The 47,830-nt window shown below is 66.5% G+C and carries 41 protein-coding genes; 13 read left to right on the top strand and 28 right to left on the bottom strand.

Annotated features, from left to right (window positions below):
* Both ACFDTH_RS05930 and ACFDTH_RS05925 read right to left on the bottom strand, forming a co-directional pair.
* Positions 1-180: ATP-binding cassette domain-containing protein (locus ACFDTH_RS05930; RefSeq protein ID WP_375286592.1), on the bottom strand; the 180-nt coding region annotated here is incomplete at its 3' end.
* Positions 177-1,133, bottom strand: coding sequence for a FecCD family ABC transporter permease (locus ACFDTH_RS05925; RefSeq protein WP_375286594.1), 957 nt, complete (start codon positions 1,131-1,133; stop codon positions 177-179). The genes ACFDTH_RS05930 and ACFDTH_RS05925, both read right to left, overlap by 4 nt.
* A 131-nt stretch (positions 1,134-1,264) precedes the next feature.
* On the opposite strand from ACFDTH_RS05925, the gene ACFDTH_RS05920 reads away from it, so the two are divergent.
* Complete coding sequence (locus tag ACFDTH_RS05920; protein WP_375286593.1) at positions 1,265-2,101, top strand: ABC transporter substrate-binding protein; 837 nt, start codon at positions 1,265-1,267, stop codon at positions 2,099-2,101.
* Positions 2,102-2,273: 172 nt separating this feature from the next.
* On the opposite strand, the gene ACFDTH_RS05915 is transcribed toward ACFDTH_RS05920, so the two are convergent.
* From ACFDTH_RS05915 to galA, 9 genes are all read right to left on the bottom strand, one after another.
* Positions 2,274-3,872, bottom strand: a complete 1,599-nt coding sequence (locus ACFDTH_RS05915) for a PepSY-associated TM helix domain-containing protein (protein ID WP_375286591.1) — start codon at positions 3,870-3,872, stop codon at positions 2,274-2,276.
* A gap of 5 nt (positions 3,873-3,877) precedes the next feature.
* Positions 3,878-4,177, bottom strand: a complete 300-nt coding sequence (locus ACFDTH_RS05910; RefSeq protein ID WP_375286590.1) for a hypothetical protein — start codon at positions 4,175-4,177, stop codon at positions 3,878-3,880.
* Positions 4,174-4,449, bottom strand: a complete 276-nt coding sequence (locus ACFDTH_RS05905; protein WP_375286589.1) for a hypothetical protein — start codon at positions 4,447-4,449, stop codon at positions 4,174-4,176. Before ACFDTH_RS05905 ends, ACFDTH_RS05910 begins: the two co-directional genes overlap by 4 nt.
* Positions 4,446-5,264 (bottom strand): alpha/beta hydrolase, encoded by an 819-nt coding sequence (locus ACFDTH_RS05900; protein ID WP_375286588.1) that lies wholly within the window; start codon positions 5,262-5,264, stop codon positions 4,446-4,448. Before ACFDTH_RS05900 ends, ACFDTH_RS05905 begins: the two co-directional genes overlap by 4 nt.
* Positions 5,261-7,531, bottom strand: a complete 2,271-nt coding sequence (locus tag ACFDTH_RS05895; protein ID WP_375286587.1) for a TonB-dependent siderophore receptor — start codon at positions 7,529-7,531, stop codon at positions 5,261-5,263. Before ACFDTH_RS05895 ends, ACFDTH_RS05900 begins: the two co-directional genes overlap by 4 nt.
* 269 nt (positions 7,532-7,800) lie before the next feature.
* Positions 7,801-8,526, bottom strand: coding sequence for a FadR/GntR family transcriptional regulator (locus tag ACFDTH_RS05890; protein WP_375286586.1), 726 nt, complete (start codon positions 8,524-8,526; stop codon positions 7,801-7,803).
* A 45-nt stretch (positions 8,527-8,571) separates the two neighbouring features.
* Positions 8,572-9,681, bottom strand: a complete 1,110-nt coding sequence (locus ACFDTH_RS05885) for an arabinogalactan endo-beta-1,4-galactanase (protein ID WP_375286585.1) — start codon at positions 9,679-9,681, stop codon at positions 8,572-8,574.
* On the bottom strand, positions 9,681-12,446 hold the full coding sequence (locus ACFDTH_RS05880; RefSeq protein WP_375286584.1) for a TonB-dependent receptor: 2,766 nt from the start codon (positions 12,444-12,446) through the stop codon (positions 9,681-9,683). Before ACFDTH_RS05880 ends, ACFDTH_RS05885 begins: the two co-directional genes overlap by 1 nt.
* Positions 12,447-12,524: 78 nt before the next feature.
* Positions 12,525-14,990, bottom strand: a complete 2,466-nt coding sequence (gene galA / locus ACFDTH_RS05875) for a beta-galactosidase GalA (protein ID WP_375286583.1) — start codon at positions 14,988-14,990, stop codon at positions 12,525-12,527.
* Positions 14,991-15,264: 274 nt separating this feature from the next.
* On the opposite strand from galA, the gene ACFDTH_RS05870 reads away from it, so the two are divergent.
* On the top strand, positions 15,265-18,240 hold the full coding sequence (locus ACFDTH_RS05870; protein WP_375286582.1) for a TonB-dependent receptor domain-containing protein: 2,976 nt from the start codon (positions 15,265-15,267) through the stop codon (positions 18,238-18,240).
* Positions 18,241-18,330: 90 nt separating this feature from the next.
* Here the strand turns inward: ACFDTH_RS05870 and ACFDTH_RS05865 are convergent, their stop codons facing one another.
* Positions 18,331-19,029, bottom strand: a complete 699-nt coding sequence (locus ACFDTH_RS05865) for a TetR/AcrR family transcriptional regulator (RefSeq protein ID WP_375286581.1) — start codon at positions 19,027-19,029, stop codon at positions 18,331-18,333.
* A gap of 418 nt (positions 19,030-19,447) precedes the next feature.
* Positions 19,448-20,617: a hypothetical protein gene (locus ACFDTH_RS05860; protein WP_375286580.1), complete on the bottom strand. Its 1,170-nt coding sequence runs from the start codon at positions 20,615-20,617 to the stop codon at positions 19,448-19,450.
* A 199-nt stretch (positions 20,618-20,816) separates the two neighbouring features.
* Here ACFDTH_RS05860 and ACFDTH_RS05855 point away from each other — a divergent pair, with 199 nt between their 5' ends.
* A complete protein-coding gene (locus ACFDTH_RS05855; RefSeq protein WP_375286579.1) occupies positions 20,817-21,386 on the top strand; it encodes a hypothetical protein in 570 nt (189 codons plus the stop codon).
* 55 nt (positions 21,387-21,441) lie between these two features.
* Entirely contained in the window at positions 21,442-21,840 is a 399-nt protein-coding gene (locus tag ACFDTH_RS05850) for a hypothetical protein (protein ID WP_375286578.1), read from the top strand.
* A 6-nt stretch (positions 21,841-21,846) separates the two neighbouring features.
* Here ACFDTH_RS05850 and ACFDTH_RS05845 read toward each other — a convergent pair whose 3' ends face one another.
* From ACFDTH_RS05845 to ACFDTH_RS05815, 7 genes are all read right to left on the bottom strand, one after another.
* The gene (locus ACFDTH_RS05845; protein WP_375286577.1) at positions 21,847-24,126 is read right to left on the bottom strand and encodes a molybdopterin cofactor-binding domain-containing protein; all 2,280 of its coding nucleotides are present in this window, start codon (positions 24,124-24,126) and stop codon (positions 21,847-21,849) included.
* Entirely contained in the window at positions 24,039-24,521 is a 483-nt protein-coding gene (locus ACFDTH_RS05840) for a (2Fe-2S)-binding protein (RefSeq protein WP_375286576.1), read from the bottom strand. Before ACFDTH_RS05840 ends, ACFDTH_RS05845 begins: the two co-directional genes overlap by 88 nt.
* A 23-nt stretch (positions 24,522-24,544) precedes the next feature.
* Entirely contained in the window at positions 24,545-26,632 is a 2,088-nt protein-coding gene (locus tag ACFDTH_RS05835; protein WP_375286575.1) for a PQQ-dependent dehydrogenase, methanol/ethanol family, read from the bottom strand.
* Between the two features lie 73 nt (positions 26,633-26,705).
* Positions 26,706-27,143: a VOC family protein gene (locus ACFDTH_RS05830; RefSeq protein ID WP_375286574.1), complete on the bottom strand. Its 438-nt coding sequence runs from the start codon at positions 27,141-27,143 to the stop codon at positions 26,706-26,708.
* 34 nt (positions 27,144-27,177) lie between these two features.
* Complete coding sequence (locus ACFDTH_RS05825; protein ID WP_375286573.1) at positions 27,178-28,401, bottom strand: hypothetical protein; 1,224 nt, start codon at positions 28,399-28,401, stop codon at positions 27,178-27,180.
* A 1-nt stretch (position 28,402) separates the two neighbouring features.
* A complete protein-coding gene (locus ACFDTH_RS05820) occupies positions 28,403-29,752 on the bottom strand; it encodes a DUF1552 domain-containing protein (protein ID WP_375286572.1) in 1,350 nt (449 codons plus the stop codon).
* Positions 29,749-31,494 (bottom strand): DUF1592 domain-containing protein, encoded by a 1,746-nt coding sequence (locus ACFDTH_RS05815; protein ID WP_375286571.1) that lies wholly within the window; start codon positions 31,492-31,494, stop codon positions 29,749-29,751. The genes ACFDTH_RS05820 and ACFDTH_RS05815 overlap by 4 nt, the downstream gene beginning before the upstream one ends.
* A 298-nt stretch (positions 31,495-31,792) precedes the next feature.
* Between ACFDTH_RS05815 and ACFDTH_RS05810 the strand changes: the two genes are divergently transcribed.
* The 3 genes from ACFDTH_RS05810 (at position 31,793) to ACFDTH_RS05800 (ending at position 33,429) form a co-directional block, all read left to right on the top strand.
* Positions 31,793-32,191 (top strand): c-type cytochrome, encoded by a 399-nt coding sequence (locus ACFDTH_RS05810; protein WP_375286570.1) that lies wholly within the window; start codon positions 31,793-31,795, stop codon positions 32,189-32,191.
* A gap of 65 nt (positions 32,192-32,256) precedes the next feature.
* On the top strand, positions 32,257-32,778 hold the full coding sequence (locus tag ACFDTH_RS05805) for a hypothetical protein (protein WP_375286569.1): 522 nt from the start codon (positions 32,257-32,259) through the stop codon (positions 32,776-32,778).
* 69 nt (positions 32,779-32,847) lie between these two features.
* Entirely contained in the window at positions 32,848-33,429 is a 582-nt protein-coding gene (locus tag ACFDTH_RS05800) for a TetR/AcrR family transcriptional regulator (protein ID WP_375286568.1), read from the top strand.
* Between the two features lie 16 nt (positions 33,430-33,445).
* On the opposite strand, the gene ACFDTH_RS05795 is transcribed toward ACFDTH_RS05800, so the two are convergent.
* Positions 33,446-34,828, bottom strand: a complete 1,383-nt coding sequence (locus ACFDTH_RS05795) for a carboxylesterase/lipase family protein (protein ID WP_375286567.1) — start codon at positions 34,826-34,828, stop codon at positions 33,446-33,448.
* Between the two features lie 96 nt (positions 34,829-34,924).
* Here ACFDTH_RS05795 and ACFDTH_RS05790 point away from each other — a divergent pair, with 96 nt between their 5' ends.
* Both ACFDTH_RS05790 and ACFDTH_RS05785 read left to right on the top strand, forming a co-directional pair.
* Positions 34,925-35,701 (top strand): TetR/AcrR family transcriptional regulator, encoded by a 777-nt coding sequence (locus tag ACFDTH_RS05790; protein ID WP_375286566.1) that lies wholly within the window; start codon positions 34,925-34,927, stop codon positions 35,699-35,701.
* A 174-nt stretch (positions 35,702-35,875) separates the two neighbouring features.
* On the top strand, positions 35,876-36,184 hold the full coding sequence (locus tag ACFDTH_RS05785; RefSeq protein ID WP_375286565.1) for a hypothetical protein: 309 nt from the start codon (positions 35,876-35,878) through the stop codon (positions 36,182-36,184).
* Positions 36,185-36,464: 280 nt separating this feature from the next.
* Here ACFDTH_RS05785 and ACFDTH_RS05780 read toward each other — a convergent pair whose 3' ends face one another.
* The 6 genes from ACFDTH_RS05780 to ACFDTH_RS05755 all read right to left on the bottom strand — a co-directional run bounded on the left by ACFDTH_RS05780 (position 36,465) and on the right by ACFDTH_RS05755 (position 42,538).
* Complete coding sequence (locus ACFDTH_RS05780) at positions 36,465-36,665, bottom strand: hypothetical protein (RefSeq protein WP_375286564.1); 201 nt, start codon at positions 36,663-36,665, stop codon at positions 36,465-36,467.
* A 40-nt stretch (positions 36,666-36,705) separates the two neighbouring features.
* Positions 36,706-36,963 carry a hypothetical protein gene (locus tag ACFDTH_RS05775; RefSeq protein WP_375286563.1) on the bottom strand — a complete coding sequence of 86 codons (258 nt, stop codon included), beginning with the start codon at positions 36,961-36,963 and terminating at the stop codon, positions 36,706-36,708.
* Positions 36,964-36,989: 26 nt separating this feature from the next.
* Positions 36,990-37,160, bottom strand: a complete 171-nt coding sequence (locus ACFDTH_RS05770) for a hypothetical protein (RefSeq protein WP_375286562.1) — start codon at positions 37,158-37,160, stop codon at positions 36,990-36,992.
* A 951-nt stretch (positions 37,161-38,111) separates the two neighbouring features.
* Positions 38,112-40,043, bottom strand: a complete 1,932-nt coding sequence (acs, locus tag ACFDTH_RS05765; RefSeq protein WP_375286561.1) for an acetate--CoA ligase — start codon at positions 40,041-40,043, stop codon at positions 38,112-38,114.
* Positions 40,044-40,066: 23 nt separating this feature from the next.
* A complete protein-coding gene (locus tag ACFDTH_RS05760; protein ID WP_375286560.1) occupies positions 40,067-41,473 on the bottom strand; it encodes a porin in 1,407 nt (468 codons plus the stop codon).
* 108 nt (positions 41,474-41,581) lie between these two features.
* Positions 41,582-42,538 (bottom strand): PQQ-dependent catabolism-associated beta-propeller protein, encoded by a 957-nt coding sequence (locus ACFDTH_RS05755; RefSeq protein ID WP_375286559.1) that lies wholly within the window; start codon positions 42,536-42,538, stop codon positions 41,582-41,584.
* 130 nt (positions 42,539-42,668) lie between these two features.
* On the opposite strand from ACFDTH_RS05755, the gene pedF reads away from it, so the two are divergent.
* The 4 genes from pedF (at position 42,669) to ACFDTH_RS05735 (ending at position 46,573) form a co-directional block, all read left to right on the top strand.
* Complete coding sequence (gene pedF / locus ACFDTH_RS05750; protein WP_375286558.1) at positions 42,669-43,118, top strand: cytochrome c-550 PedF; 450 nt, start codon at positions 42,669-42,671, stop codon at positions 43,116-43,118.
* Positions 43,115-43,966: a substrate-binding periplasmic protein gene (locus ACFDTH_RS05745; RefSeq protein WP_375286557.1), complete on the top strand. Its 852-nt coding sequence runs from the start codon at positions 43,115-43,117 to the stop codon at positions 43,964-43,966. The genes pedF and ACFDTH_RS05745 overlap by 4 nt, the downstream gene beginning before the upstream one ends.
* A 94-nt stretch (positions 43,967-44,060) precedes the next feature.
* Positions 44,061-45,848, top strand: coding sequence for a methanol/ethanol family PQQ-dependent dehydrogenase (locus ACFDTH_RS05740; protein WP_375286556.1), 1,788 nt, complete (start codon positions 44,061-44,063; stop codon positions 45,846-45,848).
* An 86-nt stretch (positions 45,849-45,934) separates the two neighbouring features.
* Complete coding sequence (locus ACFDTH_RS05735; RefSeq protein WP_375286555.1) at positions 45,935-46,573, top strand: response regulator; 639 nt, start codon at positions 45,935-45,937, stop codon at positions 46,571-46,573.
* Here ACFDTH_RS05735 and ACFDTH_RS05730 read toward each other — a convergent pair.
* Positions 46,570-47,830, bottom strand: a 1,261-nt coding sequence (locus ACFDTH_RS05730) for a NahK/ErcS family hybrid sensor histidine kinase/response regulator (protein ID WP_375286554.1), incomplete at its 5' end; no start/stop codon positions are given. The genes ACFDTH_RS05735 and ACFDTH_RS05730 overlap by 4 nt on opposite strands.

The following is a 47,830-nucleotide window of genomic DNA, read 5'->3' as shown; positions in this document are numbered from 1 at the left end:
GATCGTCACGCAGCCCTCGCATGGCACCAGGCCGAGCAGCGCGCGCACCAGCGTCGACTTGCCCGCACCGTTGGGGCCGAGCACCCCGACCAGCGCGCCACTTTCCAGCTGCGCAGAGACCCCGCGCACGACCGCGCGCCCACTCAGCGCGACCCGCACGTCCTCCAGCGCCAGCCTCACCACAGCCGCCGCTCGCGCATCAGGTGAACCAGGAACACCGGCACGCCCAGGAACGCCGTGACCACGCCGAGCCGCAGCTCGCTCCCGGTCGGGATCACCCGCACCATCACATCGGCAAGGAGCAGCAGCGCCGCGCCCGCCAGCGCGCTCGGCCACAGCAGCGTTGACGGGCTGCGGTCGGTCAACGGCCGGACGAGATGCGGCACGATCAGCCCGACGAAGCCGATAGCCCCCGATACCGCGACCGCGCCGCCGACGCCGATTCCCACCCCCAGCAGCAGCCGCGCCCGCGTCCGGCGCAGGTTCACCCCCAGCGCCGCCGCCCCGTCCTCGCCCAGCGTCAGCGCGTCGAGCGCGCGCCCGTCCCAGGCGAGCAGCGCCGCGCCGATCGCGACGGCCGGCAACGCGGTCAGCACATGCGCGAACGAGCGGTCCTCCAGGCTGCCGAGCAGCCAGGTGGTGATCTCCATGGCCGCGAACGGATTGGGCGACAGGTTGAGCGCCAGGCTGATCGCCGCGCCCGCCAGCGTGCTGATCGCGATGCCGGCGAGGATCACGGTGAGCGGGCTTTCCGAGCGTCCGGCCAGCGCGAACAGCGCCCCTAGACCGGCGAGCGCGCCCGCGATCGCCAGCAGCGGCAGCGCAACGACGCTCGCCCCCGCCAGGCCGAAGTAGAGTGCGATCACCGCGCCGAGCGCCGCGCCGTTCGACACGCCGAGCACCGACGGCTCGGCGAGCGGATTGCGGAGGTAGCCCTGGAGCGCCGCGCCGGCGAGCCCGAGCACCGCGCCGACCAGCAGCCCGAGCAGCGCGCGCGGCACCCGCAGCTCGACGACGATCAAGCGGATCACCGGATCACCCGCGCCGGTGAGCGCGGCGAGCACCTGGCTGGGCGGAATTGCCGCGCTTCCGACCGCGACCGACAGGACCACGGCGACCAGCACGATCATCATCAGCGCCGGCAGCAGCCAACGTCTCGTCTCGTTCAACGCCTCGCCCTTCGCGATCGGCCATCCCGTCGCGTGGATGCGTCCCGGGTGCGGCCGCCCTAGCGCGGCGACCGGCGGCAAGGCAAAGTGAAATGATGCGACCGCTCGCCACCCTTTCGCTCCTGCTGCTGCTCGGCGCCGCACCGATCGCGCGTCCACAGCGAATCGTGTCGCTCAACCTGTGTGCCGACCAGTACCTGCTTGCACTCGCCGATCCGGGACAGATCGTGGCGCTGACCCGCTTTGCGCGCGATCCGCAGATGTCGGCGGCGGCCGGCCGCGCCGCCCGGGTCCCGGTTTCACGGGGCTCGGCGGAGGACGTGCTGGCGCTCCGCCCCGACCTGCTCATCGCCACGCCCGGGCGCCGGCGCGCAACGATGGCGCAGCTCAAGGGCCGCAACATCGCGACGCTCGACCTGCCGAGCGCGGAGAGCTACGCCGACATCGTCACGCAGGTTCGCAAGGTCGCCGTCGCGGTTGGCCATCCCGAGCGGGGCGAGGCGCTGATCCGCCGCATGGACGCACAGCTCGCCGCACTGCCGCGCGCGCCCGGCCGAGGGCGGGTCGCGGCCTACTACCAGCGCCGCGGCTTCCTGACCGGCACGGGCACGCTCGTCGACGACCTCATGCGCCGGGTGGGGCTCGTCAACCTCGCTGCACGGCTCGGTCGTGGGACGCTCTCGCGCCTGCCGCTCGAACAGATGGCGCTTGCCCGGCCCGATGCCCTGATCGTCGAGAGCGCGACCGACCGGATTGAGGACCAGGGCACCGAGATGCTCCACCATCCGGTCCTCGCCCGCATCCCGCGCCTGAGCCTTCCCCAGTCTTGGACGGTCTGCGGGGGCCCCGCCTATGTGTCCGCCGCCGATAGCCTGTCACGGCAACTCATGTCGGGCACGGTCGCGAAGGTTGGTCAGCGGCCGCTCCGCTGATCCCGGTCTGCCGAAGCGCACCTTTCAAAGCAGAGGCCGGGCTCCCGTTGCAGGCGACCCAATGCCGGGTTCGGCCCTCGCAGGGAAGGCGCTTCAGCTTGGCTGGATCAAGTCCAGCGATGCGACCGTGACGAGCCGATCTTGAATTGCCCCAGCGTCTTTACCAGCCGGATCACGCCCCCACGGTACGAACGGTGGACCAGATGCTGTCGCGAGGTCCTGCGCGCGCCCGGCGCCCGGCCGCCCGTGCGATCATGGCGAGCGAGAATGCCCCACCAGCGGCGACGACATCGACCAAGCGGCTCGGCCCGTCGTAACCCCCGCCAGCGTCGACTGTCACCGAAACCGCGGTGGTGAGCGGTATTACCGCGGTCGCGGCCGCGGCGAACCACAGCAAGTCCGTGCCGCTCCGCGCCGCGCCGCGCAGGAACGCCCAGGCGACCGCGCCGAGGAAGATAACGTAGTAGATCCGGCTATGCCAGGCGCCCAGCTCGGCGAGGTCCGCCGGGAGCCACTTCGCCGCCGCGATCGTCAAGGAGGTGCCTGCAATGCACCCCAGTGGCACGCCGACGGTCAGCGCACCGAGCACCTTGGTCGAGCGGGACTGTTCGATGGCGCCGGCCTTGCGCTCCCGTTTGCGTCGGCTTTCGATCCACAGAAGGTTGCCCGAGTAGAACAGGAACGCGCCCGCAAGGCCGAGAAAGAAATAGGCCCAGCGCACCGGAGCACCGCCAAAGCTGCCGAAATGGAGGGTGAAGAACGACGTGACGGTCGCGAACCATGGCCCCTGTTTTCCGGGCAGATAGTCTGCTTCCGATATGGCGCCCGTACGGGTATCGATCTCACCCATGCCGTAAGTCGGCGCACGGGCACCGTAGCGCGGGTCGATGCCGGCGATGTGGCCGTGCGGGCCCTCTTTCTCGTTATATTCGTAGCTGATCGTGCGGAGTTGGAAACCCGGCATGCTCTGTGCCAGCCGCCGCTGGAGCTCGGCGGGAGAGAGGGTGCCGCTCACAGCTTCAAGAGACGGTGGAGTCTTGGGGCCGCCGGGCGGCGATTCGCGGCGCTCCGCTTGCGAGGTTCCAATCTGCTGCACGGCCCCCTGTGTTGCATAGATTTGGTCGTGAAACGCAAAGATCACTGCCGTCAGCGCCATGATGATGTGGAATGGCAGGCTGAACAGCCCGAGCACATTGTGTACGTCTAACCACATACGCTTCAGGTTCTTACCGAAACGAAGCGCGAACAGGTCTTTGGCCAGGCTGGGCAACAACACGATCACGCCGGAAATGATCGCCACCGCATAGAGAAGGGAGATCACGCCCATGATCGGCATCGACACTGCATGGGAGAAAGGCAGGCCGACCTGCTGGTGCAGCACATCGACGAACTGCGCGACGGGCGAGGGTATCTGCTTGACGACCTGGAGCGATCCGTCGGGAGCGAGCGCGGCCAGCCAGGTCGGCCCGGGCGCCCGGCGCGTGCCGGTTGTCCAGCTGGCCCGAGCCGGCATGTCCGGCCCCGTGGCGAGATGGATGGTGTAGGCGGTGCGCGCCTCCGGATGCGTGCGCAGCAGCGTGTCGACCAGTTCGGGCGTGCGATCGAGCGAGACCGGCGGCGCGATCCGCGTGGGCGCGGACGCCCAGCGGTTCAGCGGCTCCTCGAACATGGTGATCGCGCCGGCGTAGAAGGCGATGAACAGCGCGAGCCCGGCGATGATGCCGACCCAGCTGTGGACATCCTTGTAGGTCTTTATGACATCGGTTCGCATGAGGGTCAGCCCACGAGCAGGCGAGCGGCGGCATAAAGCGCCCAGGCTGCGACATTGGCGAGTGCCAGCAATCCCCAGGCGCGCGCACCGCTGCGGAACAGGAAGCAGAAGCCGAGCAACGCACACCAGATCGGCGACACCAGCCACATGGCGATCTGTCCCTGCGCGGTGAAATAGCCGTCGCCTTCCGAGAAGAGGAAGGCAAACGTGCAGGTGAGTGCGATCGCCAGCGTGAAGCCGAGCACCGTCGCTGCGGAAACCTTGCCGAACCAGTCCCGGCTGGTGAGCGCCCGATCGCCGGTCATAGGGTCTCCCGGCGAAATCGCCACCAGCGCGCCGCCACCGGCACGATGCTCCACACCAGCATTGCCGCCGTCATCCAGGTGAACACCGCCGTGGCCGGCCCCTGCACGGCCAGCAGCAGCGCGAGCGCCAGCACAAGCGTGGCGGCGCCTCCCCAGGCCCAGGCACGTCGCCGCCGGACGTGGCCGGGCAACAGAACCTGGTGTGGCGACGCGAGATAAAGAGCGATCGGCCCGACGAGCAGGGCGAGCGCCGCCAGCCAAGCGAGGATCACTTCGTCGCCCTCCCGAAGGCGAAGGCAATCGTCGGCGCCATCGCGGCGAGCATGGTGGCGCCGTGGTCCTGCCCCGGCAGCGGCAGGAAGCGGGCTCTACCGATCTGCGCCGCCAGCGCCGATGCGGCTTCGCCCCGTTCACCCTCAGCGATCAGTGCGAGGGCCGGCTGCGAGGCGGACCCGGCCTCCCGCAGCAGCAGTCCGTCGCCGAACCATGTCGACGGGCTGACCGCGACGACCCGGTCGAACATGGCTGATCTGGTCATGGCGGCGTGGAGCGCGAGCAGCCCGCCGAAGCTGTGCCCCGCCAGTGTCTCGCGCGCCGGATCCACGCGCCATCGCGCCCGAACGGCAGGTTGCACGCGTTCGGCAAGCAGATTCAGGAATGCTTCGCCGCCGCCTGTCGCCAGCCCGCTGGCAGGCCGTCCGGCGGGGATCGTCCAGCCGGGCGTCGCCGGCGTGTAGTCGCGCACCCGGCGGGGCAGCGCGCCCGCGTCGATGCCGACGATCACGCCCGCATCCACGCCGCTGCGCGCACCGGCTCGCGCCAGCCGTCGGGCGGTCAGCACAGCGATGGCGAAATTATCCTCGCCATCGAGGACGTACAGCACGGGCCAGCCGCCCGGCGGCGGCGCGCCGTCCGGCCAAGCGACGGAGATGCGATACCGGTCACCCGCGCCACCCGGCACCTCGAACACAGCGCTGTTCGGTAGCGTGTAGGCCGGCAGCGGGACGCTCGGAGCCGCCTCTGCGTCCGGCTGCACCGGCAAAGCGGCCAGCAGGCTGGAAAGCAGCACCGCCCGCACCGCGCTCACCACCGGTATTGCAGTCGTGCGATCACGCTGCGGCCCTGGCCGTAGTAGCAGGCGGACGTGGCGGTGCAGGTCGCCACGAAGCGCTTGTCGGCGATGTTGCGGCCGTTCACCGATAGCGTCAGTCCGCGCAGCGCCGGATCGGCGACCCCAAGGTCGTAGCGGACAAACAGGTCGAACAAAGTATAGTCCGGGATCCGCAGCGTGTTGTTGGTGTCTCCCCAGCTCGCACCGGTGTAGCGCACACCACCGCCGAAACCCAGGCCCGCGAGCGGCCCGGAGCGGATCCGCTGGTCCAGGAACAACGACGCCAGCCATGACGGGACCTGCGCCAGATCATTGCCCTGCTGCCGCAGGGGCCCGGTAACGCCGGGAAGCGTGTAGGTGGCGGTGGACTCGGTAATCTCGCTCCACTGGCGCGATCCCGCCGCGATCACCGCCATGCCCCACGGCAGATTCACCTTCGCCTCCAACTCCACACCGCGGATGCGGCCCTCGCCGGTCTGCACCTGGCAGGTACTGGTGCCGCAGAGCGTACCGTTCGGGTCGGGGGTGACGATGTTCTGCTGGGTGATCTGGTAGCCGCCAAGTGTCACATAGATGCCACGGCCGCCCTGGTAGCGCAGGCCGCCTTCCCATTGCTGTCCGGTGGTGGGCACGAACGGCACGCCGTTCAGGCTGGTGGAAGGGTCGCTCACCTGCGGCAGGAAGCTGGTGGCGTAGCTGACATAGGGCGCCAGCCCGGACGGGTGCAGGTAGACTGCGCCCGCACGCCAGGTGAACTTCTCGTTGTCGTTGATGTAGCGGCGCGCATTGATCGGATTGTAGGTATTGTCCCGCGCCCAGTCATATCGCCCGCCGACGGTGACGCGCAGATTGCCCCAGGAAAGCTGGTCCTGGAAATAGGCCCCTTTCTGCGAGCTCTCGGTTTCCACGTAGATTTGCGGCGACAAAGCACCCGCGAAGCCGGCGCTGCCACGCGGCTCCGGATCCAGGATGTCCAGCACCGGCAACACCAGCGCCCCGTTCACCAAGTCGCGATAATGCTGCCACTGGGTGTTGAAATAGTCGAATCCGCCGAGAAGGACGTGCTCCACCGGGCCGGTGCTCACCCGTGCTTCCAACTGCGTGTCCGTTGCCCAGCCGTCCGACTCGCCCACGCCCTGAACGGCACGCCGGTTGATCGTCTGCCCGGGAATACAGCCGACGATCGTCGCCGGGCAGGTGGTCAGCGTATCGCCGGCGAGCACCACCACACGGTACAGCGTGTCGAGATGCGTGTAGCGCGTGTTGTTGCGCAGCGCGAAGCGGCCGTCGCCGAAGCGCTGCTCAAAGAAGCTCGCGGCAAGGTACTGGTTGCGATCGAACGTATTCCAGCCCGGTTCGCCGATGTTCGCATTCTGGTCGATGTAGCCGCCGTTGGCGGGAACAAGCGCGCCGATCCGCGGCAGGAACTGGAACGTCGCACCGCCCTCGTCCCGCTGGTACTGGCCCAGCAGCGTCCAGGTGGTGTTCTCGCCCGGTTTCCAGGTGACACTGGGGGAAATGTACTGGCGGCCGATCCTGACGTCGTCGACCTGCGTGTCGCCATATCGCGCGAGCCCCACCACGCGCGCTGCCAGCGTGTCGGTGAGCGGCCCGGTGACATCGCCGGCGCCTTGGTACGTCCACTTGTTCAGGCCGGTGTAGCCGGCTCCCTGAAGGAGCACCTCGCCGTGCGGGGCGAAACTCGGCCGCTTGCTGACGATGTTGACGATCCCGCCCGGGGCCGACTGGCCGTAGAGCGCACCGGACGGCCCCTTCAGCACTTCGAGCTGCTGCAGCGCAAAGGTGTCGAATCCGGGGCGGGTCCACTGCCCGCCGGTGGGCAGACGCAGGCCATCGACGAAGTTGTTGTTGGACGAGAAGCCGCCTGCGCCAAAGCCGCGAACCGAGACCTCGTCGACCCGACTATCCAGTCCGAACGCTTCAGCCTGCACGCCGGCGGTGTAGCTCAGCGCATCGGCGATGGTGGGCGAGGCACGCAGGTCGATCTCGTCCCGGCTGATCACGGAGATCGTCTGCGGCGATTCGATGATCGGCGTGTCGGTCTTGGTTGACGAGCTCGCGGTCGAGCGCCCGGTCGCGGTGACCACGATATCGCCGCGCTGCAGGCCCGAGTCCGCAGCATCCTCGGCCTCACGCTGGACGGTCGACGCACCCGACATCTGCGCTGCGCCCGCCATGGGCCACGTCGCCGCCGCCATCAGAACGCCCGTTAAGAATTTCATGCTTTCACCCCCGATTGTGCCGAGAGCCGTATTGCTATCCACTCGCAATCGCAAGCCGCGCGATGAGCTGCTGGATCAGGGCGAGACCTGCTGTGCTAATCACGTTGCTGCGGCCAAGCATGCTGGCGGGGCACAAGGCGCTGATCGGCTACACGCGTCGGCGCGGTGGCGTGTGCTGGCCGGCACATTCGGTGGCTAGCCCGACACGATCGGCGTGGTCACCATGACCGGACCCGGCCATTCGCAAGCGGTCAGGCGCGAATCATGCTTCAGCAATTTGCCCGGATGAGCTGAAGAACATCACCGACAATCTTCTGCATGGCCAGCCTTGCCTGAAAGGGATCACGTGCCTTGATCGCGGTCAGGACTGCGGCATGATCCGGAACATTGGCAGTATGGCCCTTGATCCGGTTGGTGAAGCCGATGGAAGTGTGAAGCGCCGTCGCCACCACCGCTTCGAACTGGGCATAGAAGGGATTTTTCGAGGCCCGCAGGATGGCGACGTGGAACGCGATATCCGCCTCAAGGGTGTCGGCAAACCCATGCTCGGCCGATGCCATCTGCGCCAGGCCGTGCTCGATCTGCTGGAGACTGGCCGCGTCGTGGAACTCCGCGGCCAGCGCCGCCGCCTCGGGCTCGATCGCGAACCGCAGCTGGTTGAACTGGCGCAGCAGGTCGACCGAGAACTTGCGTTCGAGCAACCAGCGCAGCACGTCCGTGTCGAACAGGTTCCAGCTGGCGGAGGGCTCCACCACCGTGCCCTGGCGCGGCCGTGCGCTGACCAGGCCCTTGGCGGTCAGCATTTTGACCGCCTCCCGCGTGACCGAGCGGCTCACGCCATGCGCGCGCGCGATCTCCGCCTCGGTCGGGAACGGCCGGTCCTGGTAATGCCCGGTGACGATCGCCTTGCCGAGCAGGTCGAGCATGCCGTGCGTGAGATTGCGCCCGATGCGATCGCGCGGCACGGGTTCGCCAAGCTCCAGGGATCCGCTCATCGCACCCTTGTGTCCAAAGCCGCCGCGCCTGTCACGTCACGCCTGTCAGGGTCGGCGCACATATCGCCGCGACAGGAAGTCGAAGGCGGGCAGCGCCTCTCCCCGAAAATCGAACCAGGCGGCATTCTCCCAGTTCGATCCCTGGCCCCAGCGCGTGCGGCACTTGGTTGAAACCCAGTTGGGCTCCCAATAGACCAGTCCCACGCCACCGCTGTCGACCACCGTCTGGGTGAGATCGATCAGATACTTGCGCTGCCCCTCCGGCGTCGCCGGATAGCCGTCGACCAAAGTGTCCGGGCCGAGCAGGTTGGGCGCTTTGTCCGCATTGTCGTTGGTGAAGGGATAGGCGGTCTCCACCACCACCACGTCCTTGCCGTACGTCGCCTTGAGCCGCGCGATCGCCTCGCCCAGCTGCGCCATCGAGCGGGTCGACCATTTCTTGTAATAGCTGAGGCCGATCACGTCATAATCGGTGAGCCCCGCCTGCTTGGCGGCGGCAAACCACGGCTCGGCATTCTCGGGCTGGGCGATGTGGAGCATGATTCTCGGCGCGATCTTCGCCGCCTGCCCCGCTTCGCGCACCGCCTTCAGCCCGGCATTAAGCAGCAGCGCGTTGCGCTGCCAGTTGATCGGCCGTTCCTTGACCCCGCCCATCAGCTCCGGATTGGTCTCGTTGCCCACCTGCACCATCTCGGGCATCAGCCCTTCAGCGTCGAGCCGGCGCAGCACGTCCAGCGTGTAATCGTGCAGCGCCTTCGCCTGCGCGGCGGTGTCGAGCTTCGCCCAGGCGGCAGGCGCGATCTGCTTCTCGCCGTCCGCCCAATCGTCCGAGTAATGGAAGTCGAGCAGCACCTGCATCCCCGCCGCTTTGGCGCGGCGGATCGTTCTCGTTACGTCGGCGAGGTCGCTGTACTTGGTCCACTTCGCATCGTTCCAGATGCGCACACGCACGATGTTCCCGCCCTTCTGCGCGAGCAAGGCGAACGGATCGACCGGCTTGCCGGCGGCGCGATATATTGCGCCGCAATCCTCCATCTCGTTGACGTAGGACAGATCGGCGCCGAGCCACAGCCCGTTCGCCGGTCGCGGCACGGGCGCCCCCGCCAGCGCCGTGGCGGGAAGAAGCAAGGCAGCGAGCGTAAGCGCGGCGCGCATCAGAACTGGTACCCCACGCCGAACAGGAAGCGCCGTCCGAACCGCTCGTAGCGGCCTTGGAGCCGGCGATCACCATAATAGGTTTCGAACGGCTCGTCGGTCAGGTTGTTGGCCTGCGCGAGCAGACGCACCCCGGCGAGCGGCGAGTCCTTGCCGAATTCGTAGCTGGTCTGGAAGTCGAGCACGCTCTCGGGCGCGGTGAACAGGATGCGGTCGGTGTCGCCCAGCTCGGTCGCGTATTCCGAGCGGTAGCGGAAGGCGACGCGCGCCTCGAACCCGCTTTTGCTATAATAGAGCGTCGCATTGCCGACGTGCTTCGACAGGCCGGGCAGCTGGATGGCGCCCAGCGCATTGTCATTCTCCTCCACGGAGATGTCGCTGTCGGTGTAGCTGTAGTTGAGGTACACGCCCAGGCCGTCGAACGGCGCGGGCAGGAAGGTAAACGCCTTCTGGAACAGCACCTCGAAGCCCTTGATCGTCCCGCCGCGGCCGTTGACCGGCTGGCGGAACGTGCCCTCCAGGTCCGGCCCGCCGGCGGGATCGGGCACCACGATGCTGGTCACCTGCTGGACGATGAAGGTGTCAAGATCCTTGTAGAAGCCCGAAATGGTCAGCGCGCTGTCGCGGTCGAAATACCATTCCACCGTGGCGTCGAGCTGGTTGGCGCGGAACGGCTCCAGCAGCGGGTTGCCGCCGAATGCGCTCGGCGCGCCGAAGGTGAACACGCCGAAGCCCGCGTTGAGGTCGTCGAGCGGCGAGCGCGCGATCGCCTTGCTCGCGCCCAGCCGGACCTGGAGCTTGTCCGTCGGCTTGAAGGTGAGATTGAGGTTGGGCAGCCAGTCGGTGAACTCGTTGCGCACCGCCACCGGGGTGATGTCCAGCGTAACCGAGCCGTCGGGCTGCTGGGTCTGCTCGACCAGCTCGCTCCGCGACAGCGTCTCGGTGTTGACCACGCGCAGACCGATGTTGCCGGTGAAATCCATCCCAAACAGCCGGCCGTCGAGATCGACCTGGCCATAGCCCGCCAGCGTCGTCTCGCTTACTTCCCAGCTCGACCGGCGGTCGAAGTCTGAGGTGAAGGGCGCAATCGGGCCGAACAGCGTTTCCACCGCCTTCAGGATGTCGATCGACTGAACGGAGGGCAGCCCCGAATACTTACCCTGGAACTCATAGGGATCGTTGAGCAGCGACGTCGGCGTCGACACCCGCGTAGCGGGATCGAGGAAGCCGAACTGGGTGCGCTGGGTATAGTCCTTGGTGCGGTCGGTGTAACGCGCGCCGAAGCGGATGGCGGCGAGCGGGCCCTGGCCGATCTCGCGCTGGACGTCGCCGCTCACGGTCAGCAGCTCGTCGTTGATGATCGGCGCGCCGCCGCCGTTCTCCGGGATCTGGAAATCGGCGATCCGGAACACGCTGGGATCGGCGAAGTCCGCATCGACCGAGAAGCGCGGCACGCTGTCGTTGCCCGAGACGAAGCTGGTGGTCGGCACCACCCCGAACGGCTCGGTGCGCAGGGTCAGGAACTGCTGGTCGCGGCGGGTGGTGGAATAGCCACCATCGGCGGAGATCACCCAACCCTCTGGACGCCAGGTGGCGTTGAGGCCGCCGGCGTACAGGTCGTCCTTGAAGAAGAACAGCTCGTTCACCCCGCGCACCACCTGGCCGAAATCGGTGCCGGCATTCTGCGTGGTGATGCCGGTGATATAGCCCTGCGACGTGCCGTCCCGGTCGATGGTGATGCCCTGCCCGCCGCTCAGCGTGTTGCCGAACGGCAGGTTCTCGACGCGAAAGCCGCGCTGGGTCTCGTCGAACTTGACGTGGCTGTAGAAGAAGTCGCCGTTGACCTCGAAGGTGGAGCTCGGCCGCCACTGCACCGCGGCGAGCGCACCGTGGCGGATGTCGTCGCCGCCGCGCGCCAGTCCCTCGAAGCCGAACGGGATGTTGTCATCGCCCAGCCCGTCGCCATCAAGGTCGGCGAAGCTGTTGGTGTAGCGAAAGATGTTGGTCCGCACGGTGGCGACCGACTGGCGCCGCCCCGAATAGCCGACCGCCAGGCCCAGGGTATCGTCGAGCAGCTGGGTCACCAGCGAGGCGCTGCCGATCCAGCCCCAGGGTGCGGTGTCCTGCACGTCCTCGGCAAGGTCGCTGTAGATCGCGCGGGCGTTGAGCACCACGCGCGTGTCGGTGAAGTCGAGCGGCTTGAGCGTGCGCAGGTCCACCTGCCCGGCGATCGCGCCTTCCACCTGCGATGCGGTGGGCGACTTGAACACCGACGCGCCGTTGATCAGCTCGGCCGGATATTGCTCGTAGCGGACGTTGCGGCTCGCCTCGGCGGAGACGATCTCGCGGCCGTTGAGCAGCGTGTTGACGAGGTTGGGGCCGAGGCCACGGATCGAGATCTGCGTACCGTTGCCGCGATCACGATTGGTAGCGAGGCCGGGCAAGCGGGCGAGCGACTCGGCGATGCTTGCCTCGGGCAACTTGCCGATGTCCTCGGCAGCGAGCGACTCGACGACGCGATCGGCATTGCGCTTCTGGTTGATGGAGGTGCGCAGCGACTGGCGGAAGCCGGTGACGACGATGTCGCCGCTGATGTCCTCGGGCGCAGCCTCCTGATCCGGCGCGGGCGCCTGAGCGGTGTCATTCCCGGGCTGCACCGCGCTGGTTTCGCCACCTTGGCTGCTCGCCGGATTGTCCGCCTGCGCCCAAGCCATCCCCGGCAGTGCCAGGCTCGCGGCCGCCAGCAACATCGCCCGTGTCTTCACGCTACCCCCTCCATCCCTGCGACGCTCCTCGGCGGGAGCTTCATCGCACTTGTCTGATAAATGCGACTTTGTAGTCCGTCAATCCGGCGCCGAGATCAACCGCATCTGCGCCGATGTCAGATCGGGCGCCTCGGCACTGACGGTGATCGGGCCGGCCCGCCGCCGGGTACGGACGAGCGCTTGGGCAAGGCCGTGGAACGCGCGGCGCTCCCTGGCATGGTCCGGCTCCAGGCTGGTCGGATCGCCATTTCCGACGCCGATCACGTCAGCGGGACCTGATACGCTGAAGCGGATCAGGTCGGCGCCATCGGGCACCGGGCGCCCGCGCGCATCCACCACCTCCGCGCGCAGGATCGCCACGTCGCCCCCGCTCGCGCGCAGCATCCGCCGGTCGCTGGAAAGCCGCAGCGCCGCGGCCGCACCCGCGGTTTCGCGCAGGTCGCGCGCGGTTACCCGGCCGTTGTCATAGCCGCGCGCCTCCAGCCTGCCCGGCGCATAGGGCACGCTCCAGGCGAGATGGCGGTTGCGCGGCATCGGCTTGCGCCCCAGCGAGCGGCCGTTGAGCAGCAGCTCGACCTCCGCGCAATTGCCGTGGACCCACACCTCGACCGGCTCGCCCTCGCGCCCCAGCCACGTCCAGTGCGGCAACAGGTGGACCTGCGGCACGTCCGGCCGCCACCAGGCGCGATAATAATGGTAATTGTCCTTGGGGAAGCCGCAGGTGTCGAGCACGCCGAAGTAGCTCGAGATGCTGGGAAACTCGGGATAGGGCGTCGGCTCGCCGCGGTAATCAAAGCCGGTCCAGATGAACCCGCCGGCGATGTAGGACCGCTCCGCCGCGATCGTCCACCATGCCTCTGCGGTCGATGCCCACCAGGGATGCTCGGTGTCATAGGCGCGCACCACGTGCGCGGCCGTGTCGGTCGCGTAGGCGCCGCGGGTGGAGACGGTGCTGCCCGTCTCGGAGCCGTATACCGGCACCTCCGGGTGCGTTGTGTGGAACGCCTCGATCTGGTCGGTGCGGTAGTTGAAACCGACCACGTCGACGACGCGACCGACGCCCTTGTCCCAGCTGTTGTCAAGCGCGAAGGTCGTCGCGCGGGTGGGATCGAGTTCGCGCACCCGCGCCTGGAGCGCGCGGGTGATCCGCGCCCCCCGCTCGGTGCCCTGATGCGGCTCCTCGTTGCCCAGAGACCAGAGGATCACGCTCGGATGGTTGCGGTCGCGGCGAATCATGCGCTCGAGCTCGTTCGTGGCGACCGGATCGGTGCTGTTACGGCGCGTCTCGCAGATCACCATCATGCCCTTCGCGTCGCACAGGTCCAGGAAGGCGGCGGCCGGCGGATTGTGGGCGCTCCGCCAGGCGTTGGAGCCCATTTCCTTGAGCTGGTCGATCCGCCAGGCGTGGAGCGCATCGGGGATGCCGGTGCCGACGCCGGCATGGTCCTGGTGGTTGCAGGTGCCCAGCAGCTTGACCGAGCGGCCATTGAGCAGGAAGCCCCGCGCTGCGTCGAAGCGGATTGCGCGCACGCCGAAGCGGGTCTCCACCTGATCAGTCACTGCGCCGCCGACCAGCAGCTCGGTCGCGACCCGGTACAGGTTGGGCGTGTCCGGCGCCCACAAGGCGGGCGCGCGCAGCAGCGTCTCGCCTGCCGCCTCAATCGTCGCACCGGGCGCGACGGAGACCGGCTGGTCGGGAAGCGCGGTGACCTCGCGCCCTTCGCCGTCCAACACGCGCCGGCGGACCATCACCTGCGCGGCCGCGGTGCCGGCATTGCGCACCTCGGTGGTTACCCGCACCCGCGCGCCGCCCTCTTCCACGTCGCTGCGCACTACCTCGCCCCATTGCGGCACGTGCACGCCCGACGCCCGGACCAGGTCGACGTGGCGATAAATGCCTGCGCCCTCGTAGAACCACCCCTCGCCCAAGGATGCATCCGCCCGCACGACCACGACATTGGGGCCGCCGTCATAGTCCAGGAAGTCGCCGATCTCGGCGCGAAACGGCGCATACCCACTCTCGCTGGTGGCGACGACATAGCCGTTGATGAACACGGTGGCGGCACGGAACACCCCGTCGAACTCCAGCCACAGCACGCGATCGCGGTCCGCCGCGGTCACTGCGATCGGGCAGCGGTACCAGCCAACGCTGTTCTCCGGAAAGCCGCGCCCGATTGCCTTGAAACCGTGCGCCGCAGCCATGTCCTCCATGTCCTTGAGCGCGGGCAGCGCGGGGCGGGCGAAGGGCAGTTCCACGGCCCAATCGTGCGGCACCACCACTTGGCGCCAGTGCCGGTCGTCATAGGCCGGCTGCGCGGCGTCGGCGGTGGCGGCGCCCGCCTTGGCGAATGTGCGCTGATGGCGCCCCCAACCGAAGTCGCGCTCGGGATCGGCGGCGTGGCCCAAGTGGAAGCGCCAGTCGGCCAGTCGCTCGACGCTGCGGACCGGCGCCTCCGCGGCCGCAGCCTCCGCCGGACCACCCAACGCCGCGGCGCCCATCAGCGCCGCCCCGGAGCCCAGAACCACGCGACGAGACGGGTGCATATACTCTCCTGATCATACAAATGTGATCAGACTTGTGGCAGCATCATGCGCCAGCGGCAACGCGGCAGAGAATCCCCTTGTGAATCCGCGCCAGGCCTGTCGCTGCAGCGCATCCAAGTTCGGCCAACATAAAAACAAGCTTGACCGTCGGTTGATCTGCTTTCACCCTTGAAGCGCGGCCCGAAGAGGCCGGTGAAAGGCGAGCAGCATCGCCAACAGGGAGAGGTTTACCGCCATGACGGGACTGCGCAGTCGCTTGTTGCTTGGGGCCTGCATGGCTGGCCTCGCCGTACCCGCCGCCGCCCAGGAAGCATCGGTATCACCGACACCGGCGCCTGACGCAGTTCAGGAAAGCGGCGAGGTTGTTGTCACCGGGTCGCGTATCGCGCGGCGGGACTTCATCGCCGAAAGCCCCATAACGACGATCAATCAGGATTTCGTCCAGGATACCGGTCCGACCACCGTCGAGCAGGCGCTGAATGCATTGCCGCAGTTCCAGGCCTCGCTGAATTCCCAGAGTGGCACGCTCAACACCTATGGCGGCGCCGCGGGTGGCGCACGGTCCAGCGCCAACCTGCGCGGATTGGGGCCGTCACGTACGCTGATCCTGTTCGACGGGCGCCGGCTGCAGCCATCCGACGTGCAGGGCACGATCGATCTCAACACGCTGTCGCCTGCATTGCTGTCCAACGTCGAGGTGATCACCGGCGGTGCGTCGGCGGTCTATGGATCGGATGCGGTCGCGGGCGTGGTGAACTTCCTGTTCAACAATCGTTTCCGCGGCCTGGAGTTGCAGGCGGACTTCGGGGTGACGCAAGAAGGCGATGGCGGCAGCCAGAGCGTCTCGCTGGCCTATGGCACGGATTTCGCCGACAAACGCGGCAGACTGTTCTTGTCCGGCTCGTACCTCGGGCGCAGCACCGCCGATCGCGAATCGCGACGGTTCTTCGACGATGTGACCGGCACGCCGGTGCCGACCACCGGCCTGTATGTCCTTGACGGTGCGAACCGCTTCGGGGCAGGCTCAGCGGAGTCCGTCGCCGCCTATCGCAACCTGTTCACCAACGTCTATGGAACGCCCGTTCCGCCGGCGGCGAGCAGCCTGCTGCTGAATGCCGATGGCACGCTGGTCGGCTACAACGGGGGCAGCAATCTCCGGCCCGACGCGAGATCGGGATATGCCATTACCCCGTCCAACACCGTGACTCAGCTCCTTCCGGGAGAGGTGACGCTCCAGGCACCGATCGACCGCTACACGGCGTTCGCGCGCGGCGAATTCGACTTCTCCGACGCGGCGACGCTCTACGGACAGGCGATGTACACGACCTACTCGGTCGACGTGACAAGCCCTTATGGCGTCCAGCAGACGATCGTCGCCCCGGTGATCCGGATCCGGGCGGACAACCCCTTCATCGATCAATATCCCGATCTGCGCACCGCCCTGAACTCCCGGCCCAATCCCAACGGTTCGTTGATCTACTATTTCGATACGGCGCGGATCTCGCCGCTGCGAGCCAGGCAGGAATATGACGTCGGCCAGGGACTGGTCGGCCTCAAGGGCGATATCGGGCCGTCGCTGAGGTACGACGTCTATGCCAGCTACGGCGAAACTCGCGAAAAGGACCTCGTGTTCGGAAGCGTCAGCCGATCGCGCCTCGATCGCGTGCTCAACGGCGTCGGCGCGAACGGATTGCCAGACGGTGGCGCAGGCGCATGCGCGGGCGGATTCGACCCGTTTGGCTTCACGCCGGTGTCACAGGACTGCAGCGACTATCTGACGCTGGAACCGATCAACCGCTATCGCTTCAGGCAAACCGTGGTGCAGGGCAATCTCACCGGCAATCTGTTCCCACTGCCCGGTGGTGACCTCGGCTTCGCGGTTGGCGCGGAATACCGCCGCAACAGCTACCGCGCGGATATCGATCCCCTGTACACCAGCTCGCCGACCGCAATACCGGGCAAGTTCACGGTTCCGGATGCGGCGGGAACGCTGGGCACTGCGTCCGCGCGCGGCGCCTTCAACGTCAAGGAAGTCTATGCCGAGCTGGCGCTTCCGCTGCTGAAGGACGTGCTGCTGATCCACAATCTCGATCTCAGCCTGGCCTACCGCTATTCGGACTATTCCACCATCGGCGGCGCCCACACCTACAAGGCGAGCGGCAACTGGTCCCCAACACGCGGAATGAGCGTTCGCGGCGGCTATTCGCGCGCGATCCGTGCGCCGTCGCTTGGCGACCTGTTCACGCCGATCAGCGGGGCAGCCGCCTCGATCGGGCTCCCGAACACCGGGCAAGGAGATCCCTGCGACTCGACCGGCTATGCCCGAAACGGGCGGGTGGCAGGTGTCGATCCGGCCAAGGTCGCGGCCCTGTGCGTGGCGACCGGCGTTCCTGAGGCCATCGTCTCCAGCTATACCTACAGCAGCAACACCACTGCGGCGCAGCGGTCCGGCAACGTCAATCTCAAAGAGGAGACGGCAGATAGCTACACGGTCGGGCTGGTGCTCCAGCCGGAGTTCGTGCGCCCCGTACTTCGCAATCTCGCGTTCTCGGTCGACTATTACAACATTTCGCTCAAGGACGCGATCGGCTACGTCACGAGTGCGGTTGCGCTCAACCAGTGCTTCAACTTCAACGGCCTTAACCCGAACTACGACGCAAACAACTTTTATTGCTCGCTGATCCAGCGCGATGCCGCCGGATTGCCGCTGCTCATTCAGGAGCCGCTTTACAACCTGGGCGCCTATAAGACGGCCGGTATCGACATCCAGGCCGCCGCCGCGATCGACGTCGGCCCGGTGGGAACGCTGTCGCTCGATACGGCGATCACGTACGTCATGGATTACAAGATCCAGAACCTTCAGGGCGAGGCGTTCAGGGACTATGCGGGGACGATCGGCAATGCCCAGATCGATGGCGCCTCCCCCACCCATCCGGCCTGGAAGCACGTGACCAGCGCGTCCCTGTCCGGCGAGACGGGCGGCCTTACCTTCCGCTGGCGCTACATCGGCAAGCAGGACAATTCGTCCAATGTCGGCGTCCCCAACGGTACCGCGCTGGGTGTTCCATCGGTCAGCTATTTCGATCTGATCGGGCGGCTTCAGGCCAACGACAAGTTCGAGCTGCGTGCCGGCATCACAAATCTTGCAAACAAGCAGCCGCCGACATTCGGTGGACCCTCCAGCACGGCCAGTTCGGCGTACGACGTCATCGGCCGCCGCTTCTTCCTTGGTCTGACCGCCCGCTATTGATCGAACGGCAGCTGATGGCCTCGCTGCGGCGGCACCCAGTTGGGGCCGTCGCAGCTCGTCTTCTGACGCGACACTGCAGCGCCATGCGTTTCACTCGTGGTCAACGTCACCCGGCGTTGCACCTGCATTCCGCCGCGCGATCAGATCCTTGGTGAAGAGTTCCTTGTACCAGCGGAGCAGCTCAAAGGCAGCGTCGATGGTACGACGATCCTCGGCGAACAGCAGTTCGATGGAAAGGCCGCGCATCGCCGCTTGATGCAGCATGCTCATCGCGTTGAGCCGCTCGTCGTCATGGAAGCCGACATCATGGGCGATCTCGCGCATGCCGCTCTGCTGCCACTCGCTCATCACCCCCATGATGCCCGGCAAGCGCGCCGCCAGCTCCGCATCGCCGCGCGACGCCATCAGGATCTCCAGAAGCGTCATGGCCGCAGGCTCCTGCAGCGTTTCCCACGACGCTTCCGTGATCGCCGCAAACCGCGGCAGCCCGCGGGGATGCGCCGTAATGAAGTCCCGCCGCCGCTTTTGCGACCGACGCACGACCTCCAGAGCAACTGCCTCGATAAGATCGACTTTGGTTGGGAAGTGGTGGAGCAGCGCCCCACGGCTGATCCCCGCCTCGGCGGCGACGGAAAGCGTGGTCGTCGCGGAATAACCGTCGCGGTACAGGCACTTGATCGCGGCATCAATCGCGCGGCCGCTCGTCTCTTCCCGGCGCTCGGCTTGGGTGCGGCGCGCCACGCGGGTCCGGCGCGGAGTCTCGTCTTTCCGCTTGCTTGCTTCGATCATCTCACCGTCTATCGCATAGCTCGACGGTGCGACAAAGCGCTCTCTCCCACATACAATCAATTATGCTTGCGAATTAAGGCTACGACCCCGCTTCGCACGGCGCAGCCTGGGCAACCGATATTGCGCCTACAATCAGGCCACACAGGCCCGCACGACCCGGAGCCGGTTCGCACATCGAACATGACTCGGGCAGCACGCGGCGACGGTCCAGCCTCCTGACTAAAGTCCAGGAAACTGAGCGTAATGCGGGCCCGAAGCTCATCGCTTGCTGTGGCAAGAAGCGAAGCTGATCGGTACTGGCAAGGCGTAGCCGCGCCCTTTTGGCTTCGCGCAGTCCGCGACCTCGGTCCGGGCGCCTGCGACGATCCGCCGGTTCACACAGGTCGTGAGATTCGTGTGGCGATGGACACGCCTGAACCTAAGAGGTCGACGCCACCGATTTGCCGGCCGCGACCACGTCAGTTTCCGACGGGGGGAACAGTTGCGCCTGCTTGACCGTGCCGCTCGCGTCGGGGTTGACGACATAGGCGGGGGTCGCATCCACCCGCATGTTATAGGAGATGTAGGTCTTCTCGCCACCGGGACCCGTCGGGCTGTAGTCGGCATAGCGCCGCAGGGCGTAGTAGACGTCGGGCAGCCGGACCCAGCCAAGCGGCTCCACGACCGGACCGCGCGCGTTCACCATCGCCTCGTATATCGGACGCCACGGACGATACCCGCCGATCATCCCGGACAAGGATCCGTCCGGCTTCATCTCAAGACGCAGCTGTGCCTTGGCGAGCTTCAGCTCCGCGCTGTCGGGACCCCGCATCCAGAGCGTGCTTGCGGCCTTGGCGGAAATCACGCCCTTGCGAGTCGACCCATCGAACAAGGCCTGCATCCTCGCATCCGGCTTGATCCGGAAGCTATAGTCTTGCGCGACGTTACCTTCGCCATCGCGCACGATCTTGTCCCCGCTGGAATAGATGCCGACGCGGACATTGGCATCATTCGCCGGATCTTTGCCCTGTCCGGATACGACGATCACAACCGTCCACGCCCCTTCGCGCATGCTGTCGTTGGCGCCCTTGCCGCGTTCGGACAGACGGGCCGGACCACGCATGTCCTTCAGGCAGCCCAGCGCCTTGTAGTGCGCGTGGTCGATCCCTTTCTCACCGGTCGGGCTGACGAAGCCGGTTTTGACATCCCCGTCCAGGTTGAACCCTAGGGCAATTGATCCAGCCACGGCGGGGATTCCGGACTCTGGCGTGGTTTCGGGATAATCGTAGACATTCTGTCGGTTGATGCCGCGAAACGCCATCATCGGCTGGCCATTGTTCGGCTCTCGCGTGGGGTTGGCCGGATCGCGCAGCCATTTGGCCTCCTTCTCCGTGTAGCCGGCCTCAACGAACACCTTGACCCAATCGGGGGACGGCATCGAGCCCTGAGGGCAGTCGCTGCCGGGCTTGGTGGTCCCCTCCTTGGCACCATAGAAATTGGCCGCCTCGTACCACTCGATCACATAGGTGCGCACCCAGGGTTCCGCCTGGGCCTCTGTTGACAGCAACAAAAATAGAGTCGCACTCACCGAGCCGAACCGCCGCATCATGCCTCTCTCCCTTGTTGTCGCCGCTACCCTCACATAAGCCCTGTAGTGGCCGCATTCTCGCCTTGTGATTCAAGTTGAGCCGAGTTAACTCTTGCACAACTAGTCGGTCAACCCGATACGATAAAGAAGGGAGAGCGCAAACGTGATCCGATCGATCGTCACGTCCGGAATCGCCGGATGGTCCGTTCTCCTCGCCGGCATGGTGCCGGCTGCGGCGCAGGAAAAGGAAAAGCAGCAGAAGCTGTTCAGCTATTTCGATCCCACCGCCCCCGCGGCCGCGCCCGAGCGCAAGATCGAGGCCCAGAAGCTGGCGCAGAAGCTCTGGAACAAGGCACTCAGCGCTTGCGAGGGGTCCGCGCTCCAGACGGTCAACGAACGACTGATGATCGAGCTTGATCGGCCGAAGTTCACGCTCGTGTCGATGCGCATCCCCCCCGCCGCGAAGGAAGTGGGTTATGAATTTCGCGGGATCGCGCTCGCTACTGCGGACCGCTGGCGCTGGGCGACTCGGGGGTCCGGCACGCCCAAGTGGAGCGCGTGGGAAACGGGCGACACGGTTACGGTCCGCGATGACAATCTGACGCTGGACCGGGGCAACACGGTCCTTCGCAATGTCGTACTGAAGTTCGATCTGTGGATGAAGGATGGGGTGTGGTCCGCCACCGCGCCGATCTCGTCGGTCAGCTATGCGATCAAGCCCATCAATCTGACGACGCTGCCCGCCACACCACCCGCGGCCGCATGCCTCCCGCAGATGGCGGGCGCCTGACGCACGCGATGCGCGCTGAAGCGCGGTTGCAGCCGGAATCGTTGAGGAGGGATAGATGATCGCGATTTCGGCCCTGCTGGCGCTGGCGCAGACGGTCACCCCGCCCGAGGCGCGGCGCCCGCCGGACGAGCGCCTGCAGAACCATGGCCAGAATGTCGTGGTGAAGCACGATCCGGTTGGTGGCAAAGTGGACATCGTTGCGGAAGAGGCTGGCTCGTGTCCTGGCCCCGGCCCGACCACGATCATGCGGCTCCGCAGCGCCGACAAGGATCGCACGATGGTCGTAACGGTGAGCAAGAGTGTCAACGCGGCCGGCTTGGTGACCACGAGCAGGTCCGAACACGTCCTCGCCCCACTGGCTGCCATCGACCTCGGTTGCCTGGCCCAGCCCGGGGCGGGCGGCGCCAGGCCGACCGTCAACGAGTGGAAGATCGTCTCCGCTCGCGCTCAATGATCCCGGTCAGACGGCGAGATCCTTGCGCTCGATCGGCAGCGACCGGACCCGCTTGCCCGTGGCTGCGAAGATCGCGTTGCACAACGCGGGAATGACAGGCGGAAGCGCCGGTTCGCCAAGCCCGGTGGGCGGAAAATCGCTTCGGATGAAATGCACCTCGACCTGCGGGGCCTGACCTATCCTGAGCAGCGGAAAATCGTCAAACGTGGACTGCTGCACGCGTCCTTTGTCGAGCGTGATCTTCTGGCCGAGTGCCTGGCCCAGTCCGTCGAGCACAGACCCCTGGACCTGCGCCTCCGCACCCAGCGGGTTGATGATCACCGAACCGACGTCACCCGCCACCCAGACCTTCTGCACGTGCACGCGGCCGCGCGTGCTCACCTCCGCCTGCACCACCTCGGCGAAATAGCCCTGGTGGCTGTAGTAGAAGGCGACGCCCATGCCGGTCCGCGGCGGCAGCGCGCGTCCCCATCCAGCCTTTTGTGCCACCAGCTCCAGCACGTCGCGCATCCGACCCGTGTCGAAACCCTTGGCGGGCGGCCCCCCGCCGGCCGTCGAGCCATTGACCACGCGCCGCTCGCCAAGCAGTTCGAGCCGGAACTGGACCGGGTCCTTGCCCGCGGCATGCGCCAGCTCGTCGATGAAGCTCTGGAAGACGAAGGCCAGCGCGTTGCTGCCGGGCGCACGTAGCGCGCCCGTCGGGATCGCTGCGTCGATGATCGAGCGCGAGTAGCTGAGATTGGAGACAAGGCCCGCGGGAAACTCGCTGCGTGCCAGCGCCGCGCTGTTGGCATCGGTTTCGCCGGTGCCGAAAGTGACGAAATGGTCATCGAAGGCGATCAGCTTGCCGTTGGCATCAAGTCCGGCGGCGAAATAATGGTAGCCTGCCGGGCGGTAGAAATCATGTTGTGTATCGTCGGCCCGGCTCCACAACAGCTTCACCGGTGCGCCGACGACCTTGGAGATCCACGCCGCCTCCACCATGTAGTCGTTTGAAAGCCGCCGTCCGAACCCGCCGCCTATGCGGGTGATGGTGATCTCGATATTCTCCGGCTTCAGCCCCAATGTCTTGGCGACCAAGCCTTGGCCAGCCGCCGGATTTTGCGTCGGCGCCCAGATCTTGGCGCGATCGCCTTCGACATGAGCGGTGCAATTCTGTGGTTCCAGCGTAGCGTGCGCAAGGAAGGGATAGCTGTACGCCGCCTCCACTCGTTTGGCGGCAGATTGCAGATTGGCGGCCACATCGCCCTCGGCCGCAATACTCTTGGCCGCGGCGCGGATGGACTGCTTGGCGGCGGCATCGAAACTTGCGGTGCTGTAAGCGGCGGCTGCGCCTTCAGTCCACGCCACGTCCAGCTTCTCGCGCGCCTGGCTGACCCGCCACCAGCTGTCGCCGACGATCGCTACACCGCCGAGCAGGCCCGAGAGATCGGTCCCGCCTTCCACGACGAAGCAGTGCTTGATTCCCGGTAGCGCCTTGATCGCGTCGACGTTCGCAGTCGCGACGGTGCCGGCAAAGACCGGACATTTGACAAACACCGCGTGCAGCATGCCGGGCACGACCGTGTCGATCCCGAACAAGGGCTGGCCCGTCACCACTTTGGGACTGTCGACGCCCTTCATCGGACGTCCGACGATCCGGTAGTTGGCGGGGTCCTTCAGCGTCAGCGACTTGGGATCTGGCACCGGCAGGGTCGCGGCAATGGCAGCGAGCTTGCCATACGCCAGCCGGCGCTTGCTTGGTTCATGCAGGACGTAACCTGCCTGCGTGGTGCACTCCTCGGCCGCTACATCCCAGCTCTTGGCGGCAGCCGCGATCAGCATCGCGCGGCCGACCGCGCCCGCCCTGCGCATCGCGTCCCAATTCAGCGGCGTCGCCAGCGATCCGCCGGCGAACTGCGCTCCCAGCTTGGCGTCGAGCTTTGCGTCGGCGATCCGCACGTCCTTCCAGTCGCAATCGAGCTCCTCGGCCACCAGCATAGGCAGCGAGGTCTTGATCCCCTGGCCGATCTCCGGGTTCTTCGAGACGATGGTAACCGTGCCATCCGGCGCGATACGGATGAAATTGCCGAGCGCCGCCGGGTCCCGAGTCGCCGACGCCGCGGCGCGTGCCACGCCCGACGCGCCAAATCCCAGCAGCAGCCCGCCGCCAACGCCGCTCGCGGCGAGCACCAGCCTGCGCGAAACGCCCGCGGCGCTCACGCGACCGGCCTGCTGTCGGTGCCGGGCACGCCCGCGGCGCGCTTGATCGCGGCGCGGATCCGCACATAGGTGCAGCACCGGCACAGATTGCCCGCCATCCCCTCATCGATATCGGCGTCGGTCGGCCTGGGCTTCTGGCTCAACAATGCGCAGGCGCTCATGATCTGGCCGGCCTGGCAATAGCCGCATTGGACCACGTCCTCGGCCAGCCATGCAGCCTGTACCTTGGCGCCGAGCGCGGTCTTGCCCACCCCCTCGATGGTCGTGACCGACTTGTTGGCGGTTTCGCCCACCGGAACGATGCAGCTGCGCTGCGCCTGTCCATCGACGTGCACGGTGCAGGCGCCGCATATGCCGACACCACAGCCGAACTTGGACCCTTTCAGGTCCAGCTCGTCGCGGAGCACCCACAGCAGCGGCATCTCGGGCTCGACCTCGACCGTGCGGCGGGTTCCGTTGATCTTCAGGCTGATCGGCACCGGTCACGTCCCCCTTCAAACACTTATTGCGCGCCGGCCTTGGCGTCGTTGGCGCGCTTGACGACATAAGCGAGGATCGCGTCCGAATCCTTCGTGGCCAACGTCTTGCCGAAGCCGGGCATGCCGCGTGCCGCCCGCTCGCCATCGATTACGATGCGGTGCCACTGCTTTTGGTCGCGTAGCAGCGCGCTGTAGCGCAGATCCGGAGCGATCGCCCCCTCGCCCGCCGCGCCGTTCGCGCCATGGCAGGCGGCGCAGTTGCCGCCATAGGCCTGCGCGCCCGCTGCGATCGTTTCCGGCGTCGCGCTCGACAGCGGTGGATCGAAAGCCTTGGCGGCGGCGGTCGCGCCTTCGGCAACCTGAGTGGGCAGTGTCGCCGAACCACCGAGCGCGAACACGAGCAGACGCGAGTTGTTGCCGCTCAGCGCGCTGGTCCGCGGCTGCCCATTTGGCAGCCCGCGTGCGCCGACCAGTACTGCGAGGTATTGCTTGCCATTGATGGCGTAGGCGGCCGGGGCCGCCACCACCCGCGCACCGGCCGGGGCGGTCCACAGCCGCTTGCCGGTCTTCGCATCATAGGCGGCGAACTCGCCGGCGTGGTTGCCGCTGAAGATCAGGTTGCCGGCGGTCGCGACCACGCCCGTGGCACCATAGACGGCGTTGGGGGCGCGCCACACCTCCTTCTGCGCCACCGGATCCCATGCGAGGATGTAGCTCTCGATCTCACCCGGCTTCGGGGCTCCCGGCTGTTTGTAAAGGTCGCGCCCGGCAGCGAAGTCGGTTCCGGTGTTCCACCCTTTGATGTTGACCTTGAAATTCTTCTTCGGCGCGTAGACCGCATTCGATACCGTGACCGGCAGGTAGACGAGCCCCGTCACCGGGCTGAACGCCATCGGGTGCCAGTTGTGCAGGCCTTGCGCGAACGGCGTCAGGATCACCGGCTCGCCGGTTTTGTCAAACCGGGCAGCAGGATTCTCGATCGGTCGGTTGGTCTTCTTGTCCCAGCCGGTGGCCCAGGTCGAATACGCGAACTTCTCAACGCTGACCGGCTGGCAGGTCTTGGCGTCCAGCACGTAGAAAAAGCCATTCTTGGGCGCGTGAAGCAGCACCTTGCGCGGTCCCGACTTGTACTTCAGCGTCGCGACGATGATCGGCTGGGCCGAGGTATAGTCCCAAGTCTCGCCCGGCGTCTCCTGGAAGTGGCACTTGTACCTGCCAGTGGCGGGATCAAGCGCGACCACCGAGGCGAGGAACAGATTGTCGCCGCCGCCAGGGCTACGCAGCGCCTGGTTCCACGGCGTGCCGTTGCCCGTGCCGATATAGAGGGAGTTCAGCCCCGGATCATAGGCCATGCTATCCCAGACGGTTCCGCCCCCGCCGAGCTTCCACCACTCGCCGTTCCAGGTCTTGGCTGCCTTCTTCAGCTCGGGCTGCTCGAACGACTGCGCCGGGTCGCCGGGCACGACGAACCACCGCCACGCCATCTTGCCCGTGTCGATGTCATAGCCGGACACGTAGCCGCGCACGCGGTATTCGGCGCCGCCATTGCCGATGATCACCTTGCCCTGCGCGATGCGCGGCACGCCAGTGATGGTATATGGCAACGCGGGATCGGTGGTCTGTTCGGACCAGACCTCCTTGCCGGTCTTCGCGTCCAGCGCGATCAGGCGACCGTCCAGCGCGCCTAGGAACACCTTGCCATTTGCGTAAGCGACGCCGCGGTTGACCACGTCGCAGCAGGCGTCGGCCCCCTTCTTGCGATCGACCTTGGGATCATAGGACCAGATCGGAGCCCCGGTGGCGGCATCATACGCCTTCACCATCGACCAGGCGGTGGTGACATAAAGTACGCCGTCGATCACGATCGGAGTCGCTTCCTGCGCGGCCTCCGTGTCCATGTCGGCAAACCAGGCGAGGCCGAGCTTGCTGACCGAGTCCGGGTTGATCTGGGTCAACGGGCTATAGTGCTGCTCCCAGGGATCTCGGCCGACGCTGGTCCAGTCGCCGCCGGCGGGTTCGGCGACCGGTGCTGCGGCGATGATCGAGGCGGCGAGCACCAGTCCGGTCGCCCCCGTGGCGCCCCACCCCGCTGCCCGGACCGAAAGTGACATAGAAACCTCAGATTGTGGCCGCTCGGCGGCTTTGACATGAAACTGCTCGCGGCCGAGACGTCGGCATCGCACCTCATCCGGTCGGCTTCGGCGCAGGTCGCTGATAGAGCTCGATCATGTTGCCCTCGGGATCGTAGACCAGATTGGTCCCATCCATCAGTCTGGGCGCCTTGCCTCCCCCAGCCGCGATCCGCTCCGCCATGCGCCGGCCGCTCGGCACGACCAGCACGATCCGCCCGAAGCTGGTCGCCCCCGCGGCCGGCGGCTGCGCCGTCAGCACGAGCAGGGTGTCGGTGGTGAGCGAACCGGTCAGCCCCAGCAGATACTCTTTGGCGCTACCGTCCTTGGCCGGTACGCGGGCGATCACCTTGAATCCCACGACGTCGGTGTAGAACGTCTTCTGCCGCTCGATGTCCGTCACGTTCAGGCCCATGCCCGACATGCGGATCGGCTTGATGTCGCCCGACAGGGGAGCCGCGGTTTGCGCCGTCGCCGGAGCGATCAGAACCATGGCTCCGGTGATCGCCGAAGCGACGGCTGCATAGTTATTCAAGACCACCCCCGCTGCTGTTCGCTTGTCCCGAAGAGATCGCTGCCAGCTGCGTCGCCCCCGCCTCGGCCCGATAGCTCTTTACCTTTGCGACCGAAGTCGTGCCGCTCGGCTCCATCACATAGGCGGGAACCGCATCCACCCTCATCGCATAGGAGATGTAGCTCTTCTCCCCACCCGGGCCACTCGGGCTGTAGTCGGCATAGCGCCGAAGCGCGTACCAGACATCAGGCATCTGCACCCAGGTCAGCACCTCGATCACCGCGCCGCGCGCGGCTATCCATCCCTTGTACACCGGCAGCCAGGGTCTGTACCCGCCGATCAGGCCGACAAGGCGACCATCGGGCTTCATCTCCAGCTCGAGTTTGGATTTAAGCAAGGGAAGTTCGGGATCGGCACCGGGGTTGCGCAGCACCACGTTGCCGACTCCCTGCGCGATGATGCGCCCGTTCCTCGTCTCTCCCCGGAAGATCGCTTCCTGGCGGAAGTGCGGCTTGATGGAGAACGTGTAGTCGGACGCGACATTGCCCATTCCGTCCCGGACGATCTTGTCGCCGGAATGGTAGAAGCCGACTTCGACCGTCTTGTCGTTCAACGGGTCTTTGCCGCGGCCCGAAACGACGACGACGATTGTCCAGGCACCTTCGCGCATGCCATCGTTCTGCCCTTGCGCGCCCGAAGACATGCGCGGCGGCCCGCGATACGTCTTCCAGCAACCGAGCGCCTTGTAGAAGTTGTTGTCGATCCCCTTGCGGCCGGTCGGGCTGGTGAAGCCGGTGCTGGCATCATCATCAAGGTCCAAACCCTCGGCGATCGTGCCCGAGACCGGGGTCAGGCCTGATTCAGTTGCGGTCGCCGGATAGTCGTACACGTTCTGGCGGTCCTTGCCGCGGAACGCCATCGCAGGCTGGCCGTGAACCGCACTACGGGTAGGATTGGCGGGATCGCGCAGCCACTCCGCCTCTTTCCGGGTGTAGCCGGCGTCCATCAGCACCTTGACCCAGTCGGGGGAAGCATGGGTACCCGCCGGGCAGTCAGTGCCCGGGCTAATGACGCCGTCCTTGGCGCCATAGTACATCGCCGGCTCGTACCATTCGACCACGTAGGTGCGGCTCCAGCCTTCGGCCCGCGCAGCCGGCACCTCCCTGGCGAGCGCGCTTCCGGCGACGCTCGCAGCCGCTGCGGCAACGATGGCCAGAACCTTTCGCCCGCCGCGCATCCTACGCCAGCACTTCGGTCAGCGGGCTGGAGGTCTTCATCGCTCCCGCGCCGAACTCCCCGACCGGTGCTCCCGCCAGTTGCATCGCCGTCAGGGACACCCGGGTCACCGGCTCGCCGGTGGTGCGGATGTGCTGTCCGGCCTTGTGCTTGCCGCCTGCGCCGCCCGCGAGGAACATCGGGATGTTCTCCAGGCTATGGATCTTGGCGTAGCCAGTGTCGCTATAGCCCATGATGATGCTGTTATCGAGAACGGTACGATCGCCCTCCTTGACCGCATCTAGCTCGGTCAGGAAGTCGCCGAACGCCTGCATGACCACGCCGGCGAGCTTGGAGGTATTGACCTGGTAGCCGAGCGTCGCATCAGTCGGCTCGTCGTGGCTGTACTGGTGATAGATCTTGGAATCGCCAGGCAGATAGGTCTCCGACGCACCAGCGGTGTGCACGAAGTTGAACACGCGCGTCTGGTTGCACACCAGCGCCATGGCGAGAAGCCGGGCCATCGCCTTTGAATTCTCGTTCACGATGTCGATGGATGCCCCGCGCCGTTCGGCGCCGGGCTTTGGCGGCACCACGCAGGCCGCGTTATATTCCGGCTTCTCCAGCTGTAGCGCGAGCTGGTTCTCCATCTCCCGCACCGAGGTGTAATATTGATCGAGCTTGATCCTGTCCGCCTTGCCGACATCCGCAGCCAGCGCGTCGCGCTGATCTTTGACGGCCGACAGGACGCTTTGGCGCAGCATGACCCGAGGATCCGGCTTCCAGTTGGGATTGTTCGGGTCCTGAAACCCCTCGCCGAAAAGGCGGGTATAGAGCGCCAGGGGAGAGACCTCCGGCGTAGCGAACGCCTTACCTGTATGCGTCGAATTCGATAGCGGCTTGCCCGAGGCAGACATGTCCAGGGTGCGGAAGCGCGTGGACTGACCGATCGCCTCGGCAACCATGGTGTCGAAGGACGCGCGGTCCATCGTGTTGGAGGCGGCCGGAGCCGACCCGGACATGATGGCGGCAAGCCCGCTCCAATGGACCAGGTTCGGCTTACCGTCGCCGATCGCGCGGAAGCCGGAGAATACCGACACCTTGTCCTTCAGCGCCTTGATCGACTCGAGTTCCGGCGTGATGTCATAGCCATGGCCCTGCTTGGTCGGCACCCAGCGAGAACCCTGCGGCGTGTCCGTCAGGCCCAGGCCCCAGAAATAGGTGCCAAACCGGACGGGCAGAGGGCGACCATTCGCCAGCGCCTCGCCATTGCCGTCCAGAAAGAGGTCAAGCGTCGGGATGCCGACCATCACGGCAGCGCCCTTCAAGGCGCCCTTCATCACGGAGCGACGATCGAAGCGTGGAGTCCTCATCGTGCTGTTCCTCGGCTGGGGGTCTGCGGCATTAGGCGGGCAACCTGGGTAGGCTTGATCCCGGCGGGCTTCGCGCCTGAGGGGATAACCACCTTCATGAAATATGGGCTTGTCGCGATCTGCCCGAACAGCTCTGGGACCTTATACCCCCCACTGGCGAACAGCTGCGCCTCCTTGTCGAAAAAGGCTTCGTCGCGCTCGTCGAAGCCGCGACCCACGCCATAATAATAGACGTTGCGAACCAGGGTCGCGGGTACACGCGGGTTGTCGTGCAGGAACTGGCCGACACCTTGTGCCCCTGCAACCCGCTTCCCTCCCAACTCGGCACTGACGTCGATCGGCTGGCCGTCCTCCAGCATTCGCAACTGGCCAAGGCTGTCGAAGTGCTCAAGCGCGAGACCGACCGGATCGCTGACCGAATGGCATGACGAACATCCATCGTTGGTCATGTGATCGATCAGCCGCATCCGAACCGTTCCCTTGCTCGACGCCTGGACCTTGGAGAAATCCACGTCGGCCGGAGGATCGGGCGTCGGCTGGGCCAGGAAGATCTCGTAGAGCTTCACGCCGCGCTTGGTGGGCGACGAACTGCCCGGATGCGAGAACAGCGACAGGAAAGTCACCTGCGTCAAGATGCCGGAACGACCGGAATCGGCGGGGAACGTATAGGGCGCCCACGCCGCCTTCGACGCGAACGGCACCTTATATACCGCCGCCAGATTGCGGTTCAGCCAGGTGTCGCGGGTGACGAACAGGTCGCGATAGTCGCGTCCTTTGGTGACGAGATGGTCGACCACAGTGCGAAGCGTCTCTTCGCGCGCGCTGTCCGCGACCGCTTGGCTGAACTTCGGATAGATGGACGCGTCCTTGGTCAGCCCCTCAAACGCGTCCAGTTGCAGCATGTCGGTGAAGAACGCGCGCACACCGTCGGCCAGTCGCGGGGATGCCTGCAACCGCGCAACCTGCTGCTTGAGCCCCGCATCGGTGTCGAGTGCACCGCTCTTCGCCGCGGCAAGCAGCTCGGCATCGGGCGCAGCATCCCAAAGCAGGAAGGCAATCCGCGACGCCTTGGTGTAGCTGTCGAGTTGCGGAGTGCCCGACGGACCGGGAACCGCAACCTCGATCCGGAAAAGAAACTCCGGCGCGATCAGCAAGCTGGTGAGCGCCAGCTTCAGGCCGTCGTAGAAGTTGTCGCCCTTGCGCGCGGTCACGAGACGCGCGGCAACCTGCGCTTCGGTGAGTGGGCGGCGGAACAGTCGCTCGCCATAAGTGCGGATGAACGCCGCGGCACAGGCATCATCCGGCTTGGCCGCGTCCGCCGGAACACAAGCAACGGTTCCGCTCCGGCGCGACTCGCTCAGCACTTGATCGGCAATCGAGCGGGCAGCGCCGTAATATTGCTCGAAGCCGACCGGAGTAATCGACAGCTGGGTAGAACCGATCGCCAGGAGCCCGTCCTGGCGACGTTCAGGCTCAAAGCGTGCATTCACCGCCACCCAATCGCCGAACGTGTCCGCGATGACATGGCGGTACTGGCTTTCCGTGATGCGCCGCGCGGCGACCTTGACCGGCCCTGCGAGACCCGGCGCCGGCGCCGATGCCGACAAGGCCGCCCCGCCGAACAATGCAGCTGAACAGGCCAAGGCAGCGATGCCGACCAGGTTCAGCGTCCGCGAGGTCAGCTTGAATTCAGGCAACATCCCACTCCCGATTCGCGTCGTCACGATCGCGGACCGCCGCATCGGACACCACTTTGCTCATGCGCCCGCGGCGTCTTTCAAGCACGAAAGACGGTATACGCGCTCGAGGCATCGGGCGTCAATCGCCCGTTTTGACAAACGCTCAAGTTATTAGGCACCAGCCCACTTGGATAAATGGCTCTTCATAAGCAGAGAATTGACTTGACTCGTTCTCGCATCCATTGCCTTGCACGGCATTGGGAAGCGGCGCTCTACCTGGGTGAACAGGAAGATTTCGAACATCGGTTATGTTGGGGCGCTCGTCGGCCGCGAGGACGTTAGGTAAAAAAGGGAGTGGTTTGTGACCCATTGGCGCGCTTGCATGATTGCATTTGGCGGCCTTGCCGCCACGGTGGCGGCCAGCTCTGTGGCGGGCAAGGCGCAGACAACGCAACCGGCCGCTGCAATCGCCGGCGATGAAGAGGCCGGACGAGAATATTATGCGGAGGACTGCCGGTCCTGCCATTCGGGCGCGATTGCGCCGACACTGAAGGGCCTTGCGGGCCGTGGCATCGCCGCGGTGCCCGGTTACACCTATAGCGCGGGATTGAAGGCCAAAGCCGGCAAGAGCTGGAATGCCAAGGAACTCAATGCCTTCTTGGCCGATCCCCGCAGCTATGCAGCCGGGTCCAAGATGGTGATGAAGGTTGAGGACCCGCAGAAGCGCGCTGACATCGTCGCCTACCTCCAGACGATGTGAACCACGGGGTGCTGCCTCGCATTACTCTAGCGGTCGCACTTGCCGGCTCGCTCGCAACATCCGGCATGTCGGCCGCACAGGAGAAACCGGCTTCCACCGCAGCCGAGGCCGAAAGGCTGATCAAGGCCGTGTGGCACGCACATCTCCGCCGATGTGACACGTCGGCCTTCGAGGTGCTCGACAATCGCGTGGTGCTGGAACTGGATCAGCCTCGCTTTCATATCGCGCCAACGAAGCTGCAACCGCCCGCAATCCAGAACGGATATGAGTATCAGGCCACGGCGATCGCGTCGGCACGGCGTTGGCGCTGGTCTCCGCTCACAGGATCGAGGCAGCTGAAATGGAGCCCTTGGCAAGAGGGGCAGACGATGACGGTACGGGCCGACCAGACCGGAGGGGAACGTGAGCGGACGACCGTTCAGAACGCCGTGCTGCAGTTCGACCTGATCCGACGAAAGAAGACGTGGATCGCCAACCGGCCCCTATCGCCCCTCAATTCCGACTACCGGGCGTTCGACCCGACCGTCGCGGTCACGGTCGCCGAAATGCCCGCATGTGAGCGCTTGACCGGGGGAGCGACTCGCTGACCGATGCGCGTCGGGAAGCATCGCGACACGAAGGATTGTGGAGGCGTACAGGCGGACCGATAAGCGGGTGTGCCCATCCGCAAACTTGCCGCCGACGACCGAGTCGATGAGATCGTCAACGCCGTCGAGACGATGATCGTACGCAGCCACACTCTGGCGTTCGGAATGAACCAGGTGGCGGCGGAGATCGCCTCCAGCCGGGCGTTGATCTACGTCTATTTCGAAGGCGTACCGCAGATCATCGACGAGTTATGCCGCCGCCACCTGGCTGCACTTGCTGATCGGCTGGGCCGGGCGGGCGACCACGATGACGTGAGCACAAGGGCCAGCGGCCTGGGGCGCCAGTACCTTGGTTACCTTCTGGATCACGGCCCGGCGCTCCACTACATCCTGCGCGACGGCGATGGTCACGGATCGCTGGAGCAGTCGCGGGTGCTGCTCAGGACCCTCATCCGGACGGTAGTCGGCGAGGCGAGCGCAAGGCTCCAGATCCAGCTACGCGAGGCCATGATCTTGGTGGAGCTATTGATGGCCATACCGGACTCGCTGGCGCAACAGCTTCGCAACGGGCGGATCAGCCTGGCAGTCGCGCACGAGACCTGCGATCGGCTGATCACCGATCTTGTGGCCGACCTGCGGGTCGTCCGGTAGGAACGGGTTCCGCCGGTCATTTCGGCGGGCCGTCGGGCAACGCGCGCGCATCGATGATCACCGGCCCCGTGCTGCGGAACTCGGCTACTTCGCCGGCCTTGCCATAAGGCTTCCATTCGAATCCATTGCCGCAGCGCAGGCGTCGGCTCCCCGGCGCCATCCGTACGAATGCGGTCCAGCACCCGTTCATCACCCTGGCCAATGTGCGATCGGTCGCGTCCGCGCGATCGCCGCCCCAGCTGGATTGATCGATGGTATCGAAGGTGAACATCAGTTCCGCGGAATGGATCGGGCCAGCCTTCCATTCGGGCGCACGCCACGCAGGGGTATGCGCGAAGCGATATAGCCACGCCGGTGCGCCCTGGTCTCCGGCCATCTCGGCGAACCGGCGGGCGGCGGCGAAGCCGCCTTCCCCGCTATTCGAACCGATCAAGAGCGGCACGTCCGTTTCGGTGCCGGCGGTCAACGCCTCGATTGTCGACACAGGCTTGTATGCCGAATCCTTCACGAAGAACGTGCCGCGCATCAGCGATGGCGTGCCGACAAACGTCTGCGCCGAGATTTGGCGCAGCGACTCCGGCGTGGCGTCCGGTCCGACATCGATGTCCTTCAGGCCGGCGAGCGTCTTCTCGGTCGATTCCTCAGGAGTGATGTCGGGCCGCAACAGCGCGCCCGATTGGATAATCGCCTTGCCGAACAAACCCTTGGCGGCAGGCAACGACAAGAGTCCGGTCACGATGCCTCCACCGGCCGACTGTCCGGCAACCGTCACGTTGTCAGGGTCGCCGCCAAAGGCCGTGATGTTGTCGCGAACCCAGCGGAGCGCCGCCACGGCATCCTGCAGGGCGTAGTTTCCGTGCGGCCCGGGTCCGCGATCCAGGGCCGGATGGTTGAAGTTGGCCAGCGCGCCCAGGCGATAGTTGACGTCGACTGTAATTACGCCCTGCCGCGCATTGGCCCGACCTTCATACGAGGGAAGGTGGCCCGCGCCCAGGAAGAACGCCCCGCCATGAAACCATACCAGCACAGGCGCCTTCTTCACCGCCTCCGGCGCATACACTTCGAGGTAGAGGCAATCCTCCGACTGCGCGCCATTCACCCCTCCCGGATTTGCAGAAGTGAAGTCGGGCATCACCGGCTGCGGGCACGGAGGTTCGTGCGCCACGGCGGTGCGCACGCCCTTCCAAGCCGCTACGGGGCGCGGCGCGCTCCAGCGAAGGGGCCCGATGGGTGGTGCCGCATAAGGCACGCCGCGGAACACGAGCACGTCGTCCTGATCGTCACCCTGTAGCGTACCGGCCGCGGATTGCACGGTAACCGGGTTCACCTTGGGCGGCATCTGAGCGGATGCAGCGGTAGTGGCCAGGAGGATGGCCAGCATCAAGGTGGATCGTCGCATCTTTCTTCCTCTCCGTTCGCTTGGCCGGAGCCTAGCATCAACTGACATTCAAACAAGTATGACTGTTTTCATCTGGGCAGGCGGACCCTTGCGCGCTTGCGCCTGATCCGGTTGGATCGCCCGGTCCATAACGGTCAGGGTGGCTGCCGTGGCTGCAGTGGCTGCAGTGGCTGCAGTGAAAAGCTTCTGTTGCTGTCCGTCGCGAATGCGATATCGAAGGTCGCCTGGATGATGGCGCAACGCACCAACCGAACCCGCACTCGGCTGAGTCCCGAGGCAAGGCGAGAGCAGTTGATGAACGCTGCGGCGGGCATCGCTCTCGAGAGCGGACTTGCAGGCCTGTCCATAAAGACCGTGGCGCGCGCAGCCGGCATCAGCGAGGCGCAGGTGCATAATTGCTTCGGCGGCCGCACCGATCTGCTCGTCGCGCTGGCGCGGCGCGAGATCGCCGCCATTTCCGCTCGGCGAGGCGCGCTCCTCTCCCGCGGAAACAGCCGGCTTTCCCGAATCGTCATCTCGACCCTCAACTACCTGCACGAGGCGGCCGAACACGGTCCTCTCCTCCAGCGCTTGCTGCGCGACCCCGACGTTCGATCGGCGCTCAGCCCCGAATGGGAGGCTCGACGCTCTCGGGCGCTGGACTCGGTGGTCAGCAATCTCACGGTGGATGGAGATGCCGGTACCCAACGGGCAACCGCCTCGACCGCCGCCCTGACCGCCGTCTCGCTGCGGGCGGGCGGAATCGTTGCGGGTCGCAGGGCACCGTTCGAGATGGTCGAGCGGCTCTGTATCGCAATGATGCTGGCCGGGATCGAGAGCAATTCGCGCTTCATGGCCTCGCTTCGGCAGGACGCGGAGGCAAGATCCCCATAGATCGAACCGAGAAGTGTTCCGCAGCGGCCCGCGCTGCTGACGAGCCATTGAATAGCAATATGGAAGAGTGTCGTGATCGGCCCAAGGATCGCCCACGACCTCGATCGATTCACTTGACGCAAGCTCAACGAAGGGGCACACTCCTTTGCAGTCACGCTTGGCGCTGGAGATATCATGAAGGCACTGCTTCTGGTCGGGTTGCTGATTGCCCCCTCTGCCTCCGCGCTTGCACAGACTGGCGCTCCGGCACCTGCAACGGCGTCCTCAGGACTGACGCTGGATTCGAGCATCGAGGCGCTGATGGCCAGTCCCGGCGCCAAAGCGGTCGTACTGGCAAGCCTGCCCGATCTCGAGGCGGCACCAGGTTACGATCAGTTCAAGGCCGTCAGCTTGCGGCGCCTGCAGCCGCACTCCGGAGGCAAGATCACCGACGAGCATCTCGCCGCTATCGAGGCCGGGCTCAAGGCCCTGCCCAGCCAATAGCTGCGGAGTTCGCGAGGCGGGTACCTGTTGCCAGCCTGGTCTGCGATGAACCTGATCGGCTGGCCATAAAGCTATGCGTCGTCGATTGGGAGCAAGGCGATAGCTTTACGTGTTGTGACGAGCATCACGATCGTGGCCTGGCATAGATCGTCGCACGAAGCCCGACTTTCGGCAATGCCAGGGTGGCCATACCGAAGGAGTCCAGCGGCGAACGTCCGCCTGCCACGATATCAATGTCGGCGGCGTTCCCGAAGCAAGCCTATTGATCTCCGGGATGCTGTCAGTTTGACGCGAACTTCTCGTTGTACGATGCGCGTTGGGTGACATACGCCGCGTCTGGCGTGCAATCAGCTGCCATTGCGCAAGCGCCGCGGAGCGTCGTCTCTTGTAGGTCTTCGATCCTGCGTTCGAACGGCAGGTCCTCGGCATTGCTGAGCGACAGCGCAAACCGCACGCACATCAGCACCACAAGGCGGATCACCTCCGGCGAGGAGTTGAAGTAGCTAAACGGGCTTACTGGCTTACGCAGGCGAGGTATAGGCCTCTTCTATGCTGTCCCGCTTACCGGCTGATGCACTTGGTCTAGCAGCCGCGGCCGGGATCGAGGCCCACAGCTCGCGGAACTGAGCATGCGGATCGTCCTCGGCTCGCATCTCGTCGGCGAAGATCATTGTGGTGCGCTTGCCCTGTTCATAGGGTTCCCAGGTGGGCACCTTGTCGTTCTGCGGCTTGCCCGTTGCTGCAAAGACCGCCCAGCTGGACGCCAGCAGCGTCGCCATCCGAACGCTGCTCGCCCCCGGCCCGTTCAGGCCACCCCGTCCTCCGCGCGATACATCGCCACCACCTCCGCCGCGCGCGCGCCAGCGCTTTGCCGCGCGAAGGCGAGCAGCTCGTCCTCCGACATGCGGAACTGGGTCATGCGATAGGCGCGTTCGTCCAGCGCGGTGGAGATCACCATCGGCACGTCGACGGACACCGCGGGTGCGTCGGGACCGACGGGTGACGCGTGATCGCAACCCCGTCCAGCACCGGCGAGCCCGGCGCCTCGCCGCGCGCGCGCTCGCCTCCAGCGCGGCCTGCGCCTCCAGAAGGACGATGAACGGAACCTCCTGGAGCTTGCGCACATCTCTGGAGTCGAGCCCCAGCGCCTTCATCAGCCCGGCCGCACGCGCGATGAGTAAGGGTTGCCGCCGTCAGCCGTATAACCCTCTTTCCCTTGGCAATCTGCTTGTCGGAGAGTAGATTTAGACCCGCCGTTGCGCCGCCCTTTCGCCGGTCCGTCCGGCCATCCCTATGGCTTACCCCAGGCGCCGAAAACGGGCAAACAGGGGTGAAAAACGGCGAACAACCGAGCAACCCTACTTGGGTATAAAGTGTCTGATTTCTGCGGTGTTCGACGCATCTCGGGAGTTTTGCGTTGAGCCGCTGGCGGAGACGGAGGGATTCGAACTAAGGTCAACCGCTCAGAGCGAAGCCGCCAAAAGCCAAGCGCTACAGACGCAAATACCCCCAAGGGTACCCCCTTAATCGTATCGCTACTTTTGCGGGAGCTTGACCCAGAAGCGGACAATCAACGTTGCCTGCGGGCACTCGTATGCTGCCCTTCGTTCAGCGTCCGCCTTTCGGCCTCGATGTCCATGTCTGCGTGATCGCTGCCGCGGGGCGAAGCGGCGGCAGGCCGCTTTCGTGAGTCGCAATGGCGACGATCCTGCCGGTCAACTGTCGCGAAGAGCTCGACGGGCGACCGCCAGCATGGATGCCGCGATCGCGCGATTGCAGGCCGGCCATGGCGGGTCCGTTCGGGTGCATCATTGTGGATCGACACGGCGGTTTCCCATCGTCGTCGTTTTCGGCCAATGGAATTCACCCAGCGCGAGCTCCGTCACCTAGTCGAGCTGTTCGCTGACACTGTCGTTAGAGGGTCGCTTCACCGACCAGTTCGGCCCGTCGCGAGCTCCATCACGACCGTCGGATCCGAGAGAGTCGAGAGGTCGCCCAGGTTCTCGAGATCACCTTCCGCGATCTTGCGAAGGATGCGCCGCATGATCTTTCCCGAGCGGGTCTTCGGTAGACCAGGAGCGAACTGGATGACGTCCGGCGTGGCGATGGAGCCGATCTCCCGCCGCACCCAGAGACGAAGGTCGTCGCGCAGCGCATCATCCGGGCTGTCGTTGGCGTTGAGCGTCACATAAGCGTAGATGCCCTGTCCCTTCAGCTTGTGCGGCATCCCGACCACCGCGGCTTCCGCGATGCGGGGGTGAAGAACCAGCACGCTCTCCACCTCTGCCGTGCCCAAGCGATGACCGGAGACGTTGATGACATCGTCGACACGGCCGGTGATCCAGTAATAACCGTCGATGTCCCGCCGACAGCCGTCGCCGGTGAAGTAGCGGCCGGGAAAGGTGGTGAAATAGGTCTGGAAGAAGCGATTGTGATCGCCCCAGACAGTGCGCATCTGGCCGGGCCAGCTCGCCGTGACGACGAGCGCGCCCTCTCCTTCCCCCTCGATCTCGCGGCCGTCGGCGTCGAGCAGCGCGAGTTCCACCCCCGGCAGCGGCCGGGTAGCAGAGCCGGGCTTGAGATCGGTCGCATAGGGAAGGGGAGCGATCATCATCCCGCCCGTTTCCGTTTGCCACCAGGTATCGACCACCGGGCAGCGCCGGTCGCCGACCACGCGGTGATACCAGTCCCACGCCTCCGGATTGATCGGCTCACCGACCGAGCCGAGCAGGCGAAGCGAGCTCCGGTCGTGGCGGGTGACCCAGTCGTCGCCGTCGCGCATCAGCGCGCGCAGCGCGGTCGGCGCGGTGTAGAGGATGTTGACGCCGAGCCGCGCCACCGTCTCCCAGATCCGCCCTGGATCGGGGTAGTTCGGCACGCCATCGAACATCACCGTGGACGCGCCGTTCGCGAGCGCACCGTAGATCACGTAGCTGTGGCCGGTCACCCAGCCGATATCCGCGGTGCACCAGAACAGCTCGCCGTCGCGATAATCGAACACGTCGCGGAACGTCTTGGTCACCCACACCAGATAGCCGCCGGTCGTGTGCACCACGCCCTTGGGCTTGCCGGTCGAGCCGGAGGTGTAGAGGATGAACAGCGGGTCCTCCGCCCCCATCGGCTCGGGCGGGCAATCGTCCGCTACGCTTGCGACCGCTTGGTGCAGCCATCGGTCCCGCGCGGGCGCCATCGCGACTTCCGTGCCGGTGCGGCGGATCACCAGCACGCCCGAGACGCCCGGGCAATGCGCCAGCGCCGCGTCGACGTTGGCCTTGAGCGGCACCGCCTTCCCCGCGCGCCGGCCCTCGTCGGCGGTGATCACCACCGTCGAGTCGCAATCCCGGATGCGGTTGGCGAGGCTGTCGGGAGAGAAGCCGCCGAACACGACCGCGTGGATCGCACCGATCCGCGTGCAGGCAAGCATCGCCGCCGCGGCTTCGGGGATCATCGGCAGGTAGATGGTCACCCGGTCGCCACGGCGGACGCCCATGTCCTTCAGCACGTTGGCCATGCGGCAGGTGTCGCGGTGCAGCTCGCGATAGGTGATCGTGCGGGCTTCGCCGGGCTCGTCCCCTTCCCAGACGATCGCCGGCCGGTCGGCGCGGGTCGCGAGGTGCCGGTCGAGGCAGTTGACCGAGACGTTGAGCACGCCGTCCCCGAACCAGCGGATGCCGAAGTCCGCCTCGTCGAACGACGCCTCGCGCACGGTGGTGAAAGGCACGATCCAGTCGACGCACTGCGCCTCCGTACGCCAGTAACCGTCCGGATCGCCCGCAGCCGCCGCGCGGTCCCGCTCCGCGGAGGCTGCGTCGTGGCGAGCGAGCGGATCAATCGCTGCCGGGTAGAAGGCCTGGATCATGCGTGTCGGTTCCTAAGGACAGGTCAGAAGAACAGGATGGCGCCGGCCGCGAGCGCGTCGGACGTGGCGTCGTTGCCGTTGTGCGCTTCGGACATCGTGTGCGTGTATTCGCCGATCAGCGTGACCCAGCTGGTCAGCCCGTAGCGCGCCTGGCCGACCCAGCTGGCGTTCTTGCGGACGAGGTTCGAGACCAGCTCGTCGTCGGCGAGGTCGAGGTGGCTTTCGCCGTAGCTGCCGCCGAGCGTGAACTTGCCGATCCCGTAGGTGCCCTGGACGTAGAAGCCGCTGCTGTCCCGCTTGCGGCCGAGCGCGTCGGTGGAGAGCAGGAACAGCCCGATCGTGCCGACACCGCTGCCCGTGTAGTAATAGCCGGTCAGGCTGGCGGGGCCGTAGGACAGCTTGGCGCCGAGATCGATCGCCCGGCCGGTGTAGGCCGGGAGCAGCCCGGTCGCGTCGTGGCGCTGGATCAGCCCGCTGACCCAGGCGTGTGCGCCGAAGCCGCCGTCGGTCGGCACCATGTCGTACGTGACCTTGGCCTGGAACCCCGGAGAGCTGTTGACCTCGCTCTGGCCCACGGTGGTGAGCGGTTGAAAGATCCCGCCGGCGACCTGGAACCCGCCGAACTTGGGCGACGAATAGGTTATCTGCGGCTGGAAGTCGGTGTAAAGGTAGCCAAGCCCGATCCGCCCCAGCGACGTGTTCGACGGCGCGGCATTGGCCGATGCGGTCCCGACCGCGAGCAGGGTGATGTCGTTCAGGATCGCGTCCGATCCGAACAACCCGATGTCGCGGCCGATCTTGAGCTCGCCGAGGCCGGATCGGCCGACGGTCAGGTAGGTCTGGCGGGCGTCGATGCCGGCGGTCTGGAGCGCCTGCGGGGCGCCGGGTCCGTTCGCACCCGAGTTGCCGAGCCCGGAGTTGATGCCGGGGTAGAGGCCGAAGTGGGCGCCGACATCCCAGCCGCCCTGCGTCGTCGTCAACTCGATCTTGAGAAAGCCGGGGAGCAGGCCGTTGCGGATCGCGGAGGTGTCGTCGCCCACGGTCGCCAGCCCGCCCGCGACGATGTTCTGCGGGGTCTCGCGCGCGCCGCTGTCGTGGACGTAGAAGCCGTTGACCGAGCCGGAGAACCGGAGCGCCACGTCGCCGACCTGGAGCCCGACCCCGGTGTCGGTCATGCGTACCATCTTCTTGTCGTCCAGCCGCTCGGCGGCGGCCTGCTGGGGCGCCTCGGCGGAGTTGGTCGCAGGCACCGCGCTCGGCTGCGACGCCTTGCGCGCCATCAGCGCCTGGTATTCTGCGTCGTCGAGGATGCCCTTCTCCTTGAGCTTCAGGAGCAGGGCGTCGGTGGTGTCCTGCGCCGCGGCCGGAACCGCCGCGACGGCGAACGAGACGAGCGCGGCCGAGCCGAGCAACCGTGCGGCGAATGTCATGCGAGAACCTCCCCAGTGCGCCCGCACGTCCGTGGCGGGCTTTCCGCACAGGAGGCTGATCGTTGCGGAGGACGTACGAAATTGGACTAAGGGCGTTGGACCAAGGACCTATGGCGCGACCACGACGCCCCAGGGCGCGCGGCCGACCGGGACCGTCGCCGTCACCTTCGCCGTGGCGAGGTCGACCACCGTCACCGTGTCGGCGAGCCCGTCGGCGGAGATCGCCCGCGCGCCATCAGGCGTGATCGCGACGCCCCACACCCGCGGACCGACCGGAACGATCGCCTGGACCTTGCGCGTCTGGACGTCGACAATCGCCAGCGCGTTGCCGCGGCCCAGCGCGATCACCGCACGCTTCGCATCGGGCGTGAAGCGGATCTGCACGGGCATCACCTTCTCCGGCGCGATCCCGGGCACGGCGAAATGGAGCGTTTCGATCACCTTGCGGGTGGCGGTGTCGACCACCTGGACGCTGTTGCCGATCTCCGCGGACACCCAGAGCTGCCTGCCGTCGGCGGTGAACTCGGCGTGGCGCGGGCGCGCGTCGGTGGGGGTCTGGCCGACCACCTGGCGGGTGGCGATGTCGATCCAGTGGACCGCATTGTCGGTCTCCGAGGTCGACACGGCGATCTTGCCGTCGGGGCTCACCGCCATTCCCTCGGGTTCGACCCCGACGACGACCTGGAACGCGACCTTGCGGCCCGGCACGTCGATCGCGGTCACCGTCGCGTCGCGCTCGTTCGAGGCGAACAGGAGCGTGCCGTCGGGCGACAGCGCGAAGGTCTCGGGATCCTCGCCCGAAGGCAGGTCGGCGACCACCTTCCCGGTCGTGCGGTCGATCACCTGCACCGCATTCTCGTCGCTGGCGCAGACGTAGAGCTGCGTGCCGTCGCGCGACAGCACGATCCCGCGGGGGCGCTTGCCGACCGGCCAGGTCGCGATCGGCTCGAGCGTCGTGCCGTCGATCACGCTGATCGTGTTGGCGCGTTCGTTCGACACGTAGATCGTCTCGGCAGCTGCCGGGATGGCGGCGAGGAGCGCGGCGCTCGCGAGCAGAAGTCTCATGCCGCGACCCTAGCGCATCGGGGCGGCGCGACCCCTCGTACCAAAGTCCAATAAGCCGACCCGGGCGCACGCTCCTAAGCTGCTGATCGAACACGCCCTTGCGCGGTGTGGGCATGGAGAGGGCGAAGCAATGGGTCGAATCTCGCGGGTCGTGACGAGCGGAGCGGCGCTGATCGCGTCGGTGTCGATCGGACATGCCGTGTTTGCGCACGGCAACGTGACGCCGCAGGCGGTCGACACCAGCGCCTTGCCCGACGTGCAGCCCGGCAACGAAACTTGGGTGACCAAGAACCCCTACCGCGCCGATCCGGCCGTCTATGCCAAGGCGCAGAAGATCGGCGAGAGCGCGTATGGCCAGAACTGCGCGCGCTGCCACGGCCTGGAGGCGATCTCGGGCGGGATCGCGCCCGACCTGCGCTACCTCGACGCGGGCGAGGCCGGCGACGAGTGGTTCATCCAGCGTTTCCAGCACGGCTCGGTCCGCGACGGCAAGGTCTACATGCCTCCGATGGGTGACGTGCTGGGGCAGAAGGCCGGCTGGGCGATCCGCTCCTGGCTCGACACGAAGCACGAAGGATGAGGGCGCCGACCCGCCGCGCGGTGCTCGGCGGCGCGCTCGCCGCCGCGCTCTGCCCGGGCGTCGCCGCGGCGCGCGCGGTGGACAAGATCAAGGCGGAAGGGGTCGTCCGCATTGCGGTCTATCGCGACTTCGAGCCCTGGTCGTGGGCGGGGCCGGACGGCCGGTTCACCGGCATCGACGTCGACCTGGGCCAGGTCATCGCCAAGGCGCTGGGCGCGCGCGCGCAGATCGTCGACTTCATGGCCGACGAGGACGTCGGCGACGACCTGCGCAACATGGTGTGGCGCGGGTCGCTGGTCGGCGGGACGCTTGCCGACATCATGATGCACGTGCCCGTCGACCGCCAACTCGCGCTCGCCAACGACCGTGCGGTGATCGCCGCGCCCTACTACCGCGAAGGCTTTCTGATCGCTTGCGGTCCCGACACGGACTGCGAGGTCGCGCCGCCCGCGTTCAAGGGCAAGCGGCTGGTCGCCGAGCTCGACAGCATCCCCGACTTCTACTTCTCCGGCGGGTTCGGCGGCGTGCTCCGCGCCGACACCCGCCACCTGCCGAGCGGCGCGGCCGCGGTGGCGGCGGTGGCGGGAGGCGACGCCGACGTGGTGGTCGCGACCCGCGCACAGATCGAGCACGCCAAGGCCGCCGCAGGCGACACGCTCAAGGTTCGCCACGGGCCGATCCCCGCGATGCCGAGCGCGGGCTGGGACGTCGGTCTCGCGGTCAAGGACGACAGCCGCGACCTCGCCGACGCGCTCGACGCGATCATGGCGAGATTCCGCAAGGATGGCACGATCGACACCATCCTCGCGCGGTACGGGGTCACCCCGCATCCACCGCTCGCGTCTTGAACGAAGGTCCAATGCCGTCGCCGCGCGCATGAGGGTAGTCTCAGCAAATCGACCAGAGGCCCGTAAGCGGCCTGTTGAAGGGAGGATCGTTTCGATGAAAAGTCACGCGCTGCGTCTGCCGCTGTTGCTCGCCGGAACCGCGCTCGCTGCGGCGCCGGTCGCCGCCGCCGGAACCGACGACGCTGTGGCGACCACGGCCGCCGCCGTCACCACGACCGCGGCGGCTGCCGGTCCGTCCGATGCGGACCTGATGAACGATGCGAACACGCCCAACGACGTGCTCACCTACGGGATGGGCCCGCGCGCGCAGCGGTTCAGCCCGCTCCAGCAGGTCACGACCGCCAACGTCGCCAGGCTGGTCCCCGCCTTTTCCGCGAGCCTTGGCGGCGAGAAGCAGCGCGGCCAGGAATCGCAGCCGATCGTCTACGACGGCGTGATCTACGTCACCGGCAGCTACAGCCGCCTGTTCGCCTTTGACGCGAAGACCGGCGACGAGCTGTGGCAATATGATGCGCGCCTGCCCGACGGCATCATGCCCTGCTGCGACGTCGTCAACCGCGGCGCCGCCATCTACGGCGACAAGATCATCTTCGGCACGCTCGACGCCCACATGGTCGCGCTCAACCGCAAGACCGGCAAGGTGATCTGGAACAAAACCCTGGCTGATTATTCCGCGGGCTACAGCTTCACCGCCGCGCCGATGATCGTGAAGGGCAAGGTGATCTACGGCAACTCGGGCGGCGAGTTCGGCGTCGTCGGCAAGGTCGAGGCGCGCGACGTCAACACCGGCGAGCTGGTGTGGTCGCGCCCCACCATCGAAGGCAACATGGGCACCGACGGCGCCGGCAAGCCGACGACGATGACCGGCAAGCTCAACGCCAGCTGGCAGGGCGACCAGTGGAAGACCGGCGGCGGCGCGACCTGGCTCGGCGGCACCTACGATCCCGAGACCAACCTGATCTACATGGGCACGGGCAACCCGGCACCGTGGAACAGCCACCTGCGCCCGGGCAACAACCTCTACACGTCCTCGACGCTGGCGATCGATCCCGACACGGGCGAGATCAAGTGGCACTACCAGACGACGCCGCACGACGGCTGGGACTTCGACGGGGTCAACGAGTTCATCCCCTTTGACATGAACGGCCGCAAGCTGGGCGCGAAAGCGGATCGCAACGGCTATTTCTTCGTGCTCGACCGCACCAACGGGAAGTTCGTCTCCGCCACCCCGTTCGTCTCCAAGACGACCTGGGCGAAGGGCTACGGCAAGGACGGGCGCCCGATCTTCGATCCCGCCAATCGCCCCGGCCCGCCGAGCGCCGAGAAGGGCACGACCGTGTTCTCCGCCCCCGCCTTCCTCGGCGCGAAGAACTGGATGCCGATGTCGTTCAGCCAGCAGACCGGCATGTTCTACATCCCGTCGAACGAATGGGGCATGGACATCTGGAACGAGCCGATCGCCTACAAGAAGGGCGCGGCCTACCTGGGCGCGGGCTTCACCATCAAGCCGCTCTACCAGGACCATATCGGCGTGCTGCGCGCGGTCGATCCCAAGACCGGCAAGATCATGTGGGAATACCAGAACAAGGCGCCCTTGTGGGGCGGCGTGCTCTCCACCGCCGGCAACCTCGTCTTCACCGGCACGCCGGAAGGCTTCCTCAAGGCGTTCGACGCCAAGACGGGCAAGGAGCTGTGGAAGTTCAACACCGGCTCGGGCGTGGTCGGGTCTCCCGTCACCTGGGAGCAGGACGGCGAACAATATGTCGCGGTGATGTCCGGCTGGGGCGGCGCGGTGCCGCTGTGGGGCGGCGAGGTCGCCAAGGCGGTGCAGCACATCAACCAGGGCGGCTCGCTCTGGGTGTTCAAGCTGCCCCGGTCGTGACGCCGGCGAGGGGAGCGTCGCCCGCGGCGGCGCTCTCTTCGCATGCGCTTCCCGGGCTGATAGACCGGGCGGCGGGGAGAGGCGGCGTGGAACGAGTGCTGATCGCGGACGATCATCCGCTGGTGCGCGACGGTCTGCGCACCGTGATCTCGGTCGCGTTCGACCAGGCCGACCTGTTCGAGGCGTCCTCGGTCGCGGAGGCCGTCGAGATCGTCGACCGGGAGGGCGATTTCGACCTCGTCCTGCTCGACCTCAACATGCCCGACGCGCGCGGCTTCTCCGGGCTGACGCTGCTGCGCGAACGGTTTCCCGCGCTCCCCATCGTCATGGTCTCCGCCGAACTCGACGGGCATGTGGTCAACGCCGCGATCTCCAACGGCGCGGCGGGGTTCATCCCCAAGTCGCTCAAGCGCAGTCAGATCGTCGCCGCAATCCAGTCGATCCTTGCAGGGAACGTCTACATCCCGGAGGATTACGGCCCGCCCTCCATCGCCGCCGCCGAGATGGACGAACTGCGCCGCCGGGTCGCGACGCTGACGCCGCAGCAGCGCGTGGTGCTCAAGCTGGTCGTGGCGGGCAAGCTCAACAAGCAGATCGCGCACGAACTCGACGTGTCCATGACCACCGTCAAGGCGCACGTCTCCGCGATCCTGGCCAAGCTCAACGTCTACAGCCGCACCCAGGCGGTGATTCTGGCGAACAAGATCGGCTTCGAGGCCGCCTAGCGCACGCTCGCGAGCAGGGCGCGGAGCTGCGCGGGCTTGACCGGTTTCGGAAGGACGTGGAGCCCGGAGGCGACCAGCCGGTCGCGCAGGTCGGGCATCCGGTCCGCGGTGATGATGACCGCCGGCACCTCCACCCCGAGGTCGGCGCGCAGCACCGCCACCGCGGCGTCGCCGAACCCGGCCGCGAGATGGTAATCGGCGAGGATCACGTCCGGCGGCGTTCGCGCGCGGCGGACCAGCGCACGCGCCTCCTCGAGCGTGGCCGCGGTGCGGACCCTGACCCCCCAGCCGCCGAGCATCGCGCGCATCCCGTCGAGGATCGCTGCCTCGTTGTCGAGCACGAGCACGCTCGCGACCCCGACGCCGCGCTGCGCCGCAGCGGGAAGCGCGAAGCTGCGCAGCCCGGCGGCGGCCAGCGGAGCCTCGATCGAGAAGGTCGCCCCCTCGCCCAAGGCGCTGTCGAGACGGATCGGATGCTCGAGCATCCGACTCGCCCGCTGGACGATCGCGAGACCCAGCCCCATCCCCTGCGACTTGCCCGTGTCGAGCCGCCGGAACTCCTCGAACACCTCGCCGTGGTGCGCGGGGTCGATCCCCGGCCCGGTGTCGGCGACCGCGATGGACACCGTTCGGCCGATCACACGCGCCGACATCGTCGCTCCGCCCTGCTCGGTGTAGCGGAGCGCGTTCGACAGGAAGTTCTGGAGCACGCGGCGGAGCAGACGGCGGTCCGAGTGGACCCAGAGCTCGGTCGGCGCGGCCGACACGCTCAGCCCGCGCTCGGCGGCGATCGGCTGGAACTCGGCGCGCAGCGTCTCGAACAGCTCGCCGAGCGCGATGTCGCCGAGCTCGGGGGTGATCGCCCCCGCGTCGAGTTTGGAGATCTCCAGCAGCGCCTCGAGCAGACCCTCGACCGAGTCGAGCGCGGACGCCGCCTGGCCGACGAGCTTGCGGTTCGGCTCGGCCAACCGCCGCGTCGACAATGCCGAGACGAACAGCCGCGCGGCGTTCAGCGGCTGGAGCAGGTCGTGGCTGGCGGCAGCGAGAAAGCGCGTCTTCGACAGGTTCGCCTGCTCGGCGGCGATCTTGGCGGAGCGCATCGCCTGCTCGGCGGTCTCGCGCTCGCGCACCTCCAGCTCGAGCGCGCGGGTCCGCTCGGCGACGCGGCGTTCGAGCGCGTCGGCGGTTCGGAGCCGCTCGGTCACGTCGTCGAACCCCATCACCATGCCGCCGTCGGGCATGGCCAACCGCCGGATC

Origin of the sequence: Sphingomonas sp. (genome assembly GCF_042096255.1) — a bacterium.
Taxonomy (GTDB): Bacteria; Pseudomonadota; Alphaproteobacteria; order Sphingomonadales; family Sphingomonadaceae; genus Sphingomonas.
This window is presented reverse-complemented; position numbering and strand designations above follow the sequence as displayed.

Excerpts from the sequence above, each read along its gene's own strand:
- ACFDTH_RS05925 (WP_375286594.1), bottom strand. The coding sequence starts at position 1,133 with ATGATGATCGTGCTGGTCGCCGTGGTCCTGTCGGTCGCGGTCGGAAGC.
- ACFDTH_RS05920 (WP_375286593.1), top strand. The coding sequence starts at position 1,265 with ATGCGACCGCTCGCCACCCTTTCGCTCCTGCTGCTGCTCGGCGCCGCA.
- ACFDTH_RS05915 (WP_375286591.1), bottom strand. The coding sequence starts at position 3,872 with ATGCGAACCGATGTCATAAAGACCTACAAGGATGTCCACAGCTGGGTC.
- ACFDTH_RS05910 (WP_375286590.1), bottom strand. The coding sequence starts at position 4,177 with ATGACCGGCGATCGGGCGCTCACCAGCCGGGACTGGTTCGGCAAGGTT.
- ACFDTH_RS05895 (WP_375286587.1), bottom strand. The coding sequence starts at position 7,531 with ATGAAATTCTTAACGGGCGTTCTGATGGCGGCGGCGACGTGGCCCATG.
- ACFDTH_RS05890 (WP_375286586.1), bottom strand. The coding sequence starts at position 8,526 with ATGAGCGGATCCCTGGAGCTTGGCGAACCCGTGCCGCGCGATCGCATC.
- ACFDTH_RS05885 (WP_375286585.1), bottom strand. The coding sequence starts at position 9,681 with ATGCGCGCCGCGCTTACGCTCGCTGCCTTGCTTCTTCCCGCCACGGCG.
- galA (WP_375286583.1), bottom strand. The coding sequence starts at position 14,990 with ATGCACCCGTCTCGTCGCGTGGTTCTGGGCTCCGGGGCGGCGCTGATG.
- ACFDTH_RS05870 (WP_375286582.1), top strand. The coding sequence starts at position 15,265 with ATGGCTGGCCTCGCCGTACCCGCCGCCGCCCAGGAAGCATCGGTATCA.
- ACFDTH_RS05865 (WP_375286581.1), bottom strand. The coding sequence starts at position 19,029 with ATGATCGAAGCAAGCAAGCGGAAAGACGAGACTCCGCGCCGGACCCGC.
- ACFDTH_RS05860 (WP_375286580.1), bottom strand. The coding sequence starts at position 20,617 with ATGATGCGGCGGTTCGGCTCGGTGAGTGCGACTCTATTTTTGTTGCTG.
- ACFDTH_RS05855 (WP_375286579.1), top strand. The coding sequence starts at position 20,817 with ATGGTGCCGGCTGCGGCGCAGGAAAAGGAAAAGCAGCAGAAGCTGTTC.
- ACFDTH_RS05850 (WP_375286578.1), top strand. The coding sequence starts at position 21,442 with ATGATCGCGATTTCGGCCCTGCTGGCGCTGGCGCAGACGGTCACCCCG.
- ACFDTH_RS05835 (WP_375286575.1), bottom strand. The coding sequence starts at position 26,632 with ATGTCACTTTCGGTCCGGGCAGCGGGGTGGGGCGCCACGGGGGCGACC.
- ACFDTH_RS05830 (WP_375286574.1), bottom strand. The coding sequence starts at position 27,143 with ATGGTTCTGATCGCTCCGGCGACGGCGCAAACCGCGGCTCCCCTGTCG.
- ACFDTH_RS05825 (WP_375286573.1), bottom strand. The coding sequence starts at position 28,401 with ATGCGCGGCGGGCGAAAGGTTCTGGCCATCGTTGCCGCAGCGGCTGCG.
- ACFDTH_RS05820 (WP_375286572.1), bottom strand. The coding sequence starts at position 29,752 with ATGAGGACTCCACGCTTCGATCGTCGCTCCGTGATGAAGGGCGCCTTG.
- ACFDTH_RS05815 (WP_375286571.1), bottom strand. The coding sequence starts at position 31,494 with ATGCGGCGGTCCGCGATCGTGACGACGCGAATCGGGAGTGGGATGTTG.
- ACFDTH_RS05805 (WP_375286569.1), top strand. The coding sequence starts at position 32,257 with ATGTCGGCCGCACAGGAGAAACCGGCTTCCACCGCAGCCGAGGCCGAA.
- ACFDTH_RS05795 (WP_375286567.1), bottom strand. The coding sequence starts at position 34,828 with ATGCGACGATCCACCTTGATGCTGGCCATCCTCCTGGCCACTACCGCT.
- ACFDTH_RS05785 (WP_375286565.1), top strand. The coding sequence starts at position 35,876 with ATGAAGGCACTGCTTCTGGTCGGGTTGCTGATTGCCCCCTCTGCCTCC.
- ACFDTH_RS05775 (WP_375286563.1), bottom strand. The coding sequence starts at position 36,963 with ATGGCGACGCTGCTGGCGTCCAGCTGGGCGGTCTTTGCAGCAACGGGC.
- acs (WP_375286561.1), bottom strand. The coding sequence starts at position 40,043 with ATGATCCAGGCCTTCTACCCGGCAGCGATTGATCCGCTCGCTCGCCAC.
- ACFDTH_RS05760 (WP_375286560.1), bottom strand. The coding sequence starts at position 41,473 with ATGACATTCGCCGCACGGTTGCTCGGCTCGGCCGCGCTCGTCTCGTTC.
- ACFDTH_RS05755 (WP_375286559.1), bottom strand. The coding sequence starts at position 42,538 with ATGAGACTTCTGCTCGCGAGCGCCGCGCTCCTCGCCGCCATCCCGGCA.
- pedF (WP_375286558.1), top strand. The coding sequence starts at position 42,669 with ATGGGTCGAATCTCGCGGGTCGTGACGAGCGGAGCGGCGCTGATCGCG.
- ACFDTH_RS05745 (WP_375286557.1), top strand. The coding sequence starts at position 43,115 with ATGAGGGCGCCGACCCGCCGCGCGGTGCTCGGCGGCGCGCTCGCCGCC.
- ACFDTH_RS05740 (WP_375286556.1), top strand. The coding sequence starts at position 44,061 with ATGAAAAGTCACGCGCTGCGTCTGCCGCTGTTGCTCGCCGGAACCGCG.